The organism is Stenotrophomonas sp. YJH_SMC_48-3 (assembly GCF_059369375.1).
Genome location: NZ_JCAFSQ010000011.1, coordinates 109,791 through 165,983 on the forward strand (window position 1 = coordinate 109,791; position 56,193 = coordinate 165,983).

Sequence of the window (56,193 nt, forward strand, 5' to 3'; positions counted from 1 at the left end):
GATGGTCAGCTGCAGTTGCAGCGCCTGCATCCGCCGCGAGGCCGCCTGTGGCACCAGGTCCAGCGTCGGGCCGAGGAAATCCAGGATCGCCGCGACCTGCGCGATGACCTGGCGGCCGGCCTTCAGGAACGGCGGTGCAAAGGGCTGTGGCCCGTCACTGCTGCCATCCAGGAATGGCTGCATCACCGCATCGCCGTGCACCCGCGCCATGTCGATGTAGTCGGCGCCGGCATCTTCCAGCGCCAGTCGCACGAACTCGCCCCGGCCCTGGATGCCGGTCCAGTAATACAGCGCGTACTGCATGGCAGTGTCTCCGCAGGACAAGGCCCCAGCCTCGCGCGCGGCATGCAAAGCAGGCGTGAGCGCGGTTCTGGTGCAGGGCGAACCCGAACGGCAGCGGAACCGGTGGGGAACCGGCTGGAACCGGTGGGGTCACACCTTCTCCATGCGTGTGAAACGAGGTGCTGCATCATGCAGAGTGCAAAGGCGGTATGGCCCTGGGTGCTGGGTGTGGTGGTGATCGGCGGCGCGGGCGGTTGGTTGTTCCGGGATCAGCTGAAGCACTTGGCAGATGGTGTTTCGGTGCCGGTGCAGTCAACTGCCGTCAGTACCAGCGCAGCGCCACAACCGCAGGCGGCCGCGGAACCCGCGCCAGCGCCACCGACGATCAGGCATCCGCTGGATACCGAGGCCGCCGCTGATCCGGCACTGCCGAAGCTGGCTGACAGCGATACGGCTGCCTGGGGTGCATTGAGCCAGCTGTTCCAGGGCGAAGGGCCGCTGACCCTGCTGCTGCGCGATCACCTGATCCAGCGCCTGGTCACCCAGGTCGACAACCTGGACAGGCCCAGCGTGCCGCCCACTGCGCTGGCCGCACGGCCGCTGCCGGGCAACCTCCAGGTCGAGCCCGGCGAAGGCGGTGATCGCACCGCCGCCAGCAACGCGGCGCGCTATGCGCCCTATGTGCAGGCCTTCACCGCGCTGGATCCGGCAGCAACGGCAACGGCCTACAAGCGCTTCTATCCGTTGATCCAGCAGGCCTACGTCGACCTGGGCCGGCCCGACGGATATTTCAATGATCGCCTGGTCGCGGTGATCGACCATCTGCTTGATACCCCGGAACTGGCCCAGGCGCCTCTGGTGCAGCGCGATGAGCGCGGCCGTTACCGCTTCGTCGATCCCACCCTGCAGTCACGCTCGATCGGGCAGAAGGCCCTGCTACGCATGGATCCTGCACAGGCGCGGGCGATCAAGCAGCAGCTGCGGGCGATCCGCAGCGCGATCACCCGCTGAGCCCGTCCACCGTGCCGAACTGATCGGGATCAACGCGCCGACCACACCCGTTCCGGCATGCTGGCCGCAGGCTGACTGGCCCCGGGGTGCAGTCGCAGCCACCCTTGAAACGGGGTGGGGCAACCGCATCTTTCCAGCATTGCCGGCCTAGGCCGGCCCTGATGACCGATGAGGATTCGCAATGCGGATGGACAAGCTCACCTCGCGTTTCCAGCAGGCGCTGGCAGACGCACAGTCGCTGGCCGTGGGCCGCGACAACAGCATCATCGAACCGGTTCACCTGTTCAGCGCGCTGCTGGACCAGCAGGGCGGCAGCACGCGCCCGCTGCTGGCCCAGGCCGGGGTGAACGTACCGGTCCTGCGCGAGCGCCTGACCGAGGCGCTGGACGCACTGCCCAAGGTATCCGGCCAGGCCGGCAACGTCTCGATGGGCAACGATCTGGGGCGCCTGCTGAACCAGACCGACAAGCTGGCCCAGCAGCATGGTGACGCCTTCATCGCCAGCGAGTGGTTCGTGCTGGCGGCGCTGGAGGATGGTGGCACGCTGGGCATGGCGCTGCGCGCCACCGGTGCCGACAAGACCCGCCTGCAGGCGGCCATCGACAAGCTGCGCGGCGGCGAGAACGTGCAGTCGGAGAATGCCGAGGAGCAGCGGCAGGCGCTGGAGAAGTACACCATCGACCTGACCGCGCGCGCCGAGAGCGGCAAGCTCGACCCGGTGATCGGCCGCGACGAGGAAATCCGCCGCACCATCCAGGTGCTGCAGCGCCGGACCAAGAACAACCCGGTGCTCATCGGCGAGCCCGGCGTGGGCAAGACCGCGATCGTCGAAGGGCTGGCCCAGCGCATCATCAACGACGAGGTGCCCGAAGGCCTGCGCGGCAAGCGCGTGCTGTCGCTGGACATGGGTGCGCTGATCGCCGGTGCCAAGTTCCGCGGTGAATTCGAGGAACGCCTGAAGGGCGTGCTCAACGACCTGGCCAAGAACGAAGGCCAGATCATCCTGTTCATCGACGAACTGCACACCATGGTCGGTGCCGGAAAGGCCGATGGCGCGATGGATGCCGGCAACATGCTGAAGCCAGCGCTGGCGCGCGGCGAGCTGCACTGCATCGGCGCCACCACGCTGGACGAATACCGCAAGTACATCGAGAAGGACGCTGCGCTGGAGCGCCGCTTCCAGAAGGTGTTCGTCGGCGAACCCACGGTGGAGGACACCATCGCGATCCTGCGCGGGCTGAAGGAAAAGTACGCCGTGCACCACGGTGTGGAAATCACCGACCCGGCCATCGTGGCTGCAGCCACGCTGTCCAACCGCTACATCACCGACCGCCAGCTGCCGGACAAGGCCATCGACCTGATGGACGAAGCCGCCTCACGCCTGCGCATGGAGATCGACTCCAAGCCGGAGGAGCTGGATCGCCTGGAACGCCGGGTGATCCAGCTGAAGATCCAGCGCGAGATGCTGAAGAAGGAGAAGGACGAAGCCTCGCGGCAGCGCCTGGCCGATCTGGAGAAGGACATCGATGCGCTGGAGCGCGAGTTCTCCGATCTCAATGAAATCTGGAAGTCGGAGAAGGCCGCGCTGCAGGGCGCAACCAAGATCAAGGAACAGGTCGAGCAGGCCAAGCTGGAGCTGGAAGCCGCGCAGCGCCGCCAGGATTTCGCCAAGATGAGCGAGATCCAGTACGGCCTGTTGCCACAACTGGAAAAGCAGCTGGCTGCGGCCCAGGAAGCCGAGCACAAGGACTTCAAGCTGGTGCAGGACCGCGTGACCGACGAGGAGATTGCCGAAGTCGTGTCGCGCTGGACCGGCATCCCGGTCAACAAGATGCTCGAAGGCGAGCGCGACAAGCTGTTGCGCATGGAAGAGGTGCTGCACAACCGCGTGGTCGGCCAGGAAGAAGCGATCAAGGTCGTCTCCGATGCGGTACGCCGCTCGCGTGCCGGCCTGTCCGATCCGAATCGTCCGGCCGGCTCGTTCCTGTTCCTCGGCCCGACCGGCGTCGGCAAGACCGAGCTGTGCAAGTCGCTGGCCGAGTTCCTGTTCGACAGTGCCGACGCGATGATCCGCATCGACATGAGCGAGTTCATGGAAAAGCACAGCGTCGCCCGCCTGATCGGTGCGCCCCCGGGCTACGTCGGCTACGAGGAAGGCGGTTACCTGACCGAGGCCGTGCGTCGTCGCCCGTATTCGCTGATCCTGCTCGATGAGGTGGAGAAGGCGCATCCGGATGTGTTCAACATCCTGCTGCAGGTGCTGGACGATGGCCGCCTGACCGACGGCCAGGGCCGCACCGTGGACTTCCGCAACACCGTCATCGTGATGACCTCGAACCTGGGCTCGCACCAGATCCAGGACATGAGCGCCGACGACAGTCCGGAGGCCTACACGCAGATGAAGGCGGCGGTGATGGGCGTGGTACAGGCGCACTTCCGGCCGGAGTTCATCAACCGCCTGGACGACATCGTGGTGTTCCACCCGCTGGACAAGCAGCAGATCAAGCAGATCGCGCGCATCCAGATGCGAGGGCTGGAGAAGCGGCTGGCCGAGCGTGGGTTGAAGCTGGCGGTCTCCGATGCGGCGTTCGACCTGCTCGGCAACGTCGGCTTCGATCCGGTGTATGGCGCGCGCCCGTTGAAGCGTGCAATCCAGTCGCAGCTGGAGAATCCGCTGGCACAGCAGATCCTGTCGGGTGCTTTCGTCAACGGCGACACCATCGAAGTCGGAAACGACGGCGGCCGCCTGGTGTTCGCCAAGGCCTGAACCGGTGGCGCGCCTGCCATGGCTGGCGCGCCACCAAAGCCTCAGCAAGGCACAATGATCCCGTTTTACTTTCGCAAGGACGAGGAGAACCGCATGGACGTTACCCGCAGGGTTTCACTCTGCGTGGCGCTGGCGCTCGCTGCAGTTGCTGGACACGCCGCAGCCGTCGAACAGGTCCAGCTGCCGCCGATGAAGGGTTACCAGCAGGCCCACCAGAGCACCGACGCACAAGGCAACCGCATCACCGAGTACGTGCCGCAGGGCCAGACCGTGCAGGACTGGACCGACATGGTCACCGTCAACGATGCGCCGAACAGTGGCCATGTGAGTCCGCGCGAGTTCCTCGGCATCATCGAGGCGGGGTGGCGCATGGCCTGTCCGGCTGCGCAGAGCCACTGGATCCGCGAAGGCGAGGAGGGCGGACGGCCATTCGCGCTGCTGATGCTCAGTTGCCCGCTGAACCCCGGCACCGGCAAACCGGAGTTCACCTGGATCAAGGGCATGCAGGGCAGGCAGGGCTTCCACACCGTGCAGAAGTCGTTCCGCGCCGAACCGGAGAAGGACGACGTCGTGCAGTGGATCGGCTGGCTGCGCGAGGTTGGCTTGTGCGGCAGCGGCGACGCCCCGGCCTGCCGCTGATCGCAGCAGAAGAGGGCGCCCAGCGGCGCCCTTCATGCATCAGAAGCGGTGCGTATAGCCGCTCATCACGCCGAACTGGTTCGCCTTCTGCACGATCGGGCTGTCGGCGGCATCACCGAGCAGGCGCGTGCCTTCGGCCGAGATGTACCAGTTGCCGTTGCGGCCCACGCGGTGGCTCCACTTCAGGCCGACACCGGCACTGACCAGGCCGGCCTTTGGCTTGTGCTCGGCAAAGCCGGTACGCGCCGCCTGTTCCGGGCTGACGCCGTACCAGGTCTGCATGTAACCGCGGTTGCCGTAGTCGGTGGACACGCTGCCGCTGACCACGCCGCCGGCCAGGTCGAACAGCGGCATGCTCAGGTTCAAGTGCACCTGCTGGGTGGCCAGGCCGTTCTCGGCCTTGTCCTCGTCTTTGCGGGTGAACTGCCAGGAGCCGCTCAGCACGGCTTCGCCCAGCGTATAACCAGCCGAGACGCCGACCAGGGGACGGGTATCGATATCACCCATGCCGCGCAGGAAGTCGGAACCGCCGAGCAGCGAGTCCTTTTCCTTGCGGATGCCGCTGGCGCCGACATACGCGCGCACGCGGGTGTGCTCGCCGATGGAGGTGCCCCAGCCAATGCCACTGGTGCCCAGAAACCATCCACCCGGCGAGGTGACATCAAAGGACAACGACGGCGTCGCACGATACTCCTCGCTGCCGCTGTAGCGCGGCGCCACGCCACCGCCGGCAGCGAGCTCGAAGGTCCAGTGGTCATCCCTGGCGTGGGCGATCGGTGCGGCGAACAGCGGCAACAGGGCCAGGCAGAGCAGGGCGGGGGAACGGCGAAGCTGGGACATGGAAACTCTCGACAATGGGAGGAAGGCAGCGCGCGCATCCGGCGAGTGCTGCAGGGTCGCTAGCGTGGCGATACGCCGGCGACCGATCCGTCCGCAGTTGTGCGGGAGTTGTAATCAACTGTAATTGCACCCAAGGGCGTTCAGCTGGCAGCCAGCGGCCAGTGCATCTCCAGGCGCGCGCCGCCCAATGTGGCGCGGCTGATGCGAAGCTCGCCGCCGTGGCGGACGGCAATGCGGCTGACGATGGCCAGGCCCAGGCCGAAGCCCCCGGTATCGCGGCTGCGGCTGTCATCCAGGCGGGTGAACGGGCGCATCACCTTCTCGCGATCGGGTTCGGCAATGCCGGGACCGTCATCATCCACGCGCAGGCAGGCGCGGCCGCTGACACCGACCAGCGAGACTTCCACCTGCGAGCGCGCATGGCGCAGCGCATTGCCGACCAGGTTGCTCAGTGCCAGCTGCAGCAGGCGCGGCTCGGCATCCACCCGTGGCAATGCACTGGGTTGCACGCGCAGTACCACCCCGGCACGTTCGGCATCACGGCGCGCATCGGCCAGGCAGGCCTGCAGCCAGTCATTGGCTTCGATACGCTGCATCGGTTCGCCTTCGCTGGGGTGCTCCAGGCGCTCATACGCCAGCAGTTCGCTGACCAGCCGGTTGAGTTCGGCCAGATCGCCGTGCAGCCCCTGTGCCAGCCGTGCACGGCGTTCGTGATCGTCGCTGTCCTGCATCAGGTCCAGGCCGAAGGCCACGCGCGCGATCGGCGTGCGCAGCTCATGCGAGATCGCATGGGTCAGGTCGCGCTGGCGCTGCACCAGTTCGGCCACGCGTGCCGCCATGCGGTTGGAATGGTCCACTATGACCCGGATCTGCGAGCGTGGCGAGACCTGCGCGCGTGCCTGCAGATCGCCAGCGCCGATGCGGTCGGCGTGCAGGCGCAGCGCTTCCAGGTCGCGCCAGAGCAGGCGCACCCACGCGTACAGGCTGGCGCCCACCAGCAGCAGGATGCTGAGGTAGGCGGCGATGGTCATGTACGTCGTCATCTGCACCGCGCCAGGCAGGCGCAGGTGCAGCCAGCGGCCATCGCTGCCCTCGATGGGCAGCAGGACCTGCTGGTATTGATCGCGCACGATGAAACCATCGGCCTTCACGGCCACCTGTTCCTGCGCGTCGAGTGCTGGAGGTTTGTCGAGCAGGGTCAGGGCGATGCCGTAGTGTGGCTGCCACTGCTGCAGGCGCTCACGCTGCTGGTCGGCATCCAGGCCGGCCAGGCCACTGCGCAGGGCGTACACCTGACCACGCACCTGCTGGACGAAGACGCGATCCTGCACGGGCGTGTAGATGCCATCCAGGATGTGGTTGAGGAAGAACACCGACACCAGGAAGCAGGCACCAGTGACGAACCACAGCCACAGGAACAGCCGCTTCATGCGGTCCAGGCCGACGGGTTGAACTGGTAGCCGCGGCCCCACACGGTCTTGATCCGCCGCGGTTCGCGCGCGTCATCGCCCAGCTTGCGGCGCAGCTTGCCGATGCTGACATCGACACTACGGTCCAGGCCGTCGAAGCCGATGCCGCGCACCGCCTGCAGGATCTGGTCGCGCGACAGGATCTGCCCCGGCTGGCTGGCCAGCAGCCACAGGATCTCGAATTCGGTGGTGCCCATGTCTACCGGCTGGCCATGCAGATGCACCTCGCGCTGCATGCGGTCGATCAGCAGTTCACCATGCATCAGCCGGCAGGGCGTGCCAGTGTTGCTGCTGCCGTGGCGGCGGCGCAGCAGCGCGCGCAGGCGCGCCAGCAGCAGGCGCGGTTCGATCGGCTTGTGCACATAGTCGTCGGCGCCGGATTCCAGGCCCAGCACCTGCTCGATGTCGTCCTCGCACGCGGTCAGCATCAGGATCGGCACGTCGGAGAAGCTGCGGATCTGCCGGCACACGTCGATGCCGCCGAGGCCGGGCAGCATCAGGTCCAGTACCACCAGCTCGGGCGCATGCTGTCGGCAGGCCGCGCCGGCAAGGTCACCGCGCGCCACATGCTGCACGGCGAAACCATGTTCGTGGAGATAGTCGCTGACCAGTTCGGCCAGGCGACGGTCGTCCTCCACCAGCAGGACCTGCGTCGGAGTACCGTTGGCGGTGGGTGTCCAGGGGGATGGCTGCATGCGCGTGGGGCCTCCGTGCCCGGGCAGGAGCGCCCGGCGGCGAAGCCTATCAACGCCCCGTGACCGCTGCCTGAATCGCGGCCAACCTGATAACCCCCGGTATGGGCGTCATCGCCAGCAGCTTTCAGCGGCGGATGTCGGCTGGCCTATGGTGGCGGCTTCCCCGGATGGAGCCTGGCGCAATGAGCGATCCGCAGTGGCAACTGGAAACCCTGGCCGTGCACGGCGGCTACCGTCCCGACCCGACTACCCGCGCGGTGGCGGTGCCGATCTACCAGACGGTGGCGTATGCCTTCGATGACACCCAGCACGGTGCCGACCTGTTCGACCTGAAGGTGCCGGGCAATATCTATACGCGCATCATGAACCCCACCACCGACGTACTGGAGCAGCGCCTGGCTGCGCTGGAAGGCGGCATCGGTGCGCTGGCGCTGGCCTCGGGGCAGGCCGCGATCACCTATGCCATCCAGACCATTGCAGAGGCCGGGGACAACATCGTCGCCTCCAGCGCGCTGTATGGCGGCAGCCTCAACCTGCTGGCGCACACGCTGCCGCAGTACGGCATCCAGGCGCGCTTTGCTGATCCGGCTGATCCTTCTGCGTTCGCCGCGCTGATCGACGAGCGCACCAAGGCGGTGTTCGTCGAATCCATCGGCAACCCGCGTGGCAACGTCACCGACATCGCTGCGATTGCGGAGGTCGCGCATGCCGCCGGGGTGCCGCTGATCGTCGACAATACGGTGGCCACGCCCTTCCTGCTGCGCCCGTTCGAGCACGGCGCCGACATCGTGGTGCACTCGCTGACCAAGTACCTGGGCGGCCACGGCACCAGCCTGGGCGGCGCGATCATCGATTCGGGCCGCTTCGACTGGACCGCACAGCCCCAACGCTTCGCGCGGCTCAACCAGCCCGACCCCAGCTACCATGGCGTGGTCTATACCGAAGCCCTGGGGCCAGCGGCCTACATCGGCCGCGCGCGGGTGGTCCCGCTGCGCAATACCGGCGCTGCGTTGTCGCCGTTCAATGCGTTCCTGATCCTGCAGGGCATCGAGACCCTGGCCCTGCGCATGGAACGCATCAACGCCAATGCACTGGCCGTCGCGCAGTACCTGAAGGCGCACGCCAAGGTAGCGTGGGTGCGCTACGCCGGACTGGCCGACGACCCCGAGCACGCCGCCGCGCAGCGCTATCTGGGTGGGCACGGCTCGGGCGTGCTGACCTTCGGCCTGCCGGGCGGGCGCGAGGCAGGCGCACGTTTCCTTGACGCGCTGAAATTGTTCACCCGCCTGGTCAACCTGGGCGATGCGAAGTCACTGGCCACCCATCCGGCCTCGACCACCCACCGCCAGTTGGATGCGGCGGAACTGGCCAAGGCCGGCGTCAGTGAAGACACCGTGCGGCTGTCGATCGGCATCGAGCACATCGGCGACCTGCGCGCCGACCTGGAGCAGGCCCTGGCCGCAGCCTGATAGCCGCGCGCTTGGTGCATATCGCCACAGGCGATCACCACCGGTGGCGCGATGCGCTACGGTGGAACTGCCTCTCCAAGGCGTGGCAACGTGGCGATCCAGATCCCCGGTCGATGCGGGTCGACCGGGGATTTTTTTGTTTCCGGGGTCAGATCCGTTTTCCTGCGGAAAACGGATTTGACCCAATGCACCAACAGCAGCGGGGAACTGTCGAAGGCGGACCCACCCCGCCATCCCACGGAATGCCTGCTTTTGCTTTTGCCGTTGCAGTTGAAGTTGCTTCAGCAGGTGCCGGGCTGCAAGCCCTGCCGCAAGCACACTTCTCACACCACCGGGATACTGTGCTGCCCCAGATTCCGGTACGGCGGTGTGGACATGATCATCTCCGCCAGCGAGTACGCCAGCTCACGTTCGGCCATCACCGTGCCATCGGCACCGTGTTCCAGCAGATGCTTCACTTCCGCATCGCTGTGCGCGCGCGCCAGCAGGGTCAGGTCCGGGTTGATCGCACGCAGCTTGGCCAGTGCCTCGCCGGCTTCCAGCGGCTGTGGGATCGCCAGCACTGCGATCTTGGCCCGCTCCGGATGGGCCTCGGCCAGCACCCGGTCGGCGGCGGCGCTTCCACGGATCGCTGCCAGGCCCCTGGCGTGCGCCTGCTCGACGTGCTCTTTGTTGTCATCGATCACCAGCACCGGCACGCCACGGTCGCTCAGCACCTGCGCCAGTTCGCTGCCGACCCGGCCATAGCCGATCACGATGGCGTGGTCATGCAGGTCCCGTGACGGGCCGATGGCTTCAGGCGGCTCGGGTGCCTGCGGGGACTGCTCCTGCTTGGCCTGCCAACGGTCGAGCAGGCCGAACACCAGTGGGTTGAGCATGATCGACACCAGCGCACCGGCCAGCACCAGCGACTGGCCTTCCTTCGGCAGGATCTGCAGCGCCACGCCCAGGCCGGCGATGATGAAGGCGAACTCGCCGATCTGTGCCAGGCTGGCCGAGATGGTCAGCGCGGTGCTGGTCGGGTGGCCGAACGCACGCACGATGAAAAATGCCGCCGCCGACTTGCCGAACATGATGATGGCGACGGTGGCCAGCACCTGCCACGGATGCTGGACGAGGATGTTGGGGTCAAACAGCATGCCGACCGAGACGAAGAACAGCACCGCGAACGCATCGCGCAGCGGCAACGAATCATGCGCGGCCTTGTGGCTCAGCTCCGATTCGTTGAGCAGCATGCCGGCGAAGAACGCGCCCAGCGCGAACGAGACACCGAACAACATGGCCGAACCGAACGCCACGCCCAGCGCGATCGCCAGCACCGACAGAGTGAACAGCTCGCGCGAACCGGTACCGGCGATACGTTCGAGGATCCACGGGATGACCCGGCGCCCGACCACCAGCATCACCGCCACGAACAGGCCCAGCTGCACGAACGTCCAGCCGATGTCGGCCAGCACGCTGCCCAGCGAGTGCGATTCCTTGGCCGCGTCGGGGCCGAACACACCGGCCATCACCGGCATCATCACCAGTGCCAGCACGCAGGCCAGGTCTTCCACGATCAGCCAGCCGACCGCGATCTTGCCGCGCATGGTCTCCAGCAGACGGCGTTCCTCCATCGCCCGCAGCAGCACCACGGTACTGGCGGTGGCCAGCGAGAAACCGAAGATGACGCCGTGGATGGCCGGCCAGCCCATCAGCGAGGCCACGCCCCAGCCGAGCAGGGTGGCCACCGCGATCTGGCCGATGGCACCGGGGATGGCGATGGCCTTGACCGCCATCAGGTCCTTCAGCGAGAAGTGTAGGCCGACGCCGAACATCAGCAGCATCACGCCCAGTTCGGCCAGCTGGTTGGCCAGCGCCTGGTCGGCGACGAAGCCGGGGGTGAACGGGCCTACGCAGATGCCAGCAACCAGGTAACCGACCAGAGGGGACAAGCGGAGCTTGTTGGCCAGCGCGCCGAAGATGAAGGCGAGCCCCAGGCCAACGGCCACGATGTTGATCAGGTCGGTGTCATGGTGCATCGGCACTCGCAGGAAATCGGGGGGATGTCCCGATTTTCACCTAATGGGCCAGATGCAGCAAACCCTGCAGGAAAATGGGGTCAGAGCCCTTTTTCCAGCAGGAAAAGGGCTCTGACCCCACAGGGTATGCCGGCCAGCGGCCGGCACTACCCCTTACCAGGTGTACTTGATCCGCCCGTACACATACGCGCCGTTGAAGCCGAACGGCGAGTAGTTGCTGTAGGGCAGCATGCCGAAGGTGGAGTTCTGCAGGTCTTCGGTGCGGTCCGGGTACTTGTCCAGCAGGTTGTCGGCGCCCACGGTCAGGGTCCAGTTGCTGCTCGGCTTGTAGCTGGCCGAGGCATCCACCACCCAGGCATCGCCGTAGGTCTGGTCGCGCAGCGCGGTGGCCGAGTTGCGCACGGTGAACTTGCCGTAGCGGGTTGCGGCCAGGCCCAGTTCCCAGTGATCCGAACGCCAGGTGCCACTCAGGATCGCCTTGTCGCGCGGGTAGCTGTCCTCGATGCGACCGATCTCATCACGGCCGATCAGCGACTGGGTCAGGCCCAGGGTGCCGAACACCGCCGGAGTGCCGCCGACACGGCGCACTTCGGTGTCGTTGTAGCTGTAGGCGGCGGTCAGCTCCAGGCTGCTGGCGCTGAACGGCACCGTGTAGCTGGACACGAAGTCGACGCCACGGGTGCGCGTATCCAGGCCGTTGGTGAAGTACGAGAACGCAGTCACCTGCGGCAGGCCCAACCCGGCCAGCAGGGCACTGGAGGCCGCGTTGGTAGTGATGCTGGACGACAGCGCGATGCGGTCATCGATGTCGATCTGGTACGCATCGACGGTGATGTACAGGCGGTCGACCGGCTGCAGTACCAGGCCCAGGCTGTAGGAGGTGGACGTCTCGGCCTTCAGCGGCGAGGCGCCCAGTGCCTGCGCGGCCGGGCTGGTGGTCGGGAAGGTGCCGCGCTCGACGAACACGCCGTTGAGGAACTGGCTGGTGACCGCCTGGTAGCCCTGCTGCGCCAGCGACGGTGCACGGAAGCCGCTGGAGGCGGTGGCACGCACCGCGACCTTGTCGGTGAACGCATAGCGTGCCGACAGCTTGCCGGAGAAGCGGTCGCCGAAGTCCGAGTAGTCCTCGTAGCGGCCGGTGATGCCGGCCGAGAACTTCTCGGTCAGGTCCGCTTCCAGGCCCGCATAGACCGCGTAGTTGTGGCGGTCGGCATGCACTTCATTGGTCGGGGTGAAGCCGGCGAAGCCCTGCGCGCCGCTGCCGGTGTACGAGTTCAGTTCGCCCGGGTTCTGGTCCCACTTCTCCTTGCGGTACTCACCGCCGAAGGACAGCGTGACCGGGTAGGCAAGGCCCCAGTCCAGCGACTTGGTCAGGTCGGCGTTGAAGATGTCCTGCTGGTACTTCAGCGTGCCGTCGTAGAACGAGCGCGGGCTGGTCGCACCGAGGCTGTAGTTGATGCTGTTGCGGGTGTGGAAATCGAGGGTGTTCTCGCCGTGGTTCAGGCTCAGGTCCCAGGTCCAGCCGCTGTCGGTGTTGCCCTTGACCCCGGCCACCAGCGAGCGGTCCTTGGAATACTGGTTGATCTCCGGCACGTAGCCGTCCGGATAGGTCTGCGCCAGCAGCGCGCTCTGCCCGCTGTGGTTGCGCGAACGGTAGAACGCAAACGAGGTGATGTCGCGATTGCTGAGCAGCGCGCTGGCGTAGCCGGTCACGTGGTCGCTGAAGTCGAAGCTGGCGTTGGCCGACGCAGCAGTGGCATCCACGCGCGGGTCGCCGACGATGAAGGTCTTCTGGCCGATGCTGGGGAAGTTGCCGGTGTTCGGCGTGGTGCCGCGGTACGGGCCGGCGCGGTTGCTTTCATCCTGCTGGCTGATCTGGCCGGCCACGTGCACGCGGCCTCGGCCGTTGCCGAACTCGACGCCGGTATCGCCGGAAAGCTGGTACTTGTTGCCGTCGCCGGCGGAGTACTGGCCGTAGTCCACGGCCAGGCTGCCGCCACTGCCGCTGCCCTTGAGCACGATGTTGATGACGCCGGCAATGGCGTCCGAGCCGTACTGCGCCGACGCGCCGTCGCGCAGCACTTCCACGCGCTCGATCGCGGCGATCGGGATCGCGTTGATGTCCACCGCAGACGAGCCACGACCGATGCTGCCGTTGACGTTGATCATCGCTGAGGTGTGGCGGCGCTTGCCGTTGACCAGCACCAGCACCTGGTCCGGCGACAGGCCGCGCAGTTGCGCCGGGCGCACGCCGCTGGTGCCGTCGGTCAGTGCCGGGCGCGGGAAGTTCAGCGAGGGCAGGGCGCGTGAAAGGGCGGTGGCCAGTTCGCTGGTGCCGGTGGACTGCAGCGCTTCGGGGGTGATGATGTCGATCGGCGACTGCGATTCGGCGACGGTGCGGTCGGCCACGCGGGTGCCGGTGACGATCACGGTGTCCAGGGTGTTGGCGGCGGTGCCGGCCTGCTGGGCGGCGGCGACGAACGGAGAGCCACCGAGTGCGACAGCGACGGCGGCGGCGATCAGGCTGGTCGTGCGGGTCATCGGGATGGGCTCCGGTTGGCGGGGGCGGCACCGGAATCGACATCACGGGGGTGAGGCGGACGGCGGTTGTTGCGGTGCGCAATACAGCAATTAACGGGATATTCAGTGCCTGTCAAATGCCGGTCATCGGAAAAAACGTTGCAGCAGCAACCATTTAGCCCGGGCAGGCATCGGCGGGGAGGAGACCCGGGACGCGCGCGGCGAGGACGTGGGAGAGAGGAACGTCGGCCACTGCGCATCCCGGGACGCGTCAAGTATTCGTTAACGCTAGAATTGCGTCGCAGGAACAGTGCTCACCAGCACATTCCATCCGGTTATATGGACCCCTTCCCCGATGATCTCCCTTCGTAATTTCGCCTTGCGCCGCGGCGAGCGGCTGCTGTTGTCCAATGTCGACCTGACCCTGCACGCCGGTTACCGGGTAGGTGTGGTCGGCCGCAACGGTGCTGGCAAATCCAGCCTGTTCGCGGCGGTGAAGGGCGAACTGGAGGCCGACAAGGGTGACGTCGACCTGCCCGGCAAGGTCCGTATCGCCAGCGTGGCCCAGGAAACCCCGTCGCTGCCGGACCCGGCGCTGAGCTTCGTGCTGGGCGGCGATACCGAGGTGGCCGCGGTGCTGGCCGAAGAGGCCGAGGCGACCGCCCGCGAAGACTGGGAGGCGGTGGCCAACGCACACACGAAGATGGCCGAGATGGGCGCCTACGACGCCGAAGCGCGCGCCGGCAAGCTGTTGCACGGCCTTGGTTTCCCGGCCGAGACCCACCACCGCGCGGTGTCCTCGTTCTCCGGTGGCTGGCGCGTGCGCCTGAACCTGGCCCGCGCGCTGATGATGCCCAGCGACCTGCTGCTGCTCGACGAACCGACCAACCACCTCGATCTGGACGCGGTGTACTGGCTGGAACAGTGGCTGCTGAAGTACCCGGGCACCCTGCTGCTGATCTCGCATGACCGCGAGTTCCTCGACAACGTGGCCACCCACACCCTGCACCTGCACGGCGGCGGCGCCAAGCTCTACCCGGGCGGCTACACCGATTTCGAGCGCCAGCGCGCCGAACAGCTGCGCCAGCAGCAGATCGCGCACGAGAAGGAGCAGGCCGAGCGTGCCCACCTGCAGAGTTTCATCGACCGCTTCAAGGCGCAGGCCAGCAAGGCCGCGCAGGCGCAGAGCCGCATGAAGCGCCTGGCCAAGCTGGCCGGCACCGAAGCGGTGCGCGCCGAACGCGAGTTCCGCATCGAGTTCGCGCCGCCGGCCAAGCTGCCGTTCTCGCTGATCCGCCTGAATCACGTCGAGGCCGGCTATGGCCAGGACGCGGTGATCCTGCACAACGTCGGCTTCGGCCTGGAAGCGGGCCAGCGCATTGGCCTGCTCGGCCCGAACGGCGCCGGCAAGACCACGTTGGTGAAGACCCTGGTGGGCGAGCTGGCGCCGATCGTCGGTGAGCGCATGGCGCACCCGGACCTGAAGATCGGCTACTTCGCCCAGCACACGGTGGAGTCGCTGCACGAAGGCCAGTCGCCGATGGAGCACTTCCGCGAGATCGCCCCGGACGCACCGAACCAGTCGTTCCGCGACTTCCTCGGCAAGTGGAACTTCCCGGGTGACCGCGCGTTCGAGCCGGTCGATGGCTTCTCCGGTGGCGAGCGCGCACGCCTGGCGCTGGCGCTGATCGCCTGGCAGCAGCCGAACGTGCTGCTGCTGGACGAACCGACCAACCACCTTGATCTGGAAATGCGCGAAGCGCTGGCCGAAGCATTGGCCACCTTCGAAGGCGCGATCGTGATGGTCTCGCACGACCGCCATCTGATCGGCCTGGTCTGCGATACCTACTGGCGCGTGGCCGATGGCGTGGTCGAGCCGTTCGATGGCGACCTGGATGCCTACGCCGCGTGGCTGCGGACCCGCCCGCAGGCGCAGGGCACCAAGGCGCGCATGGAACAGGTGGAAGAGCCGGTGGTGGTCAAGACCGCCCCGGTGGCGCAGGTGGTGCAGAAGAAGCCGGTGAACCCGCACAAGCTGGCCGCGGCCGAGGCCAAGGTGGCCGAGCTGGAGGGTGCACTGGCCGAGCTGGACCGGCAGCTGGCCGACCCGGCCAACTACGCCGATGCCACGCGCATGGCGGTACTTGGCCGTGACCGCGAAACCGCCGCCGCGCAGCTGGAAAAGGCCGAAGCCGCCTGGATGGAACTGCTCGAGTCCTGATGCCATCGGTAGCGCCGGGCCATGCCCGGCGAGCGCAACGGATCGCAAAAGCCGCCGGGCATGGCCCGGCGCTACCCACGTCCCCTGCGTTTCATCCCTGCGCCTGCAGCCACTCGCGGAACCGCTTTGCCGGCTCGCGCTCTGCACGCGAGCGCAGCCGCGTCAGCCAGTAGCGTCCCAGCTCCAGTGTGGTGCCGAACGGCTGCAGCAGGCGGCCTTCGGCCAGCTCCTGCTCGAACATGCGCAGCGGCAGCAGCGCCACGCCGGCGCCGCCGACCGCGGCCATCGCCACTGTCAATGACGAATCAAACACCGGCCCGCGGGCTTCCACGCCACTCACTCCTGCCGCCTGCAACCAGCGCGGCCATTCGTCGCTGCGGTAGGAGCGCAGCAGCGGCAGCGTGCCCAGGTCGCGCGGCTGTTTCAGCCGCCGCGCCAGTGCCGGCGCGCACAGCGGCGCGAACGGCGCGTCGAGGATCGCCGTGCAGGCCTGGCCCTGCCAGTCGCCATCACCAAACCGGATGGCCAGGTCCAGGCCTTCGCCGGCCAGGTCGATGCGGTTGTTGTGGGTCTGCAGGCGCAGCTCGATGTCCGGGTGCGCTGCCTCGAACGCGGCCAGCCGTGGCAGCAGCCAGCCGGTGGCGAAGGTGCCGACCACGCCCAGGGTCAGCACTTCACGCGCAGGTCCGCCGGTGTAACGCGCGATGCTGGCCGAGATGCGTTCAAACGATTCGTTGAGCACCGGATACAGCGCCGCGCCTTCTTCGGTGAGCGCCACGCCGCGCGGCAGGCGATGGAACAGGCGGATGCCGAGCCGGTCCTCAAGCCCGCGAATCTGGTGGCTCAGCGCGGCCTGGCTGACACACAGCTCCAGCGCGGCACGGGTGAAGTTCTGGTGGCGGGCGGCGGCCTCGAAGGCGCGCAGCGCGTTCAGGGGCAGGGTAGGGTGCAACATCGCGCAGTCGTGAGCTGGAGTGATGTCTGATCCTAACGCTTCAACCATGGATTTCGGAAAATTAAGGGGTTGAATGCGTCAGGCATTAATTCACTTCATGCCTCCTGTTGATTTTTTGCGCTGGTCGCCCCCGATAGCGGCTTCAATAATCGAGCGGTCCCCAGGAGAACCCGTATGCTCGCCCGTCGCCGATTCCTGCAGTTCAGTGGTGCCGCCGTGGCTTTCCCGCTTGCCCTGCCGCTGCTGGCACGTGCTGCGGGCAAGACCACCGCCAACGCACCCACCGATGCCGCCATTACCGCCGCCACTGACTTCGCCGCGCTGGAAAAGGCCTGCGCCGGACGCCTCGGCGTGACCCTGCTGGACACTGCCAGCGGTCGCCGCATCGGTCATCACCAGGACGAGCGCTTCCCGATGTGCAGCACCTTCAAGAGCATGCTGGCGGCTACCGTGCTCAGCCAGGCCGAGCGCACGCCGGCATTGCTGGACACCCGCGTGCCGGTGCGCGAGGCCGATCTGCTCTCGCACGCACCGGTTACCCGCCGCCATGCAGGCAAGGACATGACGGTGCGCGATCTGTGCCGTGCCACGATCATCACCAGCGACAACACCGCCGCCAACCTGCTGTTCGGCGTGGTCGGTGGCCCGCCCGCAGTGACCGCGTTCCTGCGCGCCAGTGGCGATACGGTGAGCCGCAGTGACCGCCTGGAGCCGGAGCTGAACAGCTTTGCCAAGGGCGACCCGCGCGACACCACCACGCCGGCGGCGATGGCCGCGACCCTGCAGCGCGTGGTGTTGGGCGAGGTACTGCAACCGGCTTCGCGGCAGCAGCTGGCCGACTGGCTGATCGACAACGAAACCGGCGACGCCTGCCTGCGCGCGGGCCTGGGCAAGCGTTGGCGCGTGGGTGACAAGACCGGCAGCAATGGTGAAGACGCGCGCAACGACATCGCCGTGCTGTGGCCCGTAGCCGGAGGCGCCCCGTGGGTGTTGACGGCTTATCTGCAGGCGGGCGCGATCAGCTACGAGCAACGCGCTAGCGTGCTGGCACAGGTGGGGCGGATTGCCGACCGGTTGATCGGATGAGGTAACCGGGGTCATTCAAACGTGGGTTGCCGGATCGGTTCGGCGCGCGCATCCTGCGCGCGTTCGAACCCCACGGAAGACCCCGATGAGCCATGAGTTGATCTACCTGCTGCTGATCTTCGCGCTGCTGGTGATCCCGCGCGCGCTGCAGCGCTTCAGCCTGCCCGCACCACTGACCTGCCTGCTGTTCGGCATCATCGGCATGCTCTGGCTGGGGGATCAGGCACATGATGCGGTGATCGGACTGCTGGCCACCCTGGGCATTTCCTCGCTGTTCCTGTTCGCCGGCCTGGAAGTGGACCTGCAGGCGCTGCGCCGTGGCATGTGGCCGCTGCTGGCGCACCTGGTGATCCGTACCGGCACGCTGTTCGGCGTGGGCTGGCTGGCTTGGCGCTATGCGGGGCTGCCGTGGCAGGCCGCTGGCCTGTTGGCGTTGGCGCTGCTGACGCCGTCCACGGGCTTCATCATGGATTCGCTGTCGCGGCTGGGCCTGAGCGAGGACGAGCGGTTCTGGGTGACCAGCAAGGCCATCGCCGGCGAACTGCTGGCGCTGGCGGCGTTGTTCATCGTGCTGCAGGCCGGCGATCCGGGGCATATGGCGCTGTCCAGCCTGGCGCTGCTGGCGATGATGGTCGGCCTGCCGTTGCTGTTCATCGCGCTGGGTCGCTGGGTGGCACCGCATGCGCCCGGCTCGGAGTTCTCGCTGCTGGTGATGGTCGGCATGGTCGCGGCCTACATCACCTACCTGCTGGGCGTGTACTACCTGGTTGGCGCGTTCATCGCCGGCCTGGTCGCGCGCCTGCTGCACCAGCGCATGCCGCTGCTGGCCTCGCACGAGAACCTGCACGCGCTGCGCTTGTTCGCCTCGTTCTTCGTGCCGTTCTACTTCTTCAACGCCGGCACCAAAGTTCCCAGCGAAGCGCTCAGCTTCGAGGCGCTGGGGCTGGGCATCGTGATCACCCTGGTGGTGCTGCCGCTGCGCATCGGCGTGGTCTGGCTGCAGCGCCGGGTGATGTTCGGCGAGAGCTTCCGCAGCAGCCTGCGGGTCTCGCTGGCGCTGGCACCGACGCTGATCTTCACCCTGGTGCTGGCGGCGATCATGCGCGAGCGCTTCCAGATCCCGGCGGTGCTGTTCGGTGCGCTGTTGCTGTACGCGGCGCTGACTACGCTGCTGCCTTCGCTGGTGTTCCGTACCCCGTTTGACGTTGATCCGGTGGAGCAGGAGCCGGCCGGTCAGGGCGAGGCCGCACCGGTGGCGGCGACCGAAGCACTGCCGACAGCACCGTCTGCCGAGCGCTGAGCAGGACTGGCGCGCGGTTTGCGCCCATCGTCCATGGCCGTTAGGGTTGGGGCATGAGATCGATTGCCGTTGCCACTACCGCCGCCCTCCTGCTCAGCCTCGCTGCGTGCACGCAGCGCTCCGATACGGTCGCCCATGATCTGGCGACCGCACCGGCCGACGCCTTCATGGCCGCCATCGCTGCACATTGCGGCCAGGCCTACGCCGGCAAGGTGGTGGAGGACACGCCGGGACCGACCGGCAAGGATCCGTTCGCCGGGCAGCGCCTGGTCATGCATGTGCGTGGCTGCGCCGACCCGGCGCATGAGCTGCGCATCCCGTTCCACGTGGGTGATGACCACTCGCGGACCTGGGTGCTGACCCGCACGCCGAACGGGCTGCGGCTGAAGCACGACCACCGCCACGAAGATGGCAGCCCCGACGCGATCACCCTCTACGGTGGCGACAGCACGCCGCCCGGTACCGCCGAGCGCCAGCAGTTCCCGGCCGATGCCGATTCGGTGGCGATGTTCCGCCGCGCCGACATGCTGGCGTCGACCCACAACACCTGGGCGATGGAGATCGATCCGGACCAGACGTTCGTCTACGAACTGACGCGCCCGGACGGCCGCCGCTTCCGCGTGCAGTTCGACCTGAGCAAGCCGGTCGACCTGCCACCGCCACCTTGGGGTGATGAGGCCGCGCAGCCAGCCCGGTAGCGCCGGGCCGTGCCCGGCGGGTTTTCTGCAGTTGTCCGCGCCACTGCGCTCGCCGGGCATGGCCCGGCGCTACCCCTCACCGCGTGCCGAAGCGCGCCCGGCAGCCGTTGCTCACCCACACCTGGCCACGCGAGTAACCCCAGCTGCGGCCTTCCTGGCAGGCGCTGCCCGACAACTGCTGCTGCAGCACCGGCCGGCCCTGGCGCTCATCCCAGTCGCAGGTCTGCGAGCGGTTGTTGTTGCTGCTGCAGGTGACGGAATAGTTGCTGTTGCCGCCGCCCCAGCCGCCGCCGCCCCAGCCGCGGGCCTCGGCGAATTCGGCACGGCAGCCGTTGCTGACCCACACCGCGCCATTGCGCACGCCCCAGGTACGGCCCTCGTCGCAAGGGCTGCCGGACAGCTGGCGGACCAGGCGGGCATTGCGCCAGCCGACCGGGCAGCTGCGCTCGCGGTTGTTCTGACTCTCGCAGCGGATGGTCTCGCCGGGCCGGCCGTTGTTGCCGCCCCAGCCGCCCCCGTTGCCGCCGCCCCAGCCGCCACGGGCCTCGACGAACTCCGCGCGGCAGCCGTTGCTGACCCAGATGCTGCCGTTACGGCTGCCCCAGGTGCGGCCTTCGTCGCAGGCGCTGCCGGACAGCTGGCGGACCAGCTGCGCATTGCGCCAACCGGTGTTGCAGACCCGTTCGCGGTTGTTCTGGCTTTCGCAGCGGACCACGCCGCTCTGCGCATGCGCGGAAGGGGTGGGCAGGGCCAGGGTGCCCAGCGCACCCAGGCTGAGGGTTACGGCCAGGCTGGCCAGGGACAGCGGTTTCATGGTGGCATCCCATACGGTGGTAGGTGCCCGACTATAGGGAGGGAGGCGATCAAGCCGGTGTGACTGGCCGGATTTGCCCCGGCCGGGGCCTCGGCCGCAGAATACGAGGCTTTCCGGCCCCCATCCGGTGCCGGCGTTCTCCAGCGGAGCTTCCCCCCATGCGTACCCACTTCTGCGGCCTGGTCGATGAGACCCTGATTGGCCAGACTGTCACCCTCGCCGGCTGGACCGACGTGGCCCGTAACCAGGGCGGCGTCTGCTTCATCGATCTCCGCGATCATGAAGGCATCGTGCAGGTGACCGTGGAAGTCGACAACGCCGACGTGTTCGCCGTGGCCGCGTCGCTGGGCTATGAGGATGTGCTGCAGGTGGAAGGCGTGGTGCGTGCACGCCACGCGGTGAACGACAAGATGCGCACCGGCAAGGTGGAAGTGATCGCCACCGCCATCACCGTGCTGAACAAGGCCGCGCCGCTGCCGTTCCACGCGCACGAGAACCCGGGCGAGGAAACCCGCCTGAAGTACCGCTACCTGGACCTGCGCCGTCCGGAAATGCAGCGCATGCAGCGCACCCGCATCAAGCTGGTGCAGGCCCTGCGCCGCCACCTGGACGAGAAGGGCTTCCAGGACATCGAGACCCCGATCCTGACCAAGGCCACCCCGGAAGGCGCGCGCGACTTCCTGGTGCCGGCGCGCATGCACCCGGGCGAGTTCTATGCCCTGCCGCAGAGCCCGCAGCTGTTCAAGCAGATCCTGATGGTGGCCGGCTTCGACCGTTACTACCAGATCGCGCGCTGCTTCCGCGATGAAGCACTGCGTGCCGACCGCCAGCTGGAGTTCACCCAGCTGGACATGGAATTCGCCTTCGTGCGCGAGCGCGACGTGCAGGACTTCGTCGAAGACATGATCCGCGCCATCTTCAAGGAAGTGGTCGACGTCCAGCTGGATGCCAGCTTCCCGCGCATGACCTGGGCCGAGGCGATGCGTCGCTACGGTTCGGACAAGCCGGACCTGCGCATCGCGCTGGAGCTGGTCGACGTGGCTGAACTGGTCAAGGACAGCGAGTTCGCAGTGTTCACCGGCCCGGCCAACGATGCCGAAGGCCGCGTCGCCGCGCTGCGGATCCCGGGCGGCGCAGCGCTGAGCCGCAAGCAGATCGACGAGTACGCCGCGCACGCCGCCAAGTACGGCGCCAAGGGCCTGGCCTACATCAAGATCGCCGACAACGGCGAAATCAGCTCGCCGATCCAGAAGTTCTTCAGCGAGGCCTCCTTCGCTGCGCTGGTGGCCCATGTTGGCGCCGGCAACGGCGACATCGTGTTCTTCGGTGCCGGTGGCTACAACAAGGTCTCCGACTTCATGGGCGCGCTGCGCCTGAAGGCCGGCAAGGACTTCGGCCTGGTCGCCGACGGCTGGGCGCCGCTGTGGGTCACCGACTTCCCGATGTTCGAATGGGACGAGGAAGAACAGCGTTACGTCGCCCTGCATCACCCCTTCACCGCACCGGCCGTGGACGACATCGCCGACCTGCGCGCCAACGCCCGTACCGCCGTTTCGCGCGGCTACGACATGGTGCTCAACGGCAATGAGATCGGCGGTGGTTCGATCCGTATCCACCGTCCGGACATGCAGAGCGCGGTGTTCGAGCTGCTCGGCATCGGTGCCGAAGAGGCCCGCGCCAAGTTCGGCTTCCTGCTCGACGCGCTGAACTACGGCGCGCCGCCGCACGGTGGCATCGCCTTCGGCATCGACCGCATCGCCGCGCTGATGGCCGGCACCGAATCGATCCGCGACGTCATCCCGTTCCCGAAGACTACCGGTGCACAGGATCTGATGACCGACGCGCCGTCGCCGATCGTCGACGCGCAGCTGGCCGAAGTGCACATCCAGGTTCGCCCCAAGACCAACTGATCAGGAGATCCAGGCAATGACCGAGTTTGCGTTTTCGCTGGAGTGGGAAAAGCTGGGCAATGAAGGCTCCGAGGCCAACCTGGTCACCGAGCGTGCACGGGTGTTCGGTGGTTGGCTGGTCCGCGTCGGTACCAACCCGGCGGCGATGGCCCTGACCTTCGTCGCCGACGGCGAAGGCCGTTGGGACGGTGAAGACTTCGGCGTCGAGGATTACGAGGACGACGAAGAGGAAGAGTACGACGAGGACGAGGAAGGCGAGGAAGAAGAGGACGAAGAGGAGTACGAGGAAGAGGACGGGGAAGAAGAAGCGGAGTCGCCTGAAAAGGCTTGACCCCTGCTTCGCCCTGGCGTCAACTTCCTGCATGTATTCGATCCGCCGCGCCACTGTGGACGACGCGCCGACCCTGTCGGCGCTGGCCGCCCGCACGTTCACTGAAACCTTCGGCCATCTGTACCCGCCGCAGGACCTGCAGGCCTTCCTGGAGGAGGCCTACGCGGTCGAGCGCCAGAGCGTGATCCTGGCCCACCCCGATTACGCGGTGTGGCTGCTGGAACTGGATGGGGAGGCGGTCGGCCATGCCGCCGCCGGCCCCTGCGGCCTGCCGCACCCGGACGTGAAGCCCGGTGACGGCGAACTCAAGCGCCTGTACCTGATCAAGACGCAGCAGAGCTGCGGCTGGGGCAGCCGCCTGCTGGAAACCGCGCTGGCCTGGCTGGAACACGAGGGCCCGCGCACCCTGTGGTTGGGCGTGTGGTCGGAGAACTTCGGCGCACAGCGCTTCTACGCCCGCTACGGTTTCGAGAAGGCCGGCGAATACCTGTTCCCGGTGGGCGACACGAACGATCTCGAATTCATCCTGCGCCGCGCACCGCGCGCGGCCTGATGTTCACTGCCGCTTGCTGCGCGCGCGTGTTCAATCACCGTACGTTCCTGCCCCGCTGACCGCCAGGCTGTTTGCATGACTCCCCCCGTATTGCTGCTGCATGGCATCTGGAATGCCCGCGCCTGGGTCGGGCCGCTGGCCTGGCGCCTGCGCGCGCGCGGCTTCCAGGTGCACGCGTTTGGTTATTCCTCGGTGTTCGGTGGCCCGGACGTGGCCGTACCGCAGCTGCTGGAGTGGCTGGCCGACGCCGGCCCGCTGAGTTTGGTCGGCCACAGCCTGGGCGGGCTGCTGGCGCTGGAAGCGCTGCGGCGCAATCCGCAGCTGCCGGTGCAGCGCGTGGTCTGCCTGGGTTCGCCGCTGCGCGGCAGTGGTACCGCACGCTCGTTGTCCGAGCACGGCTGGGGCCTGGCGCTGGGCCGCAGCAGCGAGCTGCTGCTCGATGGCCTGCCGGACTGGCAGGGCCGGGCGGAGGTTGGCCTGATCGCCGGCTCGGTACCGCATGGGCTGGGCAGCCTGCTGGGTGCCATCGACGATGCCTCCGACGGCACCGTGGCACTGGCCGAGACCCGCCTGCCGGGGCTGGCCGACCATTGCGTGGTGCGCACCAGCCACAGCGGCCTGGTGGTATCGCCCGACGCCGCGCGGCAGACCGCGCATTTCCTGCGTCATGGCCGTTTCGACCACAGCCGCGACGCCGTCGCCGCGTAAGTTGGTGGGAGCGAACGGCCTGCCAGGGTGCGTGCGAACGGCACCAGGGTGGGTGCCGTTCGCACGCTCTTCGCCGGGCATGGCCCGGCGCTACCGGGAAAAGCACCACCAGATCGCCAGCGGTAGCGCCGGGCCATGCCCGGCGAGCGCAGCGGCATCCATCGGGCCTAGACACGGTTGCAGCGCCCGATCAGGTAGAATCCGCGCCTTGATCCTGAAGCAGCCAGACGGTAGCACCCATGGGTAGAGGCCCCTCCATCGAAGCCCGCAAGAACGCGTCCGACGCGAAGCGCGGCAAGATTTTCACCAAGATCATCCGCGAGATCGGCGTCGCCGCGCGCGGCGGTGGAGGCGACCCCAACAACAACCCGCGCCTGCGCGTGGCGGTGGACAAGGGCCTGGCCGTGAACATGTCCAAGGACGTGATCGAGCGCGCCATCAAGAAGGCCACCGGTGAACTGGAAGGCGTCGATTACGAGGAAGTCCGCTACGAGGGCTACGCCCCCGGTGGCGTGGCCGTGATCGTCGACTGCCTGACCGACAACCGCGTGCGCACCGTGGCCGATGTCCGCCATGCGTTCAGCAAGTGCGGCGGCAACATGGGCACCGAAGGCTCGGTGGCCTTCATGTTCAAGCGCCTGGGCGTGCTCAGCTTCGCCCCGGGCGCCGACGAGGAGGCCATCACCGAAGCCGCCATCGAGGCCGGCGCCGATGACATCGTGGTCTATCCGGACGACGGCTCGATCGACGTGGTCACCAGCCCTGACGCCTTCAACGCGGTCAAGGACGCGATGACCGCCGCCGGCCATGTCGCCGATCACGCGGAAATCACGTTCCGCGCGGACAACGACATCAAGGTCGAGGGCGAGGTCGCCCTGCAGGTCAAGAAGCTGCTGGACATGCTGGAAGATCTGGACGACGTGCAGGACGTGTACTCCAACGCCGAACTGGGCGCCGACGCCTACGCCTGAGCCGTCCTCGACGGCCTGGGCGCGGGCCGTTGAACGGTCACCGCGGACAGTCATGAGCCCATACGCCTGCCAGCGCACCCCGTTCCACCCTGCCAGGAGCGCAGCATGACCCGCATCCTCGGCATCGACCCCGGTTCACAGCGGACCGGGGTCGGCATCATCGATGTCGACGCCGCCGGGCGCGTCACCTACGTGCACCACCAGCCGCTGGTGCTGCTGGGCGCGGACGATTTCCCGCAGCGCATGAAGCTGCTGGTGCTCGGCCTGGCCGACCTGTGCCGCGAGTTCCAGCCGCAGGAAGTGGCCATCGAACGCGTGTTCATGGCCCGCAACCCCGATTCGGCGCTGAAGCTGGGCCAGGCCCGGGGCGCGGCGATTTCCGCCGTTGTGCTGCGTGACCTGCCGGTGCATGAATATGCCGCCAGCGAGATCAAGCTGGCGGTGGTCGGTCGTGGTGGTGCCGAAAAGCAACAGGTTCAACACATGGTCGGGCTCATGCTCAACCTGAAAACCAAGCTGCAGGCCGACGCGGCCGACGCGTTGGCGGTGGCGATCACCCATGCCCACGTAAGGGCAACGGCCAACCGCCTGGGACTCAGTGCCCGCCAGGCGTGGGGCCGCAAATGAGGAGCTGCACGCAATGATCGGTCGACTGCGCGGCATCGTCGCCTACAAGGCGCCGCCGTGGCTGGTGTTGGACGTGAACGGAGTGGGCTACGAGCTGGAGGCGCCGATGAGCACCTTCTATGACCTGCCCGAACTCGGCCGCGAGGTCACCCTGTACACCCATTACGCGCAGAAGGAAGACAGCGTCTCGCTGTACGGCTTCCTGCGCGAGGGCGAACGGCGGCTGTTCCGCGACGTGCAGAAGGTCAGTGGCATCGGCGCGAAGATCGCGCTGGCCGTGCTGTCCGGGGTCACCGTCGAGGAATTCGCGCGCATGGTCCAGGCCGGTGACATCACCGCGCTGACCCGCATTCCGGGCATCGGCAAGAAGACCGCCGAGCGAATGGTGCTGGAACTGCGCGACCGCGCCGCCCAGTTCGGTGCCGGCGGCGCGCTGCCCACCGGCAGCGGCCCGGCCGCGGCCGACCCGCTTTCCGATGCCACCGTGGCGCTGCAGCAGCTGGGCTACAAGCCTGCTGAAGCGGCCCGCATGGCCCGCGACGCCTTCACTGAAGGCGATGAAGTGGCCACCGTGATCCGCAAGGCGCTGCAGTCCGCGCTGCGCTGAGTCGGCTTCCTTTCTCTCAACGAACAGCCTGAGCCTCGCCAGGAGTCCCATGTCCAGCAGTCAAACCCCGCACGCAGCTGCCCCCGGCGGCCACGGTCACGCTCCTCCCGCCGGAGGCCTGGCGCTGATCATCGGTGCGATCGGCGTGGTCTTCGGTGATATCGGTACCAGCCCGCTGTACACCCTGAAGGAGGCGTTCTCGCCGCACTACGGGCTCAACAGCGACCACGACACGGTACTGGGCGTGCTCTCGCTGGCGTTCTGGGCACTGAACATCGTGGTCACGCTGAAGTACGTGACCATCATCATGCGCGCCGACAATGACGGCGAGGGCGGCATCATGGCGCTGATGGCGCTGACCCAGCGCACGCTGCGCAACGGGTCGCGCTCGGCCTACGTGGTGGGCATCCTTGGCATCTTCGGCGCCTCGCTGTTCTTCGGCGACGGCGTGATCACCCCGGCGATCTCGGTGCTTGGCGCGGTCGAAGGCCTGGAGGTGGCCGCGCCCGGCCTGCATGCCTTCATCGTGCCGATCACGGTGGTGGTGCTGCTGATGGTGTTCGCGGCGCAGCGCTTCGGCACCGAGAAGATCGGCAAGGCGTTCGGCCCGATCACGTCGGTCTGGTTCATTTCGCTGGCGGCGATCGGCATCTACAACATCGTGGATGCGCCGGAAGTGCTGAAAGCCTTCAACCCGTGGTGGGCGATCCGCTTCTTCACGGAGCACAGCTGGCACGGCATCTTCATCCTCGGTGCGGTGGTACTGGCGGTGACCGGCGGCGAAGCGCTGTACGCCGACATGGGCCACTTCGGTGCCAAGCCGATCCGCCATGCCTGGTACTTCTTCGTGCTGCCGTGCCTGGTGCTGAACTACCTGGGGCAGGGCGCACTGGTGCTCAACCATCCCGAGGCGCTGAAGAACCCGTTCTTTGAGGCAGTGCCGTCGTGGGCGCTGTACCCGATGATCATCCTGGCCACCATGGCGGCGGTGATTGCCTCGCAGTCGGTCATCACCGGTGCGTTCTCGGTCTCGCGTCAGGCGATGCAGCTGGGCTACATCCCGCGCATGCGCATCAAGCACACCTCGCACGACACCATCGGCCAGATCTACATCCCGGGCATCAACTGGGGCATCGCGGTGATGGTGATCGGCCTGGTGCTGGCCTTCCGCAGCTCGTCCAACCTGGCGGTGGCCTACGGCATCTCGGTGTCGGCCACCATGCTGATCGATACCCTGCTGCTGGCCCTGGTGGCCCGCTCGTTGTGGCCGAAGGCACGCGCCTGGCTGCTGCCCCTGTGCGTGGTGTTCTTCATCATCGACCTCGGCTTTGTCATCGCCAACGGCGCCAAGCTGCTGCAGGGCGCCTGGTTCCCGGTAGTGCTGGGCATCTTCCTGTTCACCATGATGCGTACCTGGCGCCGGGGCCGCGAGCTGCTGCGCGATGAGATCCGCAAGGACGGCATCCGCCTGGATACCTTCCTGCCGGGCCTGATGCTGGCGCCGCCGGTACGCGTGCCGGGCACCGCCGTGTTCCTCACTGCGGATCCGACCGTGGCCCCGCACGCACTGATGCACAACCTCAAGCACAACAAAGTGCTGCACGAACGCAACGTGTTCCTGCATGTGGAAACCCTGCCGATCCCGTATGCGATGGAAGGGCAGCGGCTGAAGATCGAATCGGTGGGCGACGAGTTCTACCGGGTCTATGTGCGCTTCGGCTTCATGGAGACCCCGGACGTCCCACTGGCGCTGATGCGCTCGTGCGACCACGGCGGCATCTACTTCGACCCGATGGACACCACCTTCTTCGCCAGCCGCGAGACCATCGTGGCCACCGCCAACCGCGGCATGCCGATCTGGCGCGACAAGCTGTTCGCGCTGATGCACCGGAATGCCGCGCCGGCGACCGGCTTCTTCCGGATTCCGGGTAACCGGCTGGTGGAACTCGGCGCGCAGGTGGAGATTTAATCTCCACCGTCGATTCCTCCAGAGATCCGTCCACGCATGGCGTGGATCTACCGTGCCGACCAACGGTCGGCCCCCACCAAAGCAGAACGCCGTTCCGACAGGCCGCAGGAAACTGTCGAAGGCGGGGTGGATCCGGTTGCGGGGGTGTGAGCGCCATGGATGGCGCGACCGAGCCTACATGGACGTATTTACGGCGTCCCCCGCAACCGGACCCACCCCGCCATTCCCCAGGAAGCCCGCTTCGGCTGTTGCTCTGGATGTTGCCGTTGCCTCTGCGGGCGCCGGGCGCAGCCCGGCCGAACCCCGCACTTTTGCCGCATAATCAGCACATGACCGACGACCGCATCATCGGCGCCGGCGCCACCCGCGAGGATGACGCCGCCGACGCCAGCATCCGCCCCAAGCGCCTGGCCGACTATCTCGGCCAGGCCCCGGTGCGCGAGCAGATGGAGATCTACATCGAAGCGGCCAAGGGGCGCGGCGACGCGCTCGACCACGTGCTGATCTTCGGGCCGCCCGGCCTGGGCAAGACCACGCTCAGCCACGTCATCGCCAACGAACTGGGCGTGGCCCTGCGCGTGACCTCCGGCCCGGTGATCGAGAAGGCTGGCGACCTGGCTGCGCTGCTGACCAACCTGCAGCCGCACGACGTGCTTTTCATCGACGAGATCCATCGCCTGTCGCCGGTGGTGGAGGAAGTGCTGTACCCGGCGATGGAAGATTTCCAGATCGACATCATGATCGGCGAGGGCCCCGCTGCCCGCTCGATCAAGATCGACCTGCCGCCGTTCACCCTGATCGGTGCCACCACCCGTGCCGGCCTGTTGACCGCACCGCTGCGTGACCGCTTCGGCATCGTCCAGCGGCTGGAGTTCTACAGCGTCGAAGAGCTGACCCGCATCGTGCGCCGTTCGGCGGCGATCCTGGCCATCGACTGCACCGCCGATGGGGCAGGGGAGATCGCGCGCCGCGCGCGTGGCACCCCGCGTATCGCCAACCGCCTGCTGCGCCGCGTGCGCGACTACGCGCAGGTAAAGGCGGGCGGCCACATCGACGAGGCCGTGGCACAGGCTGCGATGCAGATGCTGAAGGTCGACCCGGAGGGCTTTGATGAGCTCGACCGGCGCCTGCTCAGGACCATGGTCGACTACTTCGATGGCGGCCCGGTCGGCATCGAATCGCTGGCCGCGGCCCTGTCCGAGGAGCGTGGCACGCTGGAAGACGTGGTCGAGCCCTACCTGATCCAGCAGGGCTTCCTGGTGCGTACCGCGCGTGGCCGCATGGCCACCCACAAGGCTTACCGGCACATGGGCCTGAAGCCGAAGAACCCGCCGCAGGACCTGTTCGCGGAGGTTCCCGATGTTGGTTGAGCCACTATTCAGTTGGCCGACACGCATTTACTGGGAAGATACCGACGCAGGCGGCGTGGTCTACCACGCCCGCTACGTGGCCTTCATGGAACGGGCCCGGACCGAATGGATGCGTGCGCTCGGCTACGGCCAGGAGCGCATGCGCGCCGAGCATGGGATGGTCTTCGCGGTGCGCTCGATGCAGATGGATTTCATCAGGCCGGCACGGCTGGATGACACCCTGCAGGTGAGCGCCCGTCTGGTCCAGCTGAAGAAGGCCAGCATGGTCTTCGACCAGCAGATCCTGCGCGACGGCGAATTGCTGCTGTCGGCCCAGGTCCGCATCGCCGCACTGGACGCGGCCAGTTTCCGCCCGCGTGGCATGGACGAGGCCGTCCTTGCCGTGCTGCAACCCCACCTCCACCCCGAATCCGAACACTGAGGAACAACGGATGATCGCAACGCTCCTGGCCCTGCAGGCCACGGTCACCGAGGCACTGCCGGCCGACGTCAGCAACGCCGCGACACAGACCCTTGCCCAGGCCACCACCGGCGGCGGCATCAACTACCTCGAACTGATGGCCAAGGCCAGCCTGCCGGTGAAGATCATCGTGCTGCTCCTGCTGGTCGGCTCGTTCGTCAGCTGGGTGATCATTTTCCGCAAGGCACGCGTGTTCAAGCAGGCCACCCGCGAAGCCGACGAGTTCGAGAACCGCTTCTGGTCCGGCGCCGACCTGGGCAAGCTGTACAGCGCCGCCACCGACCGCAGCCGCAGCGTGACCGGCCTGGAAGCCATCTTCGAAGCCGGTTTCCGCGAGTACACCCGCCTGCGCGACAAGCGCCGCCTGGACGGCCGTGCGCAGCTGGAAGGCGCGCAGCGTGCCATGCGTACCACCTACACCCGCGAAGTGGACCAGCTTGAGCGCAACCTGGAACTGCTGGCCAATATCGGCTCGACCGCCCCGTACGTGGGCCTGGTCGGTACCGTGTTCGGCATCATGGTGACCATGCACGACATGATCAGCAGCGGTGCGCAGGCCGGTATCGCCGCCGTCGCGCCGGGCATCTCCGAAGCGCTGTTCGCCACCGCCATCGGCCTGTTCGTGGCGATCCCGGCAGTGTGGGCCTACAACCGCTTCACCACCCGCGTAGAGCGCATGTCGGTGCGGTTCGAGACCTTTGCCGAAGAGTTCAGCTCCATCCTGCAGCGCCAGAGCGCTGGCGACGAGTAAGCGCCTGACCCGGGAGTCCAAGCCATGTCCGCTGCCATCGGCCGCCGAAAGCGCCGCAAGCTGAAATCGGAAATCAACGTCGTCCCCTACATCGACGTCATGCTGGTGCTGCTGATCATCTTCATGGTCACCGCGCCGCTGCTCACCCTGAGCTTCGACGTCGACCTGCCGCAATCCAACGCCAAGGCGCTGGAAAGCAAGCAGGACCCGGTGATCGTCTCGGTGCGCCAGGACGGCCAGCTCAGCCTGAAGCTGCCCGACGCCAAGGAACCGGCCGCCGTGTCGGCCGAGGAACTGGAAGGCCGCTTGGCTGGCATTGCCGCCCAGGACAAGGGCGTGCGCGTGATCGTCGCCGCCGACCGTGCCGTGGCCTATGAGAAGGTCATCGCCGCGATGGATGTGATCAAGCGCGCCAAGGTAGACAAGGTAGGCCTGGCCACCGATGCACGCTGACGCCCTGCCACCTTCGCATCAGCGCGAACCCGGCTGGGGCCTGCCCCTGGCACTGGCACTTCTGGTGCACCTGCTGGTCGCGCTGGTCTTCATCGTGGCCTGGTTCTGGTCACCCGAGCGCAACACCGATGCCGCCGCCGGTGACCCTTCGGTGGAGGCCAGCCTGGCGCTGTCAGCGTCTGAGGCGTCCGCCGCGCGCCAGGCCCTGCGCCAGTCGGAAAAGCTGGAAGACCTGCCGCCGCCGGTGGCCGAGCCGGTTCCGGTGCCGGAAGACACCATTCCGCCGCCACAGCCGATTCCCGAGCCGCGCCCACAGGACGCCCCCACGCCGCAGCAGCAACAGGCACAGGAGCGTGTCGCGCAGCCGGATACCAAGGACCAGGAAGCGGTGAGTGCGCTGGCCATCTCGCAGGAGAAGGCCAGGCAGGAGCAGGAAGCCAAGCGCCGCCAGGAGCAGATCGACCTGACCGAACGCAAGCGCCAGGAAGAGGCCGAGCAGAAGCTGCGCCTGGCCAAGCAGCAGGAAGAAGACGCGAAGAAGAAGCTGGCCGATCAGGCGCGTCAGGCCGCGGACAAGGCCGAGGCCGAGAAGCAGAAGAAGATCGCCGAGATCCGTGCCCGTCGTGAGCAGGCCGAGAAGGAAGCCAAGCTGGCCGAGCAGAAGCTGCGCCAGGTGGCTGCTGCGCGCAATGCCGCCGGCAGTGCCGCCGCCGGTTCCAGCGGTGCGTCCCAGCCGGCTGCCGGTGGTGGTGGCAACAGCGATGATCTTTCGGCCAAGTACGCTGCGGCGATCCAGGCCAAGGTGCTGTCGCAGTGGGTGCGGCCGGACACGGTGCCGTTGGGCCAGCGCTGCCAGATCACCATCACCCAGATTCCGGGTGGCACAGTGATGCAGGCCAAGGTCAGCCCGAACTGCCCGTACGACGAGGCCGGCAAGCGTTCGATCGAGGCCGCCGTGCTCAATGCGCAGCCGTTGCCGTACCGCGGCTTCGAGTCGGTGTTCGCGCGCACGCTCAACTTCACTTTTACCGCCCAGGATCGCTGAGGCGGGCAGGGCAGGGGGGGGGCTCGGGCCACTCCTGCCCATGGATGTCGCGCTTGCCTCTGGTGTGCTCGGTTTCGGCCGGGCAGGCTTTAGGCTTCTGTCGAACACCGCCCCGCTGGGCGGAGTGACCGGGGCAGGCAGGTGCGATGTTAGCCACGACGTTAACGGTGCGTGAGAGGACGGGCTGGAACTGACCCGGAATTCACGTACCCTTGGTTCATGATTGCGAAGCGGTTCACTCCTGCTTTGCTATCCCTCGTTCCGGTTTCCCCTATTGAGCGCTCCATGAAAAAGATGCCTCGCTGGCTTGCCGTGTTTGCGGCCCTGTTGCTGCCCTTTGCTGCCGTCGCGCAGCAGAAGGGGCTGGATATCGACATCATCGGCGGCAATGCCTCCGCGCTGCCGATCACCATCGTGCCGATGCCCTACCAGGGTTCGTCGGCCGCTCCGCAGACCGACGTCGCCGGCGTGGTCCGTGCCGACCTGGAGCGTTCGGGCCAGTTCCGCACGCTGCCGGAAGCGCAGATCGTCGAAAAGCCGGTGCGTGGCGGCGACATCCAGTTCGCCACCTGGCGCGCGCTGAAGCAGAACTACATCGTGGTCGGCCGCGTACTCGACGCCGGTGCCGGTGCCTACCGCGTCGAATACGAACTGTTCGACGTGCCCAAGGGCGAGCGCCTGCTGGGCCTGGCGATGACTGCCCGCGGCAACGCCATGCGCGACGTCGCCCACCAGATGGCCGACGCCATCTACGAGAAGATCACCGGCATCCGCGGCGCCTTCTGGACCCGCATCGCCTACGTGACTGCCAGCGGCAAGGGCGACGCCATGCGCTATGCGCTGATGGTGGCCGACTCCGACGGCTTCAACCCGCAGACCATCGTGCGTTCGGCCGAGCCGCTGCTGTCGCCGTCGTGGAGCCCGGATGGCAGCAAGCTGGCCTACGTCAGCTTCGAGCGTGGCAATTCGGCCATCTACATCCAGAACATCGGCACTGGCGCGCGCGAGCTGGTCACCAGCTTCCGTGGCATCAACAGCGCCCCGGCGTTCTCGCCGGACGGCCGCAAGCTGGCCCTGACCCTGTCGCGTTCGGGCAACCCGGAAATCTACGTCATGGACCTGGGCAGCAAGCAGCTGACCCAGCTGACCAACCACTTCGCCATCGATACCGAGCCGACCTGGGCACCGGACGGCAGCGCGGTGTACTTCACCTCCGACCGCGGCGGCCGTCCGCAGGTCTACAAGGTCGGTGCCGGTGGCGGCAGCGCCGAGCGCGTGACCTTCCAGGGCAACTACAATGCCAAGCCGTCGGTGTCCTACGACGGCAAGAAGATCGTCGTCGCCCAGGGTTCTGGCAACAGCTACAAGATCGCGATGATGGACAGCTCGCTGGGGTCGCCCCGCTGGAGCACGCTGTCCCCGGGTTCGCTCGATGAATCGCCGAGCTTTGCGCCCAACGCAAGCATGGTGCTGTACGCCGCCCGCGAAGGTGGCCGTGGTGTGTTGTATGCCGTTTCGGCCGATGCGCGGGTTCGCCAGCGCCTGGTCCTGGCTGACGGTGATGTGCGCGAACCGGCATGGTCCCCATACCGTACCCAGCGCTAAAAGAGTGTTAATATTTTCGTTGTCTTGAACCCCTCATCGGCTTAGGAGCCACAAAGGTATCGCCATGAACAAGTCCACCCGCGTTCTGCTTGTTTCCCTGCTGTCTGTGGCCGTCCTGGCCGGTTGCTCGAAGAAGGTGAAGGAAGAGCCGGCAGCCCCGGTCGACACCGGCACCTCGACCACCACCCCGACCGGTCCGTCGACCTCCGGCCTGTACGGCCCGGGCGACCTGGACACCGACGCCTGCCTGCGCCAGCGCGTGGTCTACTTCGACCTGGACAAGGAAGACGTGAAGCCGGAATTCCAGGCCATCATGGCGTGCCACGCCAAGTACCTGCGTGACCGTCCGTCCTCGCGCATCACCCTGCAGGGCCACACCGACGAGCGCGGTTCGCGCGCGTACAACCAGGCCCTGGGTGAGCGTCGTGGCAACGGCGTCAGCTCGGCCCTGCAGGCCAACGGTGGTTCGGCTTCGCAGCTGACCGTCGTGTCCTACGGTGAAGAGCGTCCGGTCTGCACCGAGTCGAACGAGTCCTGCTGGTCGCAGAACCGTCGCGTCGAAATCGTCTACACCGCGCAGTAATCCATGCGCATTGGCATCAAACTGATGCTGGTCGTTGCGGCAGCCCTCGTGGCTGCCGCACCGGCGCACGCACAGCGACAGAGCCTGGCTGACCGTGTCGGCGCGCTCGAGCAGCAGATGTACAACAACAGTGCCAACCAGGACCTGTTGAACCAGATCAATCAGCTGCGGCAGCAGGTCACCAGCCTGCAGGCCTCGATCGAGCAGTTGCAGCACGACAACGCCCAGCTCAAGCAGTCCGCCCAGGACCAGTACCTGGATCTGGACAGCCGCCTGAACCGGTTGGAAGGGGGCAACGCCGCCCCGGCCCTGCCGCCCGTTCCGGCGAGCGCGCCCAAGGCCGCACCGGCCCCGGCAAAACCCGCAGCGGCGGCCACTTCCGAGCGGCCGCCTTCCGTCCATGGTGATGCCGGCAGCCTCGCCGCCACCGGTGACGAGCGCACCTCCTACAACGTTGCCTTCGATGCCTTGAAGGCCGGCAGGTACGACGATTCGGCTCAGCTGTTCCTGAGCTTCCTGGAGTTGTACCCGAATGGCGTCTACGCGCCGAACGCGCTGTACTGGCTGGGCGAGAGCTACTACGCCACCCGCAATTTCCCGATGGCCGAGACCCAGTTCCGTGAACTGCTCTCGCGCTATCCGACCCACGACAAAGCCGCGGGCGGCCTGCTCAAGATCGGCCTCTCGCAGTACGGCGAGGGCAAGGTAGACCAGGCCCAGCAGACGCTGGAGACCGTCGTGGCGCAGTACCCCGGCTCGGACGCCGCGCGCACCGCGCAGGACCGTCTGCAGTCCATCCGCCTGGGCAAGCAGATCCGCTGATCCGCTGACCGGGCGTACAATGTGTGCCCTGTAGAGCCGAGCCCATGCTCGGCTGCTTTCGTTTCCGGACCGGCAAACCCGCCCGGATCCGGTAGCGCCGGGCCATGCCCGACGGCTCGCGTCACCGGCAGGGATATGCCCGTTTGGTTGCTGTTGTAGAGCCGAGCCCACGCTCGGCTGCTTTCGTTACCGGCTGGGCCATGCCCGCCCGGTTGTTGTTGTAGAGCCGAGCCCACGCTCGGCTGCTTTCGTTACCGGCCACGGTAGCCCACCCGCCACGTGTCCCACCAAGAAGTGCCCGCCATGACCGCCGTTACCCCGTCCAGCGCCGCCGCCACGCCCAGTGAGATTGTGCAGTCGCCCCTGCCACGCCTGAAGATCACCGAGATCTTCACCTCGCTGCAGGGCGAAGCCGATACCGCCGGCTGGCCGACTGTGTTCGTGCGCCTGACCGGCTGCCCGCTGCGCTGCCAGTACTGCGATACGGCCTATGCCTTCCATGGCGGCACCTGGTGGGACATCGACGACATCGTGGCCGAGGTGCTGGCCCAGGGCGTGCGCCACGTCTGCGTGACCGGCGGCGAGCCGCTGGCGCAGAAACGCTGCCTGGTGCTGCTGCAGAAGCTGTGCGACGCCGGCATGGACGTCTCGCTGGAAACCTCCGGCGCGCTGGACGTCAGCGCGGTGGACCCGCGTGTATCGCGCGTGGTCGACATCAAGACCCCGGGGTCGGCCGAAGTGGCGCGCAACCGCTGGGAGAACCTGCCGCTGCTGACCGCACGCGACCAGATCAAGTTCGTCATCTGCAGCCGCGAGGACTACGACTGGGCCAAGGCCCTGGTCGCCGAGCACGAGCTGGTGAAGCGCTGCACCGTGTTCTTCTCGCCCAGCAAGGGCGAGATCACCGCGCGCCAGCTGGCCGACTGGATCGTCGAAGACCGCCTGCCGGTGCGCTTCCAGATGCAGTTGCATAAAATCCTGTGGAACGACGAGCCGGGCCGATGAGCCCAGGCAACGTTCCCTGATGTAACTCCGGCGCGGGACAGCGTGCTGGCTTTCCCCTCCCAACCGGATGTTTTACCCATGAAGAAGGCAGTCGTGCTTCTCTCCGGCGGCATGGATTCAGCCGCCGTCATCGCCATGGCCCAGGAACAGGGCTTCGCCGTGCATGCCCTGAGCGTGCGCTACGGCCAGCGCCACACCTCCGAACTGGACGCCGCCGCCCGCGTGGCCAAGGCCCAGGGCGTGGTCGCGCACAAGACCGTGGACGTGGACCTGCGCAGCATTGGCGGCTCGGCGCTGACCGACGACATCGACGTGCCCGAGGCCGGCGGTGCCGGCATCCCGGTCACCTACGTGCCGGCGCGCAACACCATCATGCTGTCGCTCGCCCTGGGCTGGGCCGAAGTGCTCGGCGCCAACGACATCTTCTGCGGCGTCAACGCGGTGGATTATTCCGGCTATCCGGACTGCCGCCCCGAGTTCGTGGCCGCGTTCCAGGCGTTGGCCAACCTGGCCACCAAGTCAGGGGTGGAGGGCGCGGGCATCAAGGTGCACGCACCGCTGCAGTTCCTCAGCAAGGGCCAGATCGTCAGCGAAGGCGTGCGCCTGGGCGTGGACTTCGGCCTGACCGTGTCCTGCTACAACGCCGACGCCAACGGCGCCGCCTGCGGCCACTGCGATGCCTGCCGCCTGCGCGCGCAGGGTTTCGCCGAAGCCGGCGTGCCGGACCCCACGCTGTACGTCTGAGGTGATGGGGCTGATGCCCCAATGGTGGGTGCGAACCGTTGGTTCGCACTCTCTGTCCCGGCGCTACCGGCGGTTGGAGTCTGGTAGTGCCGGCCGCTGGCCGGCAGCCTCATCAGGCAACCACCCCGATGCCTCGATGAACGCCCGCACCGCCTTCGGATCGGCATAGTCCAACTCGATCATCCGCGCGATACCGGCCTTCTCGTCGGCCTGCTGGCGCATGTACTCCTGCGCGATGCGATACCCAGCGTAGTACCCCAAATCACTCACCCCGAATGGATTGCGGGCGCTGTTGTAGAGCCAGTTGTCGAGGTTACCCCCGTCCATCTCGGCAATGAAGCGCGTGCGGATTTCCGGCTCGTGCGCGGGCCCGTAGGCATACAGCGGCAACGCCGGCCGACGCCCGCTCAGCCGCTCGCCCACGTACTCGGCCACACCCTCGCGCACCACGTACTGCGCCAGGCTGCCGGTGGTCTCGCGCTGCTGGGTATGCACGTACTCGTGCAGGTTGTTCTGCGCGTTGTTCGCCCCCGGACGGCTGTCGTAGAAGATCCGTAGCCGGTCGCGCATCTTTTCGGGCAGTTCGCTCACGTCCACGCGCTCATCGCCCAGCGCCATCTCGGCACCGATCAGCACCTTGTCACCCAGCGTGGTGCCGCCGGTGCGCAGCACACCGACTGCGTAGGTGATGGTGGCCGGACGCAGGGCGGGGTAGAGCGTGCGGAAGGCGGCCAGGTCCCGCTCCAGAGTGGCGCTGGCCTGCTGCGCGTTGGCGGTCAATGGGCGTACCGACGTCCAGAAGCGCGGCCACGCGCGCATGGCCTCGGCGTATTCGCGGGCGGTATAGTTGCGGACATGCGTCAGCGCATGCAGGCCGGGGCTGCCTGGATCGATGTAGCGCTCCTGCACGAGTGCGACCTGGCGTTCAACGTCGGGCTCGGCGCGCACCGCGTCATAGGTGGCCCAGAAGCGGCCGATGTCGTCGGTGACGACCTGGGATGGGGTGGCCAGTGCCGTACAGGGCAGCAGCAGGGCGGCAACGAGGCAGAGGGGCAGGCGCATCCGTGGCTCCGGGCAGGAATCACAGCTGGGATGCGCGTGAGGCCCGGAAGGTTTAAGCGGGTTCGCCAGATCGGGTAGTGCCGGCCGCTGGCCGGCATCCTCGACACGCTGGGGTTTCACCCGGCCCGCCAAAGTAGGGTAGAATGCCCACCCCGCCGAAAGGCTGGGGCAGTGCAATGGGCCGTTAGCTCAGTCGGTAGAGCAGAAGACTTTTAATCTTTTGGTCGAAGGTTCGAATCCTTCACGGCCCACCAATTGCATCAGCGACTTAGGCGTCCTTTTGGGCGCCTTTTTCTTTTGCTCCTGAAAACCCTACCGAACACTTCGGGAGAGATGCGGGTTTCACGACAGGCAAGCGATGATCGTATCTATCGCGCATGGCGGCGCTCTTGTGCCCCCGACGTCCCTCAGGTTTTGAGTAGCACGGCGATTTGGAGTTCAATCCCCGACAAGCCGGAGATTGGACATGAAGAACGCTTTTCCGAAGAACAGATCATCGGCTTCCCACGCGAGGCAGAGGCCGGCATGGCGGTGAAGGACCTGTGCCGTCGACATGGCTTCAGCGAGGCCTCGTACCAACTGTGGCGCAGCAAGTTCGGTGGCATGAGCGTGCCCGACGCCAAGCGGTTGAAGGACCTGGAAGCCGAGAACGTCCGGCTGAAGAAGTTGCTGGCCGAGCAGCTGTTCGAGAACGATCTGATCAAGGACGCGCTGCGAGAAAGGTAGCGGACCCGCCGGTGCGGGGTGCGCTGGTGCGGCAGTGGGTGCAGCGCGGGGCAAGCGAGCGCCGTGCCCTGGCGATCATTGGGATGAGTGCCAGCGCGCTGCGCTATGTCCGGCGCGAGGATCGCAACGTTAAATCCTGAGGTGCAGTAGCTATTGTTGGATTGGAGGGGGGGGCGCCGCCAACAACATACTCCGCGTTGACTGACTTCGGCATGTTGGGGCGGACTTCAATCTTGAGACCGGTGACTCTTTCAAGCTTCTTGATTGTATCCTTCAACTCTTCTGCTTGGCGGCTGTCGCCGTTTATGTCAATCAGCACCCGTTCTTCGCCTGGGAACCCAGTCGTCCCCGTGATGCCTGGTATGGCGCTGTGAAGAAGAGGTCTGTGCTTAGCAAGGAGCGCGTAAAACTCGTCCTGGGTGTACTTGTGACCAACCTCGAACACCACGCGGGTCGTCGCGCTCTCGGTGTTGATCGTTCGATCCGCGACTGGATCTGGCCCCTTGAGCTGCACCAGGATGTGTTGATCTGGCGCGTCTTTGATCGACAGTTCCGTTAGACGATCTGCGAACTCGATACGCAACGCTTCAATATCCGACATCACCTCACCTTGAACCGCTAGGCGCGTGATTGCTTCGTCTATCGAGACCGTAGGGTGTTCACTCATGTAGCTGTGAATTTGAATCCGCATCTCCTTGCCTTCCTGCGTGTCAGCGTCAGGCACCTGCGCCAAAGCACAGGTGGATACAAGAAGTGCTGCGGAGCATCCTAGAACCTTCCTTTTCATGCGACATCTCCAGAGTTTGTAACAAATCATGGAGGCTTTCACGCTTCTCGATGCGCGAGCCTAGCACTGTCTCCCCTCGGGCACTGAGACGTAACTCACAAGCTTCAGTGGAATGATTGTGCACCCTGATGTCTGTACTGTGGGGGTGTTCGTATACGCGTCTTTAGATGTGCTGAAGCACTTCATAGATTAGGCGATTGGTCCCTTGCCTAAGAATTTCGTACACACCCAGCCGCTCCTGCTGCTCGCGAAACAAGTCAATCATTCGCTCCACTTCATTCCGGCTGTATGAGTTGTACTTCCTCATAGTGTCCAGCTGCATGAAGTCGTCGGCGTGCAGGTTGTCGATAGTGGCGACTTCGATGACGGCATCCTTGCCGCCGAAGATTATATCCACGGTCTTTCTTGCCATTGGCTGGCTACCAATGTGGATTTGATAGTTGCGAAGCATCCGCATGAAATGAAGAAGTGGACTTGTGCTGCTCGTAATCCTATAGGCGTGTCCTGCGTTATTCATTGCTTCTTCTATGCCCACGAATTCGGTCAGCGCGGCCCGCACGTGCATTGCTACGTGGAGGGCGGCTGGCACCCCGTCGCGAATTGGGATATCTGAGCCGCCCGAAAGAAAGAGCATATAAAGGGCGGATGTCGCCCTCTCGTAAAGCTGAGGCACTTGTTGCAGCGCGCTGAAAGGACTCTTCCGTGCGGTGGGTAGTAGCCGCGCTGGTCAACACCGATGTTAGGTTGCAAATGGCCCTGCATTGCAGGGCCCATTGCGTTCTTGCGCCGCCTTTTCAAGCGCGTGTTAGTAGTAGGGGCGCTGCGGATCGTCCATCGCCATTTGCAGCTCATCCATATGGTTAGGGTCGGGAGTTGAGCCAGGTGTCCAACCATTCGCTCTTGAGGTTGATGACGGTGCGATCGTGGCCCACCTCAGCCACTTCCGACATTGGGTCATCGGTCACGGCGGGGGGGGCGTCGGGACGTCGCCAAGATTCTGGAATGGCAGGAGAGGGTCCGGGGCAACCGGCTGGCCAAGGCCGACCAGGATCCGTCATTCGGGGGGATGGGGTAGGCCTTGTTGAGGCAACTGGAGGGGGAGGAAATCCGTTCCGCAAAATTCCTGCGCCCGTTGTGGCTCAAGGCTTACAAGCGCCCGCTTTAAAGATTGAAGTGGAACGAGTGGCGGCGTAAACCATTGAAAGTAATGAAATTACCCAGTTACTCTTAATCTTTTGGTCGAAGGTTCGAATCCTTCGCGGCCCACCATTGCATCCCATGACCCAGGTCATTCAGAAAGGCATCGCAATGCGGTGCCTTCTTTGTTGCCTGGTCCAGGGCCTCTACTTCGTCCGCATTCCCTTGGCTTTCGCGGCCGCCGCGTCGGCAGCTTCTTGTGCAGCCGTCGCTGCCGCATTCGCGGAACGCACGGCTTCCGCTTGAGCCGCGTCAAAGTCAGCCCGGCGCTGCGCGCTGATCCGGCGTTCCAGTTCTGAATATGCGACGTAGCTCTCCGGATGCTTCGCGACGCAGGCCTGCTGCAGCAGCGGGATCGCGTGGTCGGACAATCCCGGTTGGAGGTGGGCGAGCAGGCAGTCCGCATATGCTGCGGATGCTGGCGGAGTGCTGCTGGCCTGAGGTGAGGCGGCGGCAAGGGCGGTGGCGATCAATACACTCAACATGGGAACCTCCTTGTGGATATGAGCGTGGCGGTGACCAGTCCGTGAGCCATGGTGCGCGTTGCATGACCATCACCGACTCCATGGTGCTCCAGTTCCGGTCGATCGGCAAAGTGCCGCGAACGACAGTGCCTCCGGCGGTCTATTCTCAGCGCTTACCCAATATGGACCGCCCCATGCGTCTGATCGTGCTGTCGCTGTCGCTGTCGCTGTCGCTGTTGTTGTCCGCTGTCTCCGCCGCGCCGCTGATGGCTGCAGAAACCGCGCCGTCCGCTGCCGCCTCGCCTTTGGTCATCGGTGAGACCTTCACCATCGAGTCGAAGGCGCTGGGCGAAACCCGCCGCATCAATGTTTACCGCCCGCAGCCGTGGGGCCTGGATCCGAAGGCGCCGCTGCCGGTGCTGTACATGGCCGATGGCGGCATCGGTGAGGACTTCCTGCATGTGGCCGGGCTGGTGCAGGTGCTGAGCGGCAACGGCAGCATGCGTCCGTTCCTGCTGGTTGGCATCGAGAACACCGAGCGCCGCCGCGACATGACCGGCCCCAGCAACGACCCGCAGGACCGGAAGATCGCGCCGCGCATTGGTGGTTCGGCGGCCTACCGCGCGTTCCTGCGCGAAGAGCTGATGCCGCAGGTGCGCCAGCGCTACCCGACTACCGACGAACGCGCGCTGATCGGTGAATCGCTGGCCGGCCTGTTCGTGGTCGAGACGCTGCTGCAGGAGCCAACGTTGTTCAACAGCTACATCGCGCTGGACCCCAGCCTGTGGTGGAACCGTGGCGCAATGCTGGCCGGCGCAGCCAAACAGCTGCCGGCGGTAACGCGTGCGCAGCCGCGCGTTTTCCTGGCCAGCAGTGGGCAGCCGGAGCTGGCCGCATCCACTGCACGACTGGCCGAGTTGCTGCAGCAGGCTTCGCCGTCGCCGCTGGTGAAGTACCTGCCGCTGCCCGAGGAAACCCACGCCACGATCTATCATCCGGCCGCGTTGCAGGCGCTGCGCACACTGTTCCCGGCGCCGCCGGCCTCGCCCTGACCGCACTGGCAGCGGGTTGCGCACCATGCAAGGATGCGGCAGCGGCGCCATCCGGTGCGCCGCCCGCAATGGGAGCGTGTGGATGCAGCGTGTGCGTGGATGGAGTGTGGCGGCTTGCCTGGCCGTGAGTGGCTGTGCGATGTCGGTGGCGCCGCCGGCAGCGCAGAGTGAAGCGAAGGAGACCCCGGCCGCCGCTTTGTCGGGCGTGGTGCTGCCGGATACCGAAGCGCTGCGCGTGCACGATCCGATCGGCCGCGATTATCCGGTGTGGGTGGCGTTGCCGGCCGACTACGCCGCACATCCGGAAAAGCACTATCCGGTGCTGTACGTGACCGACGCGCTGTACAGCTTCCCGCTGGTGCGCAGCGTGCGCAACCTGGTGGGCCAGAAGGGTGTCAACCTGGAGGATTTCATCTGGTTGGGCTGCCGCCGCAGGAAGGGCTGACCTCCAAGCAGAGCCGCTCGCGCGATTACACGCCCAGCGACCCGGCGCGTATCGATCCGCGTGATTACAGCGATGACGTCAGCTACGGCGGCGCGGCGCACTACCGCGATTTCCTAGCTGGGCAGGTACTGCCGATGATCGATGCGCGCTACCGCACCGATCCGGCGCGGCGTGCCTATGCGGGTCATTCCTATGGTGGCCTGTTCGGCGCCTACGTGCTGACCACGCGCCCGGATATGTTCCGCACCTACATCCTGTCCAGCCCATCACTGTGGTTCGACTACCATCGGGTGCCGCGCATGCAGGCCGAAGCCAAGGCGCCGGCGCAGCCGACCACGGTGGTGCTGTCGGTGGGCAGCTTTGAAACGGTCAAGCCCGAACCGCGTTATTTCACCCGCAACGACATGCTGCGCCACAACGCATAATTCGCCGAGCAGCTGCGCAGCAGCGGGCGATCATTGAAGGTGGAGAACATGGTGATCGATGACGAGGATCACTTCACCGTCTACCCGGACATGATCACCCGCGCACTGCTGAAGGTGTTCCCGGGTACCGGACCGTACAGCAGCGGTTGATGATGGGCGGCATCCACGCATGGCGTGGATCTACAGGGCCATTGCAGTAGGTCCACGCCATGCGCGGATGAACGCCTCAGGCCGCCTGTGAATCCGGCCCGGTCAATACGCCCACATCGGCATGCCGGAAGCACAGCCGGATGGCGTCGAGCAGCTCGCTCATGTTGTACGGCTTGGGCAGGAAATGGATGCCGTCGCGCAGCTGCGGCAGCACTTGGTGCTGGTCCATGCCCGACGTCACCAGGATCGGCAGCTGGGGATACAGGCCGCGGACCCGGTTGGCGGCTTCAATGCCACTGATTGCACCCAGATTCACGTCGGTGAACAGCAGATCGAAACGCTCACCGGCGGCCAGTAGGCCCAATGCCGCTTCGGCAGAGCTCACGCCCGCCACGTGGCAGGCCTGGCTTTCCAGCGCCAGCCGACTCAGTTCGCGGGTTTCCTCGGCGTCCTCGATGAGCAGGACGCGGGGTTCGACGTGGCGCTTGGACAGCAACATGACGCGACAACTCCGGACAGCAACGGTGAAATGGCGCGCAAGTATGCGCAAGCCAGTAGTGATCCCGACGTGCACGGCAGGCTAAGCGGGCGTTACAGGCTTCTCTGGCGCCGGAGCCGCACGTGCCAGGCCAGTACCGCGGCCGCGAGCAGGGCGGTGCCGATGCGCAGACCGGTGGCCTGCCAGCCCAAAGCGACGGCGTCGTCGAGGCTGAACACATTCCAGGCCAGGTTCATCGAAACGTGCAGGGCCAGGCCGCACCACAGCGTGTCGCCGTCGAGGTGGTCGAGCCAAGCGAAGATGAAGCCACCGAGGGCGATCACTGCGCCGACGAACAGCGCGATGCCGCCACCGTCGAACCCGCCGAAGCCGAGCCAGTGCACCATGCCGAACAGCAGCGCCTGCGGCAGTGCAAGCCATGGCCAGGGGCCGCGCACGATCTTCACCAGCAGCACGAAGCCCAGGCCGCGGAAGAGTACTTCCTCGGCCAGCGGGAACAGCACCGCCAGCATGGTGGCATCCAGTACGGTCAGTGCCTTGTTCGGTGTACCGAGCAGCGCCAGGCCCAGCCAGCAGGGCAGGCTGGCCAGCAGTACCCACATCGGGCCGCTCCAGCCGTTGCCGCGCAGCCCCAGGCTGGCCATCAGGCCCATCCCGCGTGGCCGCAGCAGCGCGGCCAGCAGAAGTGCCACGAGTACGGCCAGCGCGTTGTCGACCAGGCTGCCGCCGTAAGCAATGGGCAAGGCGGGAATCGGCGTGCCTGCGGCGGCTGCGATGTCGCGCAGATTCAGGCCAACGCCAACGCCGAACAGCACCAGCAGCAGGCGCGCGGCGCTGGGCAGGCGGGACAGGACGGTCATGCACGCACTCCCTGCGGAACCAGCTTGCAGTGTGGAAGATGGCGAGGGACGCTGGCACGCGCCGGAAGTCCCTGTGCCATCGGTCATGTGTTGCCGCACAGTCATCACAGCGCAGGTACAGTCGTTACCAGACCGACAGGAGCAATGCCGATGCTGTGCCCCGTGTGCAAGACCCAGACCCTGCAGATGGCCGAACGCCATGGCATCGAAATCGACTATTGTCCTGGCTGCCGAGGTGTGTGGCTGGATCGTGGCGAGCTGGACAAGATCATCGAACGTGCGGGCGCCGGTGCGGCCGTACCGCCGCCAGCGCCCGTGCAGGCTCAGCCGGCGTCCGCGCCGCCACCAGTGATGCACCGTGATACCCGCCACCTCGGCCAGCGCTACGAGGACAACCGTGGCCACGGCTACAAGAAAAAGAAGAAGGAGAGCTTCCTCTCCGAGTTGTTCGACTTCTAGGCGCTTCGCTCTCTGTAGAGTCGAGCCATGCTCGACTGGCTGTTGCCGCCAATAGTCGAGCATGGCTCGACTCTACAAAGACGTGATCACGGCCGCCGAAGGATGAACTCGCGGTCGTGGGTATCGCCCACGATGAAGTCGTACTCGCCAACCTTGCTGCAGCCATAGCGCGCGTAGAAGCGCTGCGCGCCGAAGTTTTCTTCCCATACGCCCACCCACAGGGTGCGGCGCTGCGGCTGGTCCAGCCACGCCATGAACGCGTCCATCATGCGTGCACCATGGCCGCCGTTCTGGTGCGCGGCCAGGATGTAGAACCGCTTCAGTTCGATGTCGCCTTCGCGTGCATCCGTGTGCGGCAGGGTGTTGGCACCGGCGGCCAGATAGCCGACCACGGCATCACCGTCCATCAGCAGCCAGATCGCGCTGCGTGGGTCGGACAGTTCGATGCGCTGCGGTTCGCTGCTGTAGTGCGCCTGCAGGAAATCGTGCAGCTCCTGCGGCGGATAGGAATCGCCCCAGGTTTCGTTGTAGGTGGCAATTGCGATGGCCGACAGCGCGTCGACATCGGCAAGGGTGGCGCGGCGGATCTGCAACGACATGGCGGTGCCTGCATTGGAACGTGGCGCAGTGTAGCCGGCCCCGGCGGCTGCCGGGGCTGGCCACTGCTCACGAACCGCTGCTCAGAACCACATGCGCACGCCCGCCACCCAACGCGTGTCGCGCGCGTGGTCACCGGCATAGTCGGCGGTGTCGCCAAACGTACGTTCGTGGCTGATGCCGATGTACGGCGCGAAGCGACGGCTGAACTCATAGCGCAGGCGCAGCCCGGCTTCGACCTTGTTCAGGCCACGGCCGATGCCGTACTCCTGCTCGTCCTTGGCCGCAACAGTAGCTTCCAGCAGCGGCTGCAGGATCAATCGGTTGGTCAACAGCACGTCGTACTCGACCTCGGCCTTGGCCAGCACCTGGCCGCCGGAGCCCATGTACAGCGTGGCCGAGCTTTCGAACTTGTACGGCGCCAGACCCTGGATGCCGATGGCCGCCCATGTGCGCGAGTCGGACGGGCGGAAGTCCTGGCGCACGCCGACCAGCACGTCCCACCACGGCGACACGCTGCGACCATACAGTGCTTCCAGTGACGACGATTCGGTGCGGCCGCGGCTGCGTTCGCCATCGGTGCGCAGCCACAGGCGGTTGATGTTGCCGCCGATCCAGCCGGTGGCTTCCCAGGCCTGGCCGTTGCTGCTCTTGCCATCCCAATGCTCAAGCCGGTCGATCAGCAGCAGGCTGTTGATCTCCGGCGCGTGTTCCATCGCGCCATGCGCGATCGGCGGGAAGGCGGCGGCGCGGTCGGCATCAGTCGGGACCGGGATCGGTTCGCGCGGTTCGGTGGGTGCAGGCGTGCCGTGGCCCATCGCCCCGTGGTCCATCTGCGAATGGTCCATCGCCGCTGGCTGCATCGCGCCATGGTCCATCTTCGAGTGGTCCATCGTGGAGTGGTCCATGCCGGCGTGATCCGCCGCACCCATGTCCATCTCCGAATGATCCATCTTTGAATGATCGACCGTTTCGGCCGGGGTCTTCGCGCTCTTCGCAGGCACGTTCATCGTGCCCATGTCATGGCCCGCGTGCGACTGCGCGAACACCGGCATTGCAGCAGCCAGGCCCAGCGCCAGCAGGCTGGGGGAAAGCAGTGAGCGGCTCATTCTTCGATCCTCACTTCGCGCATCATGCCCGCTTCCATGTGGTACAGCAGATGGCAGTGATAGGCCCAGCGGCCGAGCGCGTCGGCGCGCACTCGGTAGCTGCGGCGTGTACCGGGTGGCATGTCGATGGTGTGCTTGCGCACCTGGAATTCGCCTTGTGCGTTTTCCAGATCGCTCCACACGCCGTGCAGATGGATCGGGTGCTGCATCATGGTGTCGTTGACCAGCACGATGCGCATGCGCTCGCCGTAGTTCAGCCGCAGCGGCTCGGCGCTGGCGAACGGGATGCCGTCGAACGACCAGGAGAATTTCTCCATGTGGCCGGTCAGGTGCAGCTCGACTTCACGACTGGGCTCGCGGCCATCGGGGTCTTCGAACAGGCTGCGCATCGCGCTGTAGGTCAGGACCTTGCGGCCGTTGTCGCGCAGGCCGATGCCGGGGTCGTCCAGCTTCGGTTCGGTAGCCGAACTCTGCATGTCCACCAGCGGGTTGTTGCGCTCGCTGGGCGGGTGCTTTGGCGCCTTGCTGGCGGGATCACCGCCGCCATGCGCACCGTGGCCCATGCTGGCGCCACAGCCGCCTTCCATGCCCTTCATCGCGGTCATGTCGTGCCCGCCATGACCGCCACCGCCCATGTCATGCCCCATGTCGCTCATGGTCAGCAACGGGCGCGGGTCGCGTGCAGGGATCGGCGCCTGCAGGCCATGGCGTACCGCCAGCGTGCCGGCAGCGAAGCCGGTGCGGCCCATGTCCTGGCAGAAGATGGTAAATGCGTCCTGGCCGGTGGGCTCGACCAGCACATCGTAGGTTTCGGCGGGAGCGATGCGGAACTCATCGATGCTGACCGGATGGATGTACTGGCCATCGGCGGCGACCACGGTCATCTTCAGGCCGGGAATGCGCACATCGAAGTAGGTCATCGAGGCGCCATTGATGAAGCGCAGCAGTACCTTTTCCCCGCTGCGGAACAGCCCGGTCCAGTTGCCGGCTGGCGCCGTACCGTTCATCAGGTAGGTGTAGGTATGCGCGTTGATGTCGGAGATGTCGGTGGGCGTCATCCGCATCCGGCCCCACATGCCGCGGTCGGACAGCGCGGCCGACCAGCCGTCACGCTTCGCATCGCGCAGGAAGTCGGGCAGGGTGCGCTTGTAGTAGTTGTCGTGCTCGGCAAGCTTCTTCATGCGGCGGAACAACGCACCCGGGTCCATGTCGGTCCAGTCGGACAGCAGGATCACGTGCTCGCGGTCGTGGTGGTACGGCGCTGGCTCGGCCGGATCGATGATCAGTGCACCGTACAGGCCAGCCTGCTCCTGGAACATCGAATGGCTGTGGTACCAGTAGGTGCCCGACTGCTTCAGCTGGAAGTGGTAGTGGTAGGTGTCGCCGGGGCCGATGCCGTTGAAGCTCAGGCCGGGCACGCCGTCCATGTTGGCCGGCAGCAGGATGCCGTGCCAGTGGATCGAGGTCGGGTGGCGCTCCAGCGTGTTGCGCACGAACAGGTCCACGGTCTGGCCTTCGCGCCAGCGCAGGATCGGTGCCGGCAGCGATCCGTTGACGGTGATCGCCGGGCGGGTGCGGCCGGTGAAGTTGGCCAGCGATTCGCCGATGGCCAGTTCGATGCGGGTATCGCTGAGCACGGCCGGGGCGCCGGCCAGGCGAGGCGTGGCGCGGGCGGCGGCAAGCGCGCGCTGCGGCACGCCGACAGCGGCGATGCCGGCAACCACGCCACCGGCGGCCAGGCCCTGCACGAACAGGCGGCGTGACGGCATGGGCACAGCGCCCGGACCGGGGGGAATGCGGGTATTCATGGTGGTGACTCCAGACACGTAAAGGCGCCGGCAGGGGGCCGGCTACGGTGCGCAGGGCGCACGTTGCGTGTGGAATCAGCCGATGGGAGGGCGTGAGATGGGCGGCAGCGGCGGCGCCGGCCGGCCAGTGGACGGAATCGGCTGCGGCGCCAGCGACAGTGCCGGGCCCGCCAGGTACGGCAACGGCTGCACGACCAGCAGCGGGTGCTGGGCGCAACTGCGCACGCAGTCCTTGATCTGGCAGTGGGCGTCGTGGGCGGGGGCCTTGGCCTGCGGGGCCTCGTCGGCCTGCATGGCGGCGTGGTGGTGGCAGTCGGCATCGCCGCCATCAAGGGCGGCTACCGCGTGGGCCATCCGGCCCATTTCCTCGTGACCACTGGCCATGGCCGCGTTCAGCCCGTTGAGCAACAGGCTGAGCATGAGCACGACACGGAGCAGGGTCGAGGCGAGGGACATGGCGCTAATCTAGCCGCAAGCGGCCGTGGATGCACTTCCGGCTGAATGGGCGGTTCAAGGTTGGACCTGCACCAGTGTAGAGCCGGCCCACGCTCGGCTGCCGTTCACGCAGAAGCAGCCGAGCGTGGGCTCGGCTCTACAGGGGGACGAGCGCACGGTTGGCGATGGGGAGGCGCCTGGCCAGGCGCCCGGCCAGGCGCCCGGCGCTACCCCTCTTCGCGCACGATCTCGACCAGGCGCGGGCCGTAGCGGCTCAGCTTGGTGCCGCCGATGCCGCCGACCCGTGCCAGTTCATCCAGGCTGGTCGGGCGCTGCTCGGCGATGTTGCGCAGGGTGCTGTCGTGGAAGATCACGAAGGCCGGCACGTTCTGTTCGCGGGCCAGTTCGGCGCGCAGACCGCGCAGCGCGTTGAACAGCGCCAGATCCTGCGGCAGCACAGACAGGCCGGTGCGCTGCGCGCTGCGCTCGCGCCCGCTGGCGTTGCTGGCCGGGTCGCGGCGCATGCTGATCTGGCGGCGACCGGTCAGCACGTCGCGGCTGGCATCGGTCAGGCGCAGGCCACCGTGGCCCTCGCTGTCCACTTCCAGCAGGCTGGCGGCCACCAGCTGGCGGAACACGCTGCGCCAGGTGCGCGCATCCAGGTCGCGGCCGATCGCATAGGTACTGAGCTTGTCGTGGCCCTGCTGCTTTACCTTCTCGTTCTCGCTGCCGCGCAGAATGTCGATCAGGTGGCCGACGCCGAAGCGCTGGCCACTGCGGTAGACACAGCTCAGCGCCTTCTGCGCCGGAATGGTCGCATCCCACGAGGCCGGCGGCGTCAGGCAGTTGTCGCAGTTGCCGCAGGGCTGGGGATAGGTCTCGCCGAAACCGGCCAGCAGCACCTGGCGGCGGCATTGCATGGATTCGCAGTAGCCCAGCAGGTGGTCGAGCTTGCCCCGCTCCAGCTGCTTGCGTTCTTCGCCGGCCTCGGACTGCTCGATCATCTGCTTGAGCAGCACCACATCGCCCAGGCCGTAGCACAGCCAGGCTTCGGCGGCTTCGCCATCACGACCAGCGCGGCCGGTTTCCTGGTAGTAGCCTTCCATCGACTTGGGCAGGTCGGTATGCGCCACGAAGCGCACGTCCGGCTTGTCGATGCCCATGCCGAAGGCGATGGTGGCGCACATGACGATGCCGTCCTCGCGCAGGAAGCGGCGCTGGTTGTTCGCGCGCACTTCCGGCGGCAGGCCGGCGTGGTAGGGCAGGGCGTTGAAGCCCTGGCCGCACAGGAATTCAGCGGTCTCCTCGACCTTGCGCCGCGACATGCAGTAGACGATGCCGGCCTCGCCACGGTGGCCGCGCAGGAAATCGGTCAGCTGCTTGCGGGCGTTGTCCTTCTGCACCACGGTGTAGCGGATGTTGGGGCGGTCGAAGGAGCTGACGAAGTGGCGCGCTTCCTGCAGATCCAGACGCTCGGCGATCTCGCGCTGGGTCGGCGGGTCGGCGGTGGCGGTGAGCGCGATCCGCGGAATCTGCGGCCAGCGCTCGTGCAGCACGGTCAGCTGGCGGTATTCCGGGCGGAAGTCGTGGCCCCACTGCGACACGCAGTGTGCTTCGTCGATGGCGAACAGGGCAATCTGGCTGCGTGACAGCAGCGACAGGAAGCGGCCGGTCAGCAGCCGCTCGGGGGCGACATAGAGCATGTCCAGCTCGCCGGCCAGCAGCTCGCGTTCGACGCGGCCGGCGGTCTCGGCATCCAGGGTGGAATTCAGGTACTCGGCATGAACGCCGAGCTGGCGCAGGGCTTCGACCTGGTCCTGCATCAGCGCGATCAGCGGCGAGATGACGATGCCACATCCGTCACGCAGCAGGGCCGGCACCTGGTAGCACAGCGACTTGCCACCGCCGGTGGGCATCAGCACCAGGGCATCGTGACCGGCAGCGACATGCTCCACGATGTCCTGCTGCGGACCACGGAAATCGTCGTAACCAAAGACGCGTTGAAGCAGGTCGTGCGCGGGACGGGAAGCCATCCGGCTAGTTTACCCCGGCGGGGGAGTCGGCAGGGCTGCGCCCTGCACCCGCTGCAAGCCAGTGCAACGTCAAAGGCAACAGCCGGCTCTGGGGTGATTCGTGGTTTGGTGGGGCGGTGTCGGATTGCGGGGACGCCGCAAGTACGTCCCTGTAGGCTTGGCAGCCGCATCCATGCGGCTGACACCCCGCAATCCGACACCGCCCCACCTTCGACAGTTTCCCGCGGCCGTTGGTGGGTGTCGACCTTGGTCGACACATCTGTCAGATATCGACAAACAAAATGGGGTCAGATCCGTTTTCCTGCGGAAAACGGATCTGACCCCAATGGCTTTGCCGGCAGATCGCGGAAATCTGTCGAAGGCGGGGTGGGTCCGGTGGCAGGGGTGTCCGCGGCATGGATGCCGCGGCCAAGCCCCCAAGGACGGGTTTACGGCGTCCCCTGCCACCGGACCCACCCCGCCAACCCACAGGAAACCAGCTCTTGCTCTTGCTCTGGTAGTTGCTGTTGCTTCGGCCTCTGCGGGTGCAGGGCGTAGCCCTACCGAGACCCCCAAAACCCTTACTGGAGCAGGGAACGCAGCATCCAGGCGTACTTCTCGTGGGTCTGCAGCCGCTGGGTCATCAGATCCTCGGTCGGGGCATCGTCACCCTTGGCCGCCACGTCCAGCACTTCACGGGCCGTACGGCATACCGCTTCGTTGGCGACCACCAACTGGCGTACCATTTCACGCCAGTCCGCACTGTCGGTCAGGCCCGGTTCCTCGGCGATCGAGGTCAGCGCAGCAAATTCCCGGTAGGAGCCCGGGGCATTGAAGCCCAGCGCGCGGATGCGCTCGGCCACATCGTCCAGTGCCGCCCACTGCTCGGTGTACTGCGTCTCGAACATGGTGTGCAGCGAGTTGAACATCGACCCGGTCACGTTCCAGTGGAAGTTGTGCGTCTTCAGGTAGAGCGTGAACGCATCGGCCTGGAAGCGCGACAGACCGTCGGCGATCTTCTTGCGGTCGCCCTGGGTGATCCCGATATCGATGTTCGGCGCCGACGGTGCCGCCGCCGCAAGCTTCTGCTTGCCGGTCTTGGCCTTGGTCGTGCTCTTGGTCTTCGCCATGGGGTTCCTCCTTGTGGAATCGTTGGCCTTCACAATAAACCGGTCGTGATGACTGGTCGCTTTCAAAGTTTTGAACGAACCGATTGATGAACTCTATCGATAAAAATCCATCGCCCCGCCTGCGCCAACAGCGCGCCGCCATCGACGGCGCCATGAGCCGCGACCGGGGCCGTTTGCTGGGGATGCTCTCGCGTTGCCAGGCCAAGCCACAGGATGCGGCACTGGCCGCCACCTTCGAGCAGGCCTTGCAGGCGTCGGTGCAGCGCCGGCAGGTGCGGGCGCAGCAGCAGCCGTCCATTACTCTGGACCCGCAGCTGCCGATTGCGCGTGAAGCCGACGCCATCATCGGGCTGATCCGCGACCACCAGGTCGTGGTGATCGCTGGTGAAACCGGTTCGGGCAAGACCACCCAGCTGCCGAAACTGTGCCTGGCCGCCGGCCGTGGCCAGGCCGGCATGATCGGCTGCACCCAGCCGCGACGGATTGCCGCACGTGCGGTAGCCAGCCGTGTCGCACAGGAACTGCAGAGTGAACTGGGCCAGCTGGTGGGCTACCAGGTGCGCTTCAACGACAAGGTCAGCGAAGACAGCCGCATCAAGTTCATGACCGACGGCATCCTGCTGGCGGAGATTGCCAGCGACCGCTGGTTGTCGAACTACGACACGATCATCGTCGACGAGGCGCACGAGCGCAGCCTCAACATCGACTTCCTGCTGGGCTACCTGAAGCAGCTGCTGCGCAAGCGCCCCGACCTGAAGCTGATCGTCACTTCGGCCACCATCGACACCGGACGCTTCGCCCAGCATTTCGACAATGCGCCGGTGATCAGCGTTGAGGGCCGCACCTACCCGGTGGAGGTGCGCTACCGCGCGCTGGAAGGCGAGGGTGAAGACCAGGGCGAACGTACCGTCAACGATGCCATCGTGTCGGCTGTCGACGAGATTACCCGCCTGGATGCACGCGGCGACGTGCTGATCTTCCTGCCGGGCGAGCGCGAGATCCGCGATGCGCACCAGTCGCTGGAACGGCGAAAGTACCGCAACACCGAGGTACTGCCACTGTATGCGCGGCTGTCCAACCAGGACCAGGACCGGGTGTTCAATCCCGGGCCGAACCGGCGCATCGTGCTGGCCACCAATGTGGCGGAAACCTCGCTGACGGTGCCGCGCATCCGTTACGTGGTCGATCCGGGCCTTGCCCGCGTCAAGCGCTACAGCCCGCGCAACAAGCTGGACCGCCTGCACATCGAGCCGATCTCGCAGGCCAGCGCCAACCAGCGCAAGGGGCGCTGCGGCCGTATCGCCGAGGGCATCTGTTACCGCCTGTATGCTGAGGCCGATTTCCAGGCGCGGCCGGAGTTCACCGATCCGGAAATCCGCCGCTCCAGCCTGGCCGGGGTGATCCTGCGCATGCTGCAGTTGGGCCTGGGCCGCATCGAGGAGTTCCCGTTCCTGGAAGCACCGGACGAGCGCGCGGTTGCCGATGGCTGGCAGCAGCTGACCGAACTGGGGGCGATCGATGCCGAACGGCGCCTGACCACCATCGGCAAGCAGATGGCGCGCCTGCCGGTGGACGTGAAGCTGGCGCGCATGCTGGTGGCCGCGCAGGCCGCCGGCTGCCTGCGGCCGATGCTGGTGATCGCCTCGTTCCTGGGCATCCAGGATCCGCGCGAACGCCCGCCCGAGGCGCGCGGTGCGGCCGACAGCGCGCATGCGCAGTTTGCCGACGGCCGATCCGAGTTCGTCGGCGTGCTGCGCCTGTGGGATGCCTACCGGCAGGCACATGAAGACCTGACCCAGTCCAAGCTGCGCGACTGGTGTGGCCGTCATTTCCTCGGTTTCCTGCGCATGCGCGAATGGCGAGAGCTGCATCGCCAGCTGCGCCTGCTGTGCGAGGAGCTGGGCTGGAAGGAAGAGGCCAGCGAGGCGTCGATGGCACCGTTGCTGGCCGGCAGCAGTGCGCCGGCCCCGGCGCGTGATGACGCGGCCGCAGTAAAGGCCACCCGCGGCCAGTTGCATCGTGCCGCGCGCCTGGCCCGCGAAGGCAAGGCCGAGGCCGCACCGGCACCGGTGGCCGTGCGCGCGCAGAAGGAACAGGCGCCCGCCGGCGGCGGCTTCAGCGAACGTGTGCGTGGCGCTGCCTACCAGACCCTGCACCGTGCGTTGGTGGCGGGCCTGCCGACGCAGATCGGCCACCGCACCGAGAAGGGCGATTTCCAGGCGCCGCGCCAGCGCCGCTTCCTGCCGTTCCCCGGTTCGGCGCTGGCCAAGCGGCCACCGCCGTGGCTGCTGGTGGCCAACCTGCTGGATACGCAGAAGGTATGGGGCATGACCCTGGCCGCGATCGAGCCGGACTGGGTGATCGCCGAACTGCCGCACCTGCTGCTGCGCAAGCACTTCGACCCGCACTGGTCGCGCGCGCAGGGCCAGGTGCTGGCGTCCGAGCAGATCAGCCTGTTCGGCCTGGTGCTGGCACCGAAGAAACCGGTCCACTACGGCCGCATCGCGCCGGGCGAGGCGCATGACATCTTCGTGCGCCAGGCACTGGTGACCGGCGAGATCAATACCCGCGCCAGTTTCGTCGCCGACAACCAGAAGGTGCTGGAGGTCGCGCGCGAGGAAGAAGCCAAGCTGCGCCGCGCCGGCATCGTTGCCGACGAAGACTGGCAGGCACGCTGGTACCTGGACCGGGTGCCGCCGCAGATCCATTCGGCCTCCGGCCTGGATGCCTGGTGGAAGGGTCTTGCGCCGGAACAGCGCAAGACCCTGCACTGGTCGCTGGCCGACCTGTTGCCGGGCGAAGGCAGTGAGCAGGAGCGCTACCCGAAGTACCTCGCGCTGGGCCAGGCACGATTGCCGCTGCATTACCGCTTCGAGCCGGGTGCCGAGGATGACGGCGTAACCCTTGACGTACCGCTGCACCTGCTCAACGCATTGGATCCGGTGCAGCTGGGCTGGCTGGCGCCCGGCTTCGTTGCCGACAAGGCTGCGGCGCTGATTCGCAGCCTGCCCAAGGCGATGCGCCGCAACTACGTGCCGGCGCCGGACTTTGGTCGCGCGTTCTACGAGGCGTTCCCGCAACCCAGTGCCGATGCCATCACCGGCGAACTGGCGCGTTTCCTCTCACGCGCGACAGGCGCCACGGTGACCGCGCTCGATTTCGAGCCCGGCTCGATCGAACCGCACCTGCACATGAACCTGCGCCTGCGCGACGAGCAGGGCAGGGTGCTGGCCACCTCGCGCGACCTGGACGCATTGCGCGCGAAGTTCGGTGGGCGCGCGGGCGACGCCTTCGCTGCACGCGCCGGACGTGAAATGGCGGCTGATGGCCTGCGTACCTTCCCGGCCACGCCGATTCCGCTGCAGGTGCCCGGCGAAGCCGGCGTGCCGGCCTATCCTGCGCTGCTGGACGAGGGCGACAGCGTGGCGCTGCGCATCTTCGCTGATCGGCAGCAGGCGCAGGCGGCTCATCCGCTGGGTGTGCGCCGCCTGCTGGAGATCGCGCTGGCCGAGAAGATGAAGCAGGCACGCAAGCAGTTGCCGGTGGGTGCCAAGACGGGCCTGCTGTATGCGGCGATCGAATCGCAGGAACGCCTTCGTGGCGACCTGGTCGATGCGGCGATGAACGCCGTACTGGCTGAAGGCCTGGAAGACATACGCGACGCGGCGGCCTTCG

General features: G+C 66.5%; 49 protein-coding genes, 1 tRNA gene and 2 pseudogenes (2 of these 52 running past the window's edge). 32 read left to right on the forward strand and 20 right to left on the reverse strand.

What is annotated here, in order from left to right; translation table 11 throughout:
* Positions 1-303 carry the 5' portion of a glutathione S-transferase gene (locus AC5P65_RS16955; RefSeq protein WP_111098911.1) on the reverse strand. Its footprint begins 408 nt before the window's first position, so the window shows 303 of its 711 coding nt (coding positions 1-303); it begins with the start codon at positions 301-303; its stop codon lies off the left edge, out of view.
* A 168-nt stretch (positions 304-471) separates the two neighbouring features.
* On the opposite strand from AC5P65_RS16955, the gene AC5P65_RS16960 reads away from it, so the two are divergent.
* The 3 genes from AC5P65_RS16960 to AC5P65_RS16970 all read left to right on the forward strand — a co-directional run bounded on the left by AC5P65_RS16960 (position 472) and on the right by AC5P65_RS16970 (position 4,699).
* Entirely contained in the window at positions 472-1,293 is an 822-nt protein-coding gene (locus AC5P65_RS16960) for a DUF3014 domain-containing protein (protein ID WP_111098910.1), read from the forward strand.
* A 181-nt stretch (positions 1,294-1,474) separates the two neighbouring features.
* On the forward strand, positions 1,475-4,060 hold the full coding sequence (gene clpB, locus AC5P65_RS16965; protein ID WP_111098909.1) for an ATP-dependent chaperone ClpB: 2,586 nt from the start codon (positions 1,475-1,477) through the stop codon (positions 4,058-4,060).
* A 54-nt stretch (positions 4,061-4,114) separates the two neighbouring features.
* On the forward strand, positions 4,115-4,699 hold the full coding sequence (locus tag AC5P65_RS16970; protein ID WP_227844783.1) for a hypothetical protein: 585 nt from the start codon (positions 4,115-4,117) through the stop codon (positions 4,697-4,699).
* A 39-nt stretch (positions 4,700-4,738) separates the two neighbouring features.
* Here the strand turns inward: AC5P65_RS16970 and AC5P65_RS16975 are convergent, their stop codons facing one another.
* The 3 genes from AC5P65_RS16975 to AC5P65_RS16985 form a co-directional block, all read right to left on the reverse strand.
* Positions 4,739-5,539, reverse strand: a complete 801-nt coding sequence (locus tag AC5P65_RS16975) for a MipA/OmpV family protein (protein WP_111098908.1) — start codon at positions 5,537-5,539, stop codon at positions 4,739-4,741.
* Between the two features lie 140 nt (positions 5,540-5,679).
* Positions 5,680-6,969, reverse strand: coding sequence for an ATP-binding protein (locus AC5P65_RS16980; RefSeq protein WP_111098907.1), 1,290 nt, complete (start codon positions 6,967-6,969; stop codon positions 5,680-5,682).
* The gene (locus tag AC5P65_RS16985) at positions 6,966-7,703 is read right to left on the reverse strand and encodes a winged helix-turn-helix domain-containing protein (protein WP_010481563.1); all 738 of its coding nucleotides are present in this window, start codon (positions 7,701-7,703) and stop codon (positions 6,966-6,968) included. Before AC5P65_RS16985 ends, AC5P65_RS16980 begins: the two co-directional genes overlap by 4 nt.
* Before the next feature lie 182 nt (positions 7,704-7,885).
* Here AC5P65_RS16985 and AC5P65_RS16990 point away from each other — a divergent pair, with 182 nt between their 5' ends.
* Entirely contained in the window at positions 7,886-9,172 is a 1,287-nt protein-coding gene (locus AC5P65_RS16990) for an O-acetylhomoserine aminocarboxypropyltransferase/cysteine synthase family protein (RefSeq protein ID WP_111098906.1), read from the forward strand.
* Positions 9,173-9,495: 323 nt separating this feature from the next.
* Here AC5P65_RS16990 and ybaL read toward each other — a convergent pair whose 3' ends face one another.
* Together ybaL and AC5P65_RS17000 are read right to left on the reverse strand one after the other, a co-directional pair.
* Positions 9,496-11,193: a YbaL family putative K(+) efflux transporter gene (ybaL, locus tag AC5P65_RS16995; protein WP_180832921.1), complete on the reverse strand. Its 1,698-nt coding sequence runs from the start codon at positions 11,191-11,193 to the stop codon at positions 9,496-9,498.
* Between the two features lie 153 nt (positions 11,194-11,346).
* The gene (locus tag AC5P65_RS17000) at positions 11,347-13,734 is read right to left on the reverse strand and encodes a TonB-dependent receptor plug domain-containing protein (protein WP_495215771.1); all 2,388 of its coding nucleotides are present in this window, start codon (positions 13,732-13,734) and stop codon (positions 11,347-11,349) included.
* A 334-nt stretch (positions 13,735-14,068) separates the two neighbouring features.
* On the opposite strand from AC5P65_RS17000, the gene AC5P65_RS17005 reads away from it, so the two are divergent.
* Complete coding sequence (locus AC5P65_RS17005) at positions 14,069-15,934, forward strand: ABC-F family ATP-binding cassette domain-containing protein (protein WP_111098903.1); 1,866 nt, start codon at positions 14,069-14,071, stop codon at positions 15,932-15,934.
* A 91-nt stretch (positions 15,935-16,025) separates the two neighbouring features.
* On the opposite strand, the gene ampR is transcribed toward AC5P65_RS17005, so the two are convergent.
* Positions 16,026-16,889 carry a LysR family transcriptional regulator AmpR gene (gene ampR, locus AC5P65_RS17010; protein ID WP_021204719.1) on the reverse strand — a complete coding sequence of 288 codons (864 nt, stop codon included), beginning with the start codon at positions 16,887-16,889 and terminating at the stop codon, positions 16,026-16,028.
* Between the two features lie 174 nt (positions 16,890-17,063).
* Here ampR and blaL2 point away from each other — a divergent pair, with 174 nt between their 5' ends.
* The 3 genes from blaL2 to AC5P65_RS17025 all read left to right on the forward strand — a co-directional run bounded on the left by blaL2 (position 17,064) and on the right by AC5P65_RS17025 (position 19,973).
* Complete coding sequence (gene blaL2, locus AC5P65_RS17015; RefSeq protein ID WP_495215772.1) at positions 17,064-17,975, forward strand: L2 family extended-spectrum class A beta-lactamase; 912 nt, start codon at positions 17,064-17,066, stop codon at positions 17,973-17,975.
* An 85-nt stretch (positions 17,976-18,060) separates the two neighbouring features.
* Entirely contained in the window at positions 18,061-19,275 is a 1,215-nt protein-coding gene (locus AC5P65_RS17020; protein ID WP_019660140.1) for a cation:proton antiporter, read from the forward strand.
* A gap of 53 nt (positions 19,276-19,328) precedes the next feature.
* Complete coding sequence (locus AC5P65_RS17025; protein WP_021204717.1) at positions 19,329-19,973, forward strand: hypothetical protein; 645 nt, start codon at positions 19,329-19,331, stop codon at positions 19,971-19,973.
* A gap of 76 nt (positions 19,974-20,049) precedes the next feature.
* On the opposite strand, the gene AC5P65_RS17030 is transcribed toward AC5P65_RS17025, so the two are convergent.
* On the reverse strand, positions 20,050-20,787 hold the full coding sequence (locus tag AC5P65_RS17030; protein ID WP_111098901.1) for a DUF3011 domain-containing protein: 738 nt from the start codon (positions 20,785-20,787) through the stop codon (positions 20,050-20,052).
* A 158-nt stretch (positions 20,788-20,945) separates the two neighbouring features.
* On the opposite strand from AC5P65_RS17030, the gene aspS reads away from it, so the two are divergent.
* The 18 genes from aspS to queC all read left to right on the forward strand — a co-directional run bounded on the left by aspS (position 20,946) and on the right by queC (position 37,301).
* Positions 20,946-22,697 carry an aspartate--tRNA ligase gene (gene aspS, locus AC5P65_RS17035; RefSeq protein WP_111098900.1) on the forward strand — a complete coding sequence of 584 codons (1,752 nt, stop codon included), beginning with the start codon at positions 20,946-20,948 and terminating at the stop codon, positions 22,695-22,697.
* 16 nt (positions 22,698-22,713) lie between these two features.
* Positions 22,714-23,028, forward strand: a complete 315-nt coding sequence (locus tag AC5P65_RS17040; protein ID WP_111098899.1) for a DNA primase — start codon at positions 22,714-22,716, stop codon at positions 23,026-23,028.
* A gap of 31 nt (positions 23,029-23,059) precedes the next feature.
* Positions 23,060-23,581 carry a GNAT family N-acetyltransferase gene (locus AC5P65_RS17045; protein ID WP_111098898.1) on the forward strand — a complete coding sequence of 174 codons (522 nt, stop codon included), beginning with the start codon at positions 23,060-23,062 and terminating at the stop codon, positions 23,579-23,581.
* A 75-nt stretch (positions 23,582-23,656) separates the two neighbouring features.
* Positions 23,657-24,289 (forward strand): esterase/lipase family protein, encoded by a 633-nt coding sequence (locus AC5P65_RS17050; protein WP_111098897.1) that lies wholly within the window; start codon positions 23,657-23,659, stop codon positions 24,287-24,289.
* Positions 24,290-24,528: 239 nt separating this feature from the next.
* The gene (locus AC5P65_RS17055; RefSeq protein WP_019660133.1) at positions 24,529-25,260 is read left to right on the forward strand and encodes a YebC/PmpR family DNA-binding transcriptional regulator; all 732 of its coding nucleotides are present in this window, start codon (positions 24,529-24,531) and stop codon (positions 25,258-25,260) included.
* Positions 25,261-25,365: 105 nt separating this feature from the next.
* On the forward strand, positions 25,366-25,887 hold the full coding sequence (gene ruvC / locus AC5P65_RS17060; RefSeq protein ID WP_019660132.1) for a crossover junction endodeoxyribonuclease RuvC: 522 nt from the start codon (positions 25,366-25,368) through the stop codon (positions 25,885-25,887).
* A gap of 13 nt (positions 25,888-25,900) precedes the next feature.
* Positions 25,901-26,494, forward strand: a complete 594-nt coding sequence (gene ruvA, locus AC5P65_RS17065) for a Holliday junction branch migration protein RuvA (protein WP_111098896.1) — start codon at positions 25,901-25,903, stop codon at positions 26,492-26,494.
* Between the two features lie 49 nt (positions 26,495-26,543).
* Entirely contained in the window at positions 26,544-28,463 is a 1,920-nt protein-coding gene (locus AC5P65_RS17070; RefSeq protein WP_111098895.1) for a potassium transporter Kup, read from the forward strand.
* Positions 28,464-28,792: 329 nt separating this feature from the next.
* Entirely contained in the window at positions 28,793-29,833 is a 1,041-nt protein-coding gene (ruvB, locus tag AC5P65_RS17075; protein WP_019660129.1) for a Holliday junction branch migration DNA helicase RuvB, read from the forward strand.
* Positions 29,823-30,254: a tol-pal system-associated acyl-CoA thioesterase gene (gene ybgC / locus AC5P65_RS17080; RefSeq protein ID WP_019660128.1), complete on the forward strand. Its 432-nt coding sequence runs from the start codon at positions 29,823-29,825 to the stop codon at positions 30,252-30,254. The genes ruvB and ybgC overlap by 11 nt, the downstream gene beginning before the upstream one ends.
* Before the next feature lie 10 nt (positions 30,255-30,264).
* On the forward strand, positions 30,265-31,044 hold the full coding sequence (gene tolQ, locus AC5P65_RS17085) for a protein TolQ (RefSeq protein ID WP_005410752.1): 780 nt from the start codon (positions 30,265-30,267) through the stop codon (positions 31,042-31,044).
* Positions 31,045-31,068: 24 nt separating this feature from the next.
* Positions 31,069-31,497: a protein TolR gene (tolR, locus tag AC5P65_RS17090; protein ID WP_006438804.1), complete on the forward strand. Its 429-nt coding sequence runs from the start codon at positions 31,069-31,071 to the stop codon at positions 31,495-31,497.
* A complete protein-coding gene (gene tolA / locus AC5P65_RS17095; protein WP_021203147.1) occupies positions 31,487-32,542 on the forward strand; it encodes a cell envelope integrity protein TolA in 1,056 nt (351 codons plus the stop codon). The genes tolR and tolA overlap by 11 nt, the downstream gene beginning before the upstream one ends.
* A gap of 285 nt (positions 32,543-32,827) precedes the next feature.
* Positions 32,828-34,147: a Tol-Pal system beta propeller repeat protein TolB gene (tolB, locus tag AC5P65_RS17100; RefSeq protein WP_019660126.1), complete on the forward strand. Its 1,320-nt coding sequence runs from the start codon at positions 32,828-32,830 to the stop codon at positions 34,145-34,147.
* 64 nt (positions 34,148-34,211) lie between these two features.
* Positions 34,212-34,730: a peptidoglycan-associated lipoprotein Pal gene (gene pal / locus AC5P65_RS17105; protein ID WP_005418510.1), complete on the forward strand. Its 519-nt coding sequence runs from the start codon at positions 34,212-34,214 to the stop codon at positions 34,728-34,730.
* 3 nt (positions 34,731-34,733) lie between these two features.
* A complete protein-coding gene (gene ybgF, locus AC5P65_RS17110) occupies positions 34,734-35,552 on the forward strand; it encodes a tol-pal system protein YbgF (RefSeq protein ID WP_019660125.1) in 819 nt (272 codons plus the stop codon).
* A 303-nt stretch (positions 35,553-35,855) separates the two neighbouring features.
* Complete coding sequence (queE, locus tag AC5P65_RS17115; RefSeq protein WP_019660124.1) at positions 35,856-36,557, forward strand: 7-carboxy-7-deazaguanine synthase QueE; 702 nt, start codon at positions 35,856-35,858, stop codon at positions 36,555-36,557.
* A 78-nt stretch (positions 36,558-36,635) separates the two neighbouring features.
* The gene (gene queC, locus AC5P65_RS17120) at positions 36,636-37,301 is read left to right on the forward strand and encodes a 7-cyano-7-deazaguanine synthase QueC (RefSeq protein ID WP_111098894.1); all 666 of its coding nucleotides are present in this window, start codon (positions 36,636-36,638) and stop codon (positions 37,299-37,301) included.
* 63 nt (positions 37,302-37,364) lie between these two features.
* Here the strand turns inward: queC and AC5P65_RS17125 are convergent, their stop codons facing one another.
* Positions 37,365-38,363 (reverse strand): DUF2268 domain-containing putative Zn-dependent protease, encoded by a 999-nt coding sequence (locus tag AC5P65_RS17125; RefSeq protein ID WP_495230948.1) that lies wholly within the window; start codon positions 38,361-38,363, stop codon positions 37,365-37,367.
* A gap of 178 nt (positions 38,364-38,541) precedes the next feature.
* On the opposite strand from AC5P65_RS17125, the gene AC5P65_RS17130 reads away from it, so the two are divergent.
* Both AC5P65_RS17130 and AC5P65_RS17135 read left to right on the forward strand, forming a co-directional pair.
* A tRNA-Lys gene (locus AC5P65_RS17130) sits at positions 38,542-38,617 on the forward strand.
* Positions 38,618-38,888: 271 nt separating this feature from the next.
* Positions 38,889-39,217 (forward strand): annotated as a pseudogene (locus tag AC5P65_RS17135) (transposase); the annotation flags it as partial.
* Here the strand turns inward: AC5P65_RS17135 and AC5P65_RS17140 are convergent.
* From AC5P65_RS17140 to AC5P65_RS17150, 3 genes are all read right to left on the reverse strand, one after another.
* On the reverse strand, positions 39,193-39,876 hold the full coding sequence (locus AC5P65_RS17140) for a hypothetical protein (protein WP_146256821.1): 684 nt from the start codon (positions 39,874-39,876) through the stop codon (positions 39,193-39,195). The pseudogene AC5P65_RS17135 and the gene AC5P65_RS17140 sit on opposite strands and share 25 nt — an antisense overlap.
* 163 nt (positions 39,877-40,039) lie before the next feature.
* Complete coding sequence (locus AC5P65_RS17145; protein ID WP_111098891.1) at positions 40,040-40,549, reverse strand: hypothetical protein; 510 nt, start codon at positions 40,547-40,549, stop codon at positions 40,040-40,042.
* A gap of 670 nt (positions 40,550-41,219) precedes the next feature.
* Complete coding sequence (locus AC5P65_RS17150) at positions 41,220-41,558, reverse strand: hypothetical protein (RefSeq protein WP_005418498.1); 339 nt, start codon at positions 41,556-41,558, stop codon at positions 41,220-41,222.
* Between the two features lie 173 nt (positions 41,559-41,731).
* Here AC5P65_RS17150 and AC5P65_RS17155 point away from each other — a divergent pair, with 173 nt between their 5' ends.
* Positions 41,732-42,589 (forward strand): alpha/beta hydrolase, encoded by an 858-nt coding sequence (locus AC5P65_RS17155; RefSeq protein WP_111098890.1) that lies wholly within the window; start codon positions 41,732-41,734, stop codon positions 42,587-42,589.
* Positions 42,590-42,671: 82 nt separating this feature from the next.
* Positions 42,672-43,609, forward strand: a pseudogene (locus AC5P65_RS17160) (alpha/beta hydrolase).
* 76 nt (positions 43,610-43,685) lie between these two features.
* Here the strand turns inward: AC5P65_RS17160 and AC5P65_RS17165 are convergent.
* Both AC5P65_RS17165 and AC5P65_RS17170 read right to left on the reverse strand, forming a co-directional pair.
* Positions 43,686-44,108, reverse strand: a complete 423-nt coding sequence (locus tag AC5P65_RS17165; RefSeq protein WP_111098889.1) for a response regulator — start codon at positions 44,106-44,108, stop codon at positions 43,686-43,688.
* A gap of 92 nt (positions 44,109-44,200) precedes the next feature.
* Positions 44,201-44,968 carry a CPBP family glutamic-type intramembrane protease gene (locus AC5P65_RS17170; protein WP_111098888.1) on the reverse strand — a complete coding sequence of 256 codons (768 nt, stop codon included), beginning with the start codon at positions 44,966-44,968 and terminating at the stop codon, positions 44,201-44,203.
* 150 nt (positions 44,969-45,118) lie between these two features.
* Here AC5P65_RS17170 and AC5P65_RS17175 point away from each other — a divergent pair, with 150 nt between their 5' ends.
* Positions 45,119-45,427: a TFIIB-type zinc ribbon-containing protein gene (locus AC5P65_RS17175; RefSeq protein WP_111098887.1), complete on the forward strand. Its 309-nt coding sequence runs from the start codon at positions 45,119-45,121 to the stop codon at positions 45,425-45,427.
* Positions 45,428-45,513: 86 nt separating this feature from the next.
* Here the strand turns inward: AC5P65_RS17175 and AC5P65_RS17180 are convergent, their stop codons facing one another.
* From AC5P65_RS17180 to AC5P65_RS17205, 6 genes are all read right to left on the reverse strand, one after another.
* Entirely contained in the window at positions 45,514-46,026 is a 513-nt protein-coding gene (locus AC5P65_RS17180) for a GNAT family N-acetyltransferase (protein ID WP_021203715.1), read from the reverse strand.
* 81 nt (positions 46,027-46,107) lie between these two features.
* Positions 46,108-47,133, reverse strand: coding sequence for a copper resistance protein B (locus AC5P65_RS17185; RefSeq protein ID WP_111098886.1), 1,026 nt, complete (start codon positions 47,131-47,133; stop codon positions 46,108-46,110).
* Positions 47,130-48,941: a copper resistance system multicopper oxidase gene (locus AC5P65_RS17190; protein WP_111098885.1), complete on the reverse strand. Its 1,812-nt coding sequence runs from the start codon at positions 48,939-48,941 to the stop codon at positions 47,130-47,132. The genes AC5P65_RS17185 and AC5P65_RS17190 overlap by 4 nt, the downstream gene beginning before the upstream one ends.
* A gap of 75 nt (positions 48,942-49,016) precedes the next feature.
* Positions 49,017-49,397, reverse strand: a complete 381-nt coding sequence (locus tag AC5P65_RS17195) for a CopL family metal-binding regulatory protein (RefSeq protein ID WP_111098884.1) — start codon at positions 49,395-49,397, stop codon at positions 49,017-49,019.
* A gap of 206 nt (positions 49,398-49,603) precedes the next feature.
* Positions 49,604-51,409, reverse strand: coding sequence for a DNA helicase RecQ (gene recQ, locus AC5P65_RS17200; RefSeq protein ID WP_180832918.1), 1,806 nt, complete (start codon positions 51,407-51,409; stop codon positions 49,604-49,606).
* 560 nt (positions 51,410-51,969) lie between these two features.
* On the reverse strand, positions 51,970-52,518 hold the full coding sequence (locus AC5P65_RS17205; RefSeq protein ID WP_006439098.1) for a Dps family protein: 549 nt from the start codon (positions 52,516-52,518) through the stop codon (positions 51,970-51,972).
* A gap of 86 nt (positions 52,519-52,604) precedes the next feature.
* On the opposite strand from AC5P65_RS17205, the gene hrpA reads away from it, so the two are divergent.
* A protein-coding gene (gene hrpA, locus AC5P65_RS17210) for an ATP-dependent RNA helicase HrpA (RefSeq protein ID WP_180832917.1) crosses the window boundary here: on the forward strand, positions 52,605-56,193 show its 5' portion. The gene runs 494 nt beyond the window's last position; the window shows 3,589 of its 4,083 coding nt (coding positions 1-3,589); its start codon is at positions 52,605-52,607; its stop codon lies off the right edge, out of view.

Excerpts from the sequence above, each read along its gene's own strand:
- AC5P65_RS16960 (WP_111098910.1), top strand. The coding sequence starts at position 472 with ATGCAGAGTGCAAAGGCGGTATGGCCCTGGGTGCTGGGTGTGGTGGTG.
- clpB (WP_111098909.1), top strand. The coding sequence starts at position 1,475 with ATGCGGATGGACAAGCTCACCTCGCGTTTCCAGCAGGCGCTGGCAGAC.
- AC5P65_RS16970 (WP_227844783.1), top strand. The coding sequence starts at position 4,115 with ATGATCCCGTTTTACTTTCGCAAGGACGAGGAGAACCGCATGGACGTT.
- AC5P65_RS16975 (WP_111098908.1), bottom strand. The coding sequence starts at position 5,539 with ATGTCCCAGCTTCGCCGTTCCCCCGCCCTGCTCTGCCTGGCCCTGTTG.
- AC5P65_RS16980 (WP_111098907.1), bottom strand. The coding sequence starts at position 6,969 with ATGAAGCGGCTGTTCCTGTGGCTGTGGTTCGTCACTGGTGCCTGCTTC.
- AC5P65_RS16985 (WP_010481563.1), bottom strand. The coding sequence starts at position 7,703 with ATGCAGCCATCCCCCTGGACACCCACCGCCAACGGTACTCCGACGCAG.
- AC5P65_RS16990 (WP_111098906.1), top strand. The coding sequence starts at position 7,886 with ATGAGCGATCCGCAGTGGCAACTGGAAACCCTGGCCGTGCACGGCGGC.
- ybaL (WP_180832921.1), bottom strand. The coding sequence starts at position 11,193 with ATGCACCATGACACCGACCTGATCAACATCGTGGCCGTTGGCCTGGGG.
- AC5P65_RS17000 (WP_495215771.1), bottom strand. The coding sequence starts at position 13,734 with ATGACCCGCACGACCAGCCTGATCGCCGCCGCCGTCGCTGTCGCACTC.
- AC5P65_RS17005 (WP_111098903.1), top strand. The coding sequence starts at position 14,069 with ATGATCTCCCTTCGTAATTTCGCCTTGCGCCGCGGCGAGCGGCTGCTG.
- ampR (WP_021204719.1), bottom strand. The coding sequence starts at position 16,889 with ATGTTGCACCCTACCCTGCCCCTGAACGCGCTGCGCGCCTTCGAGGCC.
- blaL2 (WP_495215772.1), top strand. The coding sequence starts at position 17,064 with ATGCTCGCCCGTCGCCGATTCCTGCAGTTCAGTGGTGCCGCCGTGGCT.
- AC5P65_RS17020 (WP_019660140.1), top strand. The coding sequence starts at position 18,061 with ATGAGCCATGAGTTGATCTACCTGCTGCTGATCTTCGCGCTGCTGGTG.
- AC5P65_RS17025 (WP_021204717.1), top strand. The coding sequence starts at position 19,329 with ATGAGATCGATTGCCGTTGCCACTACCGCCGCCCTCCTGCTCAGCCTC.
- AC5P65_RS17030 (WP_111098901.1), bottom strand. The coding sequence starts at position 20,787 with ATGAAACCGCTGTCCCTGGCCAGCCTGGCCGTAACCCTCAGCCTGGGT.
- aspS (WP_111098900.1), top strand. The coding sequence starts at position 20,946 with ATGCGTACCCACTTCTGCGGCCTGGTCGATGAGACCCTGATTGGCCAG.
- AC5P65_RS17040 (WP_111098899.1), top strand. The coding sequence starts at position 22,714 with ATGACCGAGTTTGCGTTTTCGCTGGAGTGGGAAAAGCTGGGCAATGAA.
- AC5P65_RS17045 (WP_111098898.1), top strand. The coding sequence starts at position 23,060 with ATGTATTCGATCCGCCGCGCCACTGTGGACGACGCGCCGACCCTGTCG.
- AC5P65_RS17050 (WP_111098897.1), top strand. The coding sequence starts at position 23,657 with ATGACTCCCCCCGTATTGCTGCTGCATGGCATCTGGAATGCCCGCGCC.
- AC5P65_RS17055 (WP_019660133.1), top strand. The coding sequence starts at position 24,529 with ATGGGTAGAGGCCCCTCCATCGAAGCCCGCAAGAACGCGTCCGACGCG.
- ruvC (WP_019660132.1), top strand. The coding sequence starts at position 25,366 with ATGACCCGCATCCTCGGCATCGACCCCGGTTCACAGCGGACCGGGGTC.
- ruvA (WP_111098896.1), top strand. The coding sequence starts at position 25,901 with ATGATCGGTCGACTGCGCGGCATCGTCGCCTACAAGGCGCCGCCGTGG.
- AC5P65_RS17070 (WP_111098895.1), top strand. The coding sequence starts at position 26,544 with ATGTCCAGCAGTCAAACCCCGCACGCAGCTGCCCCCGGCGGCCACGGT.
- ruvB (WP_019660129.1), top strand. The coding sequence starts at position 28,793 with ATGACCGACGACCGCATCATCGGCGCCGGCGCCACCCGCGAGGATGAC.
- ybgC (WP_019660128.1), top strand. The coding sequence starts at position 29,823 with ATGTTGGTTGAGCCACTATTCAGTTGGCCGACACGCATTTACTGGGAA.
- tolQ (WP_005410752.1), top strand. The coding sequence starts at position 30,265 with ATGATCGCAACGCTCCTGGCCCTGCAGGCCACGGTCACCGAGGCACTG.
- tolR (WP_006438804.1), top strand. The coding sequence starts at position 31,069 with ATGTCCGCTGCCATCGGCCGCCGAAAGCGCCGCAAGCTGAAATCGGAA.
- tolA (WP_021203147.1), top strand. The coding sequence starts at position 31,487 with ATGCACGCTGACGCCCTGCCACCTTCGCATCAGCGCGAACCCGGCTGG.
- tolB (WP_019660126.1), top strand. The coding sequence starts at position 32,828 with ATGAAAAAGATGCCTCGCTGGCTTGCCGTGTTTGCGGCCCTGTTGCTG.
- pal (WP_005418510.1), top strand. The coding sequence starts at position 34,212 with ATGAACAAGTCCACCCGCGTTCTGCTTGTTTCCCTGCTGTCTGTGGCC.
- ybgF (WP_019660125.1), top strand. The coding sequence starts at position 34,734 with ATGCGCATTGGCATCAAACTGATGCTGGTCGTTGCGGCAGCCCTCGTG.
- queE (WP_019660124.1), top strand. The coding sequence starts at position 35,856 with ATGACCGCCGTTACCCCGTCCAGCGCCGCCGCCACGCCCAGTGAGATT.
- queC (WP_111098894.1), top strand. The coding sequence starts at position 36,636 with ATGAAGAAGGCAGTCGTGCTTCTCTCCGGCGGCATGGATTCAGCCGCC.
- AC5P65_RS17125 (WP_495230948.1), bottom strand. The coding sequence starts at position 38,363 with ATGCGCCTGCCCCTCTGCCTCGTTGCCGCCCTGCTGCTGCCCTGTACG.
- AC5P65_RS17140 (WP_146256821.1), bottom strand. The coding sequence starts at position 39,876 with ATGAAAAGGAAGGTTCTAGGATGCTCCGCAGCACTTCTTGTATCCACC.
- AC5P65_RS17150 (WP_005418498.1), bottom strand. The coding sequence starts at position 41,558 with ATGTTGAGTGTATTGATCGCCACCGCCCTTGCCGCCGCCTCACCTCAG.
- AC5P65_RS17155 (WP_111098890.1), top strand. The coding sequence starts at position 41,732 with ATGCGTCTGATCGTGCTGTCGCTGTCGCTGTCGCTGTCGCTGTTGTTG.
- AC5P65_RS17165 (WP_111098889.1), bottom strand. The coding sequence starts at position 44,108 with ATGTTGCTGTCCAAGCGCCACGTCGAACCCCGCGTCCTGCTCATCGAG.
- AC5P65_RS17170 (WP_111098888.1), bottom strand. The coding sequence starts at position 44,968 with ATGACCGTCCTGTCCCGCCTGCCCAGCGCCGCGCGCCTGCTGCTGGTG.
- AC5P65_RS17175 (WP_111098887.1), top strand. The coding sequence starts at position 45,119 with ATGCTGTGCCCCGTGTGCAAGACCCAGACCCTGCAGATGGCCGAACGC.
- AC5P65_RS17180 (WP_021203715.1), bottom strand. The coding sequence starts at position 46,026 with ATGTCGTTGCAGATCCGCCGCGCCACCCTTGCCGATGTCGACGCGCTG.
- AC5P65_RS17185 (WP_111098886.1), bottom strand. The coding sequence starts at position 47,133 with ATGAGCCGCTCACTGCTTTCCCCCAGCCTGCTGGCGCTGGGCCTGGCT.
- AC5P65_RS17190 (WP_111098885.1), bottom strand. The coding sequence starts at position 48,941 with ATGAATACCCGCATTCCCCCCGGTCCGGGCGCTGTGCCCATGCCGTCA.
- AC5P65_RS17195 (WP_111098884.1), bottom strand. The coding sequence starts at position 49,397 with ATGTCCCTCGCCTCGACCCTGCTCCGTGTCGTGCTCATGCTCAGCCTG.
- recQ (WP_180832918.1), bottom strand. The coding sequence starts at position 51,409 with ATGGCTTCCCGTCCCGCGCACGACCTGCTTCAACGCGTCTTTGGTTAC.
- AC5P65_RS17205 (WP_006439098.1), bottom strand. The coding sequence starts at position 52,518 with ATGGCGAAGACCAAGAGCACGACCAAGGCCAAGACCGGCAAGCAGAAG.